We start from the raw sequence: 56,436 nt of genomic DNA, 5'->3' as shown, positions 1-56,436 counted from the left end.
GCGCCGAAACGCACCACGGCGGAATGAGGCTCATTGACCTCCTGCCGCGCCTTGGCCTCGATGTTCGGCAGAAGGGATGTTGCGTCCTGTGGAACGAACGATGTCATGGCTCCACCAAAGCGACGGCGCCTCGGTCCTGTCAAGCGCCGCCGCGGGCGGCACGGCCATGGCGAACCGGCTGCACCGATGCGATATATACGCCGGGATACATGTTCCGCGGCACGGTGGAGGCGGGAATGGACGGGTGCGCCTTGCCCACATTGCGCATTTGGCGCCGCCGGCGCACGCGGCGCGCCGCGCTGGCGCTGCTGGCGGGGCTCGGGCTGCTGGGCGGGATGGGGCCGGCCGCCGCCCGCACGGTCACCGATTCGGCGGGCCGGATGGTGGAGGTGCCAGACCGCATTGCCCGCGTCTTCGCCGCCGGCCCGCCGGCCTCGGTGCTGCTCTATGCGGTCGCGCCGGAGATGATGATCGGCTGGGTGCGCACGCCCCGTCCGGCCGAGCGCGATTTCCTCCAGCCGCAGGTGCGGGACCTGCCCGAGACCGGGCGCCTCACCGGGCGCGGCGACACGCTCAACCTGGAACGCCTGATCGCTGCGAAGCCCGATCTGATCGTCGACTTCGGCACCATCACCGACACCTACCGCTCGCTCGCCGACCGGGTGCAGGCGCAGACCGGCATCCCCTACATCCTGATCGACGGGCGCTTTTCCAATACCCCGGCGGCGCTGCGCCTCGTCGGCGAGATCCTCGGCGCGCCGGCGCGGGGCGCGGCGCTCGCCGCTGCGGCCGAGGCCATTTTCGCCCGCGTCGACAAGGTGCTGGCCGAGGTGCCGCCGGCGCGCCGGCCGCGGGTCTATCTCGCCCGCGGCACCGAGGGGCTGGAGAGCGGGACCCGCGGCTCCATCAACACCGAGATCATCGAGCGCGTGGGCGCGGTCAACGTCGCCGAGGGCCTGAGGGAGAAAGGCGGCCTTGCCGCCGTGTCGCCGGAGCAGGTGATCGCCTGGGCGCCCGACACCATCGTCGCGCTCGATCCCGTCTTCGCCGCCACCATTGCCGAACGGCCCGCCTGGAAGCCGGTGCCGGCGGTGGCGGCGGGCCGTGTGTTCCTGGCGCCGCATCTGCCCTTCGGCTTCGTCGATGCGCCGCCGTCGGTGAACCGGCTCGCCGGCCTCCTGTGGCTGCTCCATGTCCTCTACCCGCAGCAGGCCGGCGGCGGGCTGGACGCGGAAATTTCCGCCTTCTACCGGCTGTTCTACGGAGTCTATCTGGACGCGGCGCAGATGCGCCGGCTGATGGGCCGGCCGGACCGATGACCCCCATGCGCACCTTCGCGGCGTTCGGGACCCTGGCTGCACTGCTCGCCGCGAGCCTCGTGGTCTCGGCCGGCATCGGCCCCTTTCCGATCGCGCCGGCGGACGTGCTCCACGCCCTCGCGGCGGCGCCGTTCGGCATCCCGAACGATGCGGCCGCGACCGTGCTGTTCCACATCCGCCTGCCGCGCATCCTCGCGGCGGCGCTGGCGGGGGCGGCGCTGGCGGCGGCCGGGGCGGCCTATCAGAGCCTGTTTCGCAACCCGCTGGTCTCCCCCGACATCCTCGGCGTCTCCACCGGCGCGGGCTTCGGCGCGGTGCTCGGCATCCTGCTCGGGTTGAACGTGGCGGCGATCCAGCTCATGGGCTTCGCCGGCGGGCTCGCCACGGTGGCGGTGGTGCTGCTGCTCGCCCGGGCGCTGCGCGGCGGCGGCGACATCCTGGTGCTGGTGCTCGCCGGCATCGTCGTGGGCGCGCTGGCGGGTGCGGCGATCGCCTTGGTGAAGGTGCTGGCGGACCCCTACGAGCAGCTGCCGGCCATCACCTTCTGGCTGCTCGGCAGCCTCTCCGGCATCAAGCCGCAGGACGTCGCCGCCGTCGCGCCGGCGATCGTGCTCGGCCTCGCGGCGCTTGTGCTCGCGCGCTGGCGCATCGGCGTGCTCTCGCTCGGCGAGGAGGAGGCGCAGGCGCTGGGCGTCGACACGCGCCGCACGCGGGCGCTGGCGATCGGCGGCGCGACCCTGGTCACCGCCAGCGCGGTGGCCATCTCCGGCGTCATCGGCTGGGTCGGGCTGATGGTGCCGCACATGGCGCGCCTCATCGTCGGCGCGCGCTTCGACCGGCTGCTGCCGGCCTCGATCCTGCTCGGCGCCGCCTTCATGGTGATGGTGGACACGCTCGCCCGCTCGGCCGCGCGCATCGAGATCCCGCTCGGCGTGCTCACGGCGCTGATCGGCGGGCCGGTCTTCGTCGTCCTGCTGGCGCGCCGCCGCCGGAGCCTGCTGCCATGACGGCAGCCGCCGGCCCGCCTTTGCTTTCCGCCGAGGGCCTGGCCATCGGCCATGGCGGCCGCGCTTTGGCGCGGGACCTGGCGCTCCGCCTCGACGCGGGCACCGTCACCTGCCTGCTGGGGCCGAACGGGGTGGGCAAGACGACGCTGTTCAAGACCCTGCTGGGGCTGCTGCCGCCGATCGCGGGCACCGTCCGCCTCGCCGGCGCTCCGCTTGCCGCGCGCTCCGCCGCGGCCAAGGCGCGCGCCGTCGCCTACGTGCCGCAGGCGAGCCCCAGCGACTTCAACTACGCGGTCTTGGACATGGTGGTGATGGGCCGCACCGCTCATCTGGGGGCGTTCGGCGCGCCCAAGGCGCGCGACCTCGCGGCGGCGCAGGATGCGTTGGCCTCGCTCGGCATCGGCGACCTCGCCTTGCGTGCCTTCAACCACCTCTCGGGCGGCCAGCGGCAGCTGGTCCTGGTGGCGCGGGCGCTGGCGCAGGGCGCGCCGGTGATCGTCATGGACGAGCCCACCGCCAGCCTCGACCTCGCCAACCGCCTGCTGGTGCTGCGCGAGGTGCGGGCGCTGGCGGTGCGCGGCTTCGCCGTGCTCCTGTCCACCCACGAGCCCGAGCACGCGCTGGCGGTGGCCGACCGGGTGGCGGTGCTGGGAGCCGGCGGCTGGTTCAAAGCCGGCGCGGCGCGGGAGGTGCTGACCGGCGCGACGCTGAGCCGGCTCTACGGCGTTCCGCTCACCGTGGAGGCGGCGCCGTCGGGACGGCTGGTGGTGAGCCCGGCAGAGGTGGGCGGTGCGTGACAGGCCCGCGCGCGGAACGCCCGGGCAACATCCCGTCCGCGCCGATTCGCGCCCGGTTCGTTCCCGGCCCGTTCCGCGGGCCCCTTTCGCCATCGCGCCCGCGTCCCAATATGCTACACAGCCCCAACAATTGAGCGGATCCCCCACAGCCGATGGATGACGTCACCCAATGGGCCGTGCTGCCGCGCTCGATCCGGGCGCGCGGGGTGAGCGCGGTTCTCGGACCCACCAATACCGGCAAGACCCATCTCGCCATCGATCGCATGCTCGGCCATGAGAGCGGACTCATCGGCCTGCCGCTGCGGCTTTTGGCGCGCGAGGTCTATCAGCGCATCGTCGAGCGCATCGGGCCGGACAAGGTCGCCCTCGTCACCGGCGAGGAGAAGATCAAGCCGAAGGCCGCGCGCTACTGGGTGGCCACCGTCGAGGCCATGCCGCGCGACGTGGACGTTTCGTTCGTCGCCATCGACGAGGTCCAGCTCGCCAGCGACTTCGACCGCGGCCACGTCTTCACCGACCGCATCCTAAACCGGCGCGGCCGCCACGAGACGCTGCTGCTCGGCTCCGGCACCATGCGCAACGTGGTGGAAAAGCTCATTCCAGGCGTGAACGTGCAGGTGCGCCCGCGCCTGTCCACGCTCTCCTTCGCCGGCGAGAAGAAGATCTCCCGCCTGCCGCGCCGTTCGGCCATCGTCGCCTTCTCCGCCGAGGAGGTCTATGCCATCGCCGAGTTCATCCGCCGCCAGCGCGGCGGCGCGGCGGTGGTGATGGGTGCGCTCTCGCCGCGCACCCGCAACGCGCAGGTGGAGCTCTACCAGTCCGGCGACGTGGACTATCTCGTCGCCACCGACGCCATCGGCATGGGCCTCAATCTCGACGTGGACCATGTGGCGTTCGCCTCCGACCGGAAGTTCGACGGCTGGCAGTTCCGCCGCCTGAACCCCTCCGAGATGGCGCAGATCGCCGGCCGCGCCGGGCGGGCGACGCGCGACGGCACCTTCGGATCCACAGGACGCTGTCCGCCGTTCGAGCAGGAATTGGTGGAGCGCCTGGAGGCCCACGCCTTCGATGCCGTGAAGGTGTTGCAATGGCGCAACGGGGCCCTGGACTTCGCCTCCATACCCGCTTTGGCGGCGAGCCTCGCCGCCGCTCCGCGCGAGGACGGCCTCGCCCGTGCGCCCACCGCGGACGACGTCAAGGTGCTGGAGATCATGGGCGCGGATGGCGCCGTCGCAGGCCGCGTCAGGTCTTCCGCGGAGGTGGAACGGCTCTGGCAGGTGTGCCAGGTGCCGGACTATCGCAAGATCTCCCCGGGTGCCCATGCGGAGCTGGTGGCGACGCTTTTTGGCCATGTGGGGGCGGGTGGACGCATCCCCGATGACTGGTTCGCGCGTCAAATCGCCTTGACCGATCGCCCAGAAGGCGACATCGACACGTTGTCGAGACGGATCGCGCAGGTGAGGACCCTCACCTTCGTCGCGAACCGCCCCGATTGGCTAGAAGACCCGCAGTACTGGCAAGGCGTCACGAGAGGGGTCGAGGACAAGCTGTCCGATGCACTGCACGAGAGGCTGGCGCAGCGTTTCGTGGACCGTCGGACCAGCGTGCTCATACGGCGCCTGCGAGAGAACACGATGCTTGAGACCGAGATCAGCAAGACCGGTGACGTGACTGTCGAAGGGCATGTCATCGGCCACCTCCACGGCTTCCAGTTCGCCGCCGACCCCGCCGCAGGCGGCGAGGAGGCGAAGGCCTTGCGCGCGGCCGCGCAGAAGGCCCTGGCAGGCGAGATCGAGGCGCGCGCCTTGCGCGTCTCGCAGGCGGTGGACGAGGCCTTCGTCCTCACCAATGACGGCACCATCCGGTGGACCGGCGAGGCGGTGGCCAAGCTCATCCCCGGCGACGAGGTCCTGAAGCCGCGCTTCAAGATCATCGCCGACGAGCATCTCACCGGCCCGGCCCGCGAGCAGGTGGAGGCGCGCCTCACCCTGTGGATAGCGGCCCATATCGAGAAGCTGCTCGGCCCGCTGAACAAGCTCGCCGGCGCCGAGGACATCACCGGCATCGGCCGCGGCATCGCCTTCCAGATCGTCGAGAGCCTCGGCGTGCTGGAGCGCGCCAAGGTGGCCGAGGAGATGAAGACCCTCGACCAGGCGGCGCGCGCCACCCTGCGCGGCTACGGCGTGCGCTTCGGCGCGCATCACATCTATCTGCCCGGTCTGCTGAAGCCGGCGCCGCGTTCGCTGGCGGCCGAGCTCTATGCGCTCAAGCATGGCGGCCTCGCGCAGAAGGGCCTCGACGAGCTGCCGCACCTTGCCGCCTCTGGGCGGACCTCGATCCCGGTCGACCACGAGGTGCAGAAGGGGCTGTACCGCGCCGTCGGCTTTCGCGTCTGCGGCGAGCGCGCGGTGCGCGTCGACATCCTGGAGCGGCTCGCCGACCTGATCCGCCCGGCGCTCGCCTGGCGCCCCAACTCCCCCGGCCCCAAGCCGCCGGGCGCGGTGGACGGGCGCGGCTTCACCGTCACCGTGGGCATGACCTCTCTGGCGGGCTGCTCCGGCGAGGACTTCGCCTCGATCCTGAAGTCACTGGGCTACCGCATGGAGCGCCGCCCGCCCCCGCCGCCCGAGGCCGAGGCTGCTCCCGTGGCGAGCGCCGATGCGGCGGCGGCCGAGCCGGCGCCCGAACTCGCGCCCGTGCCGGAGGGCGCCATCGAGGCCGACCTCCTGTTCGACGCTCCCGCGGAGGCGCTTCCGGAGACGGCCGCGGCCGAGACCGAGGTCCTCTCCGAGGCCGACGCGGCCGAGCCGGCGACGGACGCCGCGATGGCCGAGGATGCCGCCCCGGCGGACGAGACCCCAGTGGACGAGACCCCGGCGGACGAAGCTCCGGCGGAGGCCGATCCGGTTGAGGCGGCTCCGCAGGACGGGCCGGCCGACGAGGATGCCGCGGAGGCGGACGCCGCCGCCGAAGTCCTTGAGGCTGCCGGAGATCCCACCGCCGCCGAGACCGCGGCCGAGGTGGAGGCACCCGCCGCGCCCGGCGGCCCCGAGGCGGTGGAGGGCGCGCCGGCCGAACCCGAGATGATCGAGGTCTGGCGGCCCGGCCGTCCGCCCGGCGCGCCGCGCCGCGAGCGGCCCCAGGGCCAGCGCCAGGGCCAGGGTGAGCGCCACGGCGAGCGCCAGGGCCATCGGCCGCATGGCGACCGCCCCCAGGGGGAGCGTCCCCAGGGGGAGCGTCCCCAGGGCGACCGTTTCCAGGGCGATCGCAGGCGCGACGGACGCCCGCCCCATCGCCGGAGCGAGGGCGCGCCGGAAGGCGCCGAGGCCGAGCGCGGGCCGCGCCCGCCGCGTCCCGACCGTCCGCCCCGCGGCCCCCGCGAGGGCGGCGACCAGCCGCGTCCGCCGCGCAGCGAGCACCGTCCGGTCCACCAGGACCGCCGGCGCGACAAGCCGGTCGACCCCGACAGCCCCTTCGCGGCCCTGGCGGCGCTGAAGGCCCGCATGGAATCGGAGAAGAAGGGCAGCTGAGGCGTGACCGCCGAGCCGCGCCAGCGCATCGATCTCTGGCTCTGGCACGCGCGGGTGGTGCGCACCCGCGCTGCCGCGGCCGATCTGGTGCGTGCCGGCCATGTGCGGGTGGACGGCCGCAAGGTGGACACGGCCGGCCACGGCGTGCGGATCGGTCAGGTGCTGACGGTTGCGCTGGAGCATGCCGTGCGTGTTCTGCGAATCGTTCGCTTTTCCGAGCGGCGCGGGGATGCTACTTCTGCATCCGAGCTTTTCGAAGAAATCACAGACGAATGAAGTTGTTTTTCGGGCGCGGCGCCGTATCGCCTTGCCTGCGCCATGCGGGTGCGGTAGGCCGTCGCGCGAAAGGGAACCCCCAATGACCTATGTCGTCACCGAGAACTGCATCCGCTGCAAGTACATGGACTGCGTTTCCGTGTGCCCGGTGGACTGTTTCTACGAGGGCGAGAACATGCTCGTCATCCACCCCGACGAATGTATCGATTGCGGGGTGTGCGAATCCGAGTGCCCGGCCGAGGCCATCAGCCCGGATTCGACCCCAGGCCTCGAGAAATGGCTCGCCCTCAACGCGGAATACGCCAAGGTGTGGCCCAATATCACGCTCAAGCGCGACGCGCCGACGGATGCCAAGGAGTGGGACGGCAAGCCGGGCAAGGAGGAGCTGTTCTCCCCGGAGCCCGGCCAGGGCGACTGAGGGCTGAGCGCCCCGGCTTTCACGCGGGCCAAAGCGGCGCCGATCGGGACGGGTCCGTTCAGGGCGCCGCCGCCAGAAGCTCGTACTGGGAGAGAACGATCTTGCCGTTCGCGTCGAGATAGGCGCGGCCGAACTTCGACGCCTTGAGGTCCGGCACGTTCTGGTAGATGGTGCCTCCGATCGGCGGAAGGGCGTCCGGCGTCGCGCACGGCACATCGATGGTCACGTTCTCCCCCACCTTGTAGGCGGTGCCTCGCTCGACGGTCCTTACCGTTCCTTCAACGGCGCAATTGCCGAACTCCCGCTTCGGCGGGGTGACCTTTTCCACGGCGATCACAAGCACGCTCGCGGCATTGTTGCGCGCCGATTCGTAGACGTAAGGCGGCATCAGCGCGAGCGCGGCGTCGGTCCCGAGCACCGTCGCCAGCGCTGCGCCGAGTAGCCTGCCGAAACCCTTGAGCCGAGCCTTGCCGATGAGCGTCATCGCTGCCTCCCTTCGCCCGTTCCGTGCGGGACGGTTTTTCTCTATATAGCCGCCATGCTTGAGACCACCCAGACCCCGGCCGCCGGCGCCGCCGAATTGCCGGACTTCGCCCGCCGGCGCACCTTCGCCATCATCTCCCATCCGGACGCCGGCAAGACCACGCTGACGGAAAAGCTGCTGCTGGCTTCCGGCGCCATCCGCATGGCCGGCCACGTGAAGGCGCGCGGCGAGCGCCGCCGCACCCGGTCCGACTGGATGGAGATCGAGCAGCAGCGCGGCATTTCGGTCACCTCCTCGGTGATGACGTTCGAGCGCGACGGCATCGTCTTCAACCTGCTCGACACGCCCGGCCACTCGGACTTCTCCGAGGACACCTACCGCACCCTCTCGGCCGTGGACGCGGCGGTGATGGTGATCGACGCCGCCAAGGGCATCGAGAGCCAGACCCGCAAGCTGTTCGAGGTCTGCCGCCTGCGCGACATTCCCATCTTCACCTTCGTCAACAAGGTGGACCGGGAAAGCCTCGACCCCATCGCGCTGATGGATGAGGTCTCCTCCACCCTCGCCCTCGATCTCACCCCGCTCACCTGGCCCATCGGCATGGGCGTGGATTTCCGCGGCCTCATCGACATCGCTAACAAGCGCGCCTTGCTCGCCACCGAGCGCGGCGGCCCGCTGGTGCGCGAGGTGCCGTTCGAGACACCGGAGGACCTCATCGGCCTCGATGGCGTGGAGGAGCGCATCCTCAACGAGGCGGTGGAGAGCCTGACGCTGGCGCTGGGCGTGCTGCCGCCGTTCGATCTTTCGGCCTTCCGCGAGGGCCATCTCTCGCCGGTGTTCTTCGGCTCGGCGCTGAAGGAGGCGGGCGTCGCCGAACTGCTGTTCGGCCTCGGCTCGGTCGGCCCGAGCCCCCTGCCCCGCTCCGCTGCAGGCGACCGCACCGTGGAGCCGGCGGAAGATCTCGTCTCCGGCTTCGTCTTCAAGGTGCAGGCCAACATGGACCCCAACCACCGGGACCGCGTGGCCTTCGTGCGCCTGTGCTCCGGCCGCTTCAAGCGCGGCATGAAGCTGTTCAACCCGCGCGAGAAGCGCAACATGGCCATCGCCAACCCCATCTTCTTCTTCGCCCAGGAGCGCGAGACGGTGGACGAGGCGGTGGCCGGCGACATCATCGGCATTCCCAACCACGGCATGCTGCGGGTGGGCGACACCCTCTCCGAGGGCGAGAGCATCAAGTTCGAGGGGCTGCCGGACTTCGCCCCGGAAATCCTGCGCCGCGTGCTGCTCTCCGACCCCATGAAGGCCAAGCAGCTGCAGAAGGCGCTGCAGGACATGGCGGAAGAGGGCGTCGTGCAGGTGCTCAAGCCCGTCAACGATCCCGCCCCCATCGTCGGCGTGGTCGGCACCCTCCAGCTCGACGTGCTCGCCGCGCGGCTGGAGAAGGAATACGGCGTGCCCATCCGCTACGAGACCACCTCCTTCGTCACCGCCCGCTGGATCGTGGGCGAGCGGGCCGAGGTGGAGCGTTTCCTGGAACTCAACCGCTCCTCCACCGCGCGCGACCGCGACGAGGCGCCGGTCTATCTCGCCCGCAGCCAGTGGGTGCTGGACCGTGCCATCGAGGAATATCCCAAGCTGAAGTTCGTGGCCGTCAAGGAACGCGCCTGATCCCTTTCCCGCAACGATGAGAGGGCGCGTTCCCACGCCGCCCGTCCGGAGGATGACATGACCGACGCCGCCCGCCTGTCCGCCATTATCGATGACGCCTTCGAGAAGCGCGCCGAGATCGGCTTTTCCACCACCGGCACCGTGCGCGACGCGGTGAACGAGGCCCTGACCCTGCTGGACAGCGGCGCTGCCCGCGTGGCCGAGCAGGGCGCCAACGGCGCCTGGACGGTGAACCAGTGGCTCAAGAAGGCCGTGCTGCTCTCCTTCCGCCTCAACGACATGGAAGCCATTCCCGGCGGCCCCGGCGGCGCCCATTGGTGGGACAAGGTGCCCTCCAAGTTCGCCAGTTGGGGCGAGGCCGAGTTCCGCGCCGCCGGCTTCCGCGCCGTGCCCGGCGCCATCGTGCGCCGCTCCGCCTTCATCGCCCCCAACGTGGTGCTGATGCCCTCCTTCGTGAACCTCGGCGCCCATGTGGGCGAGGGCACCATGGTGGACACCTGGGCGACCGTGGGCTCCTGCGCGCAGATCGGCAAGAACGTGCATCTGTCCGGCGGGGTGGGCATCGGCGGCGTGCTGGAGCCGCTCCAGGCCGGCCCGGTGATCATCGAGGACGACTGCTTCATCGGCGCCCGCTCCGAAGTGGTGGAGGGCGTGGTGGTGCGCCGCGGCTCGGTGCTCTCCATGGGCGTGTTCATCTCCGCCTCCACCAAGATCATCGACCGGCAGACCGGCGAAGTGTTCATCGGCGAGGTGCCCGCCTATTCGGTGGTGGTGCCCGGCGCGCTCCCCGGCAAGCCGCTGCCCGACGGCACCCCCGGCCCCTCGCTCTATTGCGCGGTGATCGTGAAGCGCGTGGACGAGCAGACCCGCTCCAAGACCTCCATCAACGACCTGCTGCGCGACTGACGGACGCGGGGGACGGGCGCGGCGGACCCGGCCCGGCCGGGCGTCGCGACGCCCGATCCCGGACCCCGGCCGCCCGCCGCAGGGTTCTGCGCGAAACCGGCTTGCGCAGCGCCGATCACCTTGTATATTCCGCCGCCTCGCCCGAGCGCGGTGCAGGTTCCGGCACCGCGCGGTTTCCCTGAACAGGTCCGTTTTTCCTGAACAGGTCCACCGCTCGGGCAGGCCTGCGCGGATCGCGGGAGGAGAGGCGGCCGAGGGGTTGAAGGCGCACAGACCGCCTTCGGCGGTCGTCTTTTCTAAAGAGTTGCGTGCGCCCCGCGCACGTTGGGAGAGGTGGCCGAGTGGTTGAAGGCGCACAGACCGCCTTCGGCGGTCGTCTTTTCTGAAGAGTTGCGTGCGCCCCGCGCACGTTGGGAGAGGTGGCCGAGTGGTTGAAGGCGCACGCCTGGAACGCGTGTATACGGGAAACCGTATCGAGGGTTCGAATCCCTCTCTCTCCGCCATAACAAAATGATTTTGAAGTGTTGTTAGACGTTTGCCGTGGCGAGGCCGGGCGAATGCGTCCGCACGGGTCACCCGGCCGTTCACGGCGGGGCAGGATGGACAGGAGTGCGCCCCGCGCAGGGTTCGGTCGCGGTGGCGTCCCGCCGTCTCGACGGTGCTTCCGCCCGCGCTGCCGGCACTGACGTGAAGGCATGCCGTCCCGGCCGCCACACGTTGCCGGGGCTCGCTTCGTCGAACCCTCCTGATACGAAAGCGCGCATACGTCTCGACGCTGACGGCGCGCCTGGCCGCGGCCGAAGGCGAACGGCGCGACCGGCATCGGCGGCGCCGCCCCCTACAGGCGGCGGAACCGGCCGGGCGATGTGCCGAACTTGCGCTTGAAGGCCCGGTAGAACACCGAGAGATCGCCGAAGCCGCACCGGAACGCGATATCCGCAAGGCTGTCGCGCGTGTCGGCAAGGGCGCGGCAGGCCATCGCCAGGCGCTGTTCCGTCATCAGTTCGCTGAAGGTCGTTCCGTCCTCGTGCAGCAGACGCTGGATGTAGCGCGGCGAGAGCGCCAGCGCCTGTCCCGCCTCCTCGATGGAATAGCCCGGCAGGTGGGCGTGGCCGGCAATGGCGGTCCGGATCGCGCCCAGCCGGTCCGCCCGCATGCGGCCGGTGCCGGGCGCGCGCGCCGGCGGGGTGCTGCCCACCGCAAGCGAAAGAAGATCGGCAATGTGCCGGCTGGCGCAGGCCGCCAGGGGCGCCGACGCGGACCCGCCGCCCGCCCGCATCAGGTCCAGATAGGCCACGAGCATGCGCAGGGCCTCGCCGTCCTTCACCACGACCGGCGCAGCCGTCAGCCGGGAGATGTCGATGCCGCAGTCGCGCAGGACATGGGTGGGCGCGTGGAGGCCGAGCACGCAGGCGCCGCCGCCCGACGGCGCCGGAGCCTCGGGCGCCTCATTCATCGTCACCCTGAAGGCGCCGACCAGGATCGCCTCGCCCTCGCGATCCCCCAGATCCCGGCGCGGCAATGCCCCGCCCCCGGCCTCGATGAAGATGGCGGCGGAAAAGCCATGCCCCAGCGGCACCGTCTCGGCGCCGCCTTGTCCTGAATCGCCCCGATCGGAGGTCATGGCCGCAACCGTCACACCCACCGCCGCAAACGCTAGTCCTCACGCCGGAAATTGGCAATCGGCGCACAGCGGTGTGCGCCGCCGGCGAAGACGTCTGCCGTGCGAAAATGCTAGATGAAGTCAGCGGCAGTCCAGAAGTCGGGTGGCCTTCCGCACGGGCAGGGTGGCGAGATCGCCATGCGGTTGGCAGAGCATTGCGTGCGGGTCCTGCGGCGGGTCCGTCCGACGGTTGCGTGCGCGCTGGGACACCATGGCGGTCCTGCCCGCAGCCCCTACTTCCATTCCCGCCTTCGCATGCTCCTGGCGCACCTTGCCGGTGCGGGCGCGGTGGCCATTCTGGCGCTCGGCATGCTGGCGGCGCCGGCACGGGCCGGCTGCAGCCTCGACGACCTGTGGAACGCCACCAAGGACACGTTCCAGAACGCGCCGACCGAATGCGCGGCCCAGCTTTCCAATCCCGCCTTCTATGCGCTCACCGCCTTCCTCGCCGGCGCGATCCAGACGCCGGAGGGCAAGTCGTTCTGCAGCGGCGTGAGCGGGCTGAAGGAAGATTTCAAGGACGATCAGGAAAAGCTTTCCAACTACTGGAGCTATCTGCCTCAATCACTCCAGAACACGCTCCAGGCGGAGCTTCCCTACTTCTCGAAACTCAGCGAATCCGCCGCCGATGCGAACCTCGCGCTCGCCACCATGGACTGCGCCTGCTCGGTGGTGACCTGGGACGGGCCGGACGCCGTCGCGGGCGAGATCGGCGAATGCTTCAAAGGCGCGCTGTGCGAGCTTCAGGACCTCGCGCACGACTTGCTGCCGGACGAGTTCCCGTCCTGCACGGGCACGCCGCCGGCGCCGCCGCAGCTGGTGGACTGCCGGCTGGACCCCTCCAGCGACGATCCCAACAGCGCGTTCGAGCTCTGGAACCAGGGCACCGGCTGGGTTGGCGACGTCGGCATGTGCAACGAGCGTTACTACGCCGGGCCGATGAAGGGCGAGTTCGTCGCCGGCTTCACCTGCGAGGGCGACGTCTGCTACTCGGACGGACTGCTGCGCAGCGGCAGCGGCACCTATTGCTACTGCCCCGCCGCCATGCAGCAGATGAGCTGGTACAATCTCGGCGACGGCGATTGCTACCGCTACCTCCACTGCGCCTGTCCCGCCGGGACCACGGCGGTCGGCGGGGCGGGCGGCGCCGGCTACATGTGCACCTGCAACGATACCGGCCTGCCGGTGAACGCGGACGGCACCTGTCCGAAGCCGTGCAACTGCGACTGCCCCAACAATCTGGTCCTGGTCTCGAAGGACACGAAGTCCTGCACCTGCACCTGCGGATGCCCGCAGGGCCAGACGCGGGTCGGCGACACATGCGTCACGCCCTGCGCCGATCCCAGCCAACTCATGCTGGAAGGGGGAACGTGCTGCGCCGCCACGCAGGCGACCGCCTGCGGGACCTGCTGTCCCTTCGGCATGAAGCCCGATGCCAACGGCCAGAGCTGCGTTTCGGTGCTGGGCAAGCCCGGCGCGCCCAAGCTGCCGCCCAAGGGGCCGCTGCTGCCGCCGAAGCTCCCCAAGCAGATGCCGAAGGGGCTGTGAGCCATGAAGCGCCCCTCCCTCCTCCTGTGTCTGAAAGCCTTGCGCGGCGGCGCTGCGCTGCTCGCCGCGCTCCTCACCCTGGCCGGCCCCGCCGCCGCCCAGCCTTTGCCGCCGGGCGTGCTCGCGCCCGGCGAGGCGGCGGTCGCCGGGTTCTCGGGCGTCTTCCGTCCCACACTGGTGCCGCCGGGAGCCGACCCGGCCGACACCACCGTGATCGACCTGTTCGGCCCGTCTTTGCGCGTCGTCGACCTCGCCGACCTCGGCGGGCGGCCAGCCGGGCAGTTCGTCCCGGCGCCGAAGCCCTTCACCTTCACGGCCCGCCAGATCGGCCAGGTGTTCGCCGTCGCGCTCGACAATGCCGTGCCGCCGAACATCTATGCCGCCGCCACTTCGGCCTATGGCCTGCCGCTCATTGCCCCCGGTTCGAACGGGGCGCCGGCGCGCGCACGGCAGGGCGGGCCGTCCGCCGGCTTCATGCCGGGCCTGTGGGGCGCGGCAGCGCCAGGCGGCGGCCCGGGCTCCATCTGGCGGATCGACGGCGTCACCGGCGCCGTCACGCTGTTCGCCACGGTCGGCCAGGCCGGGCGCGCCAATGGCGGCGCGGCGCTCGGCGGCCTCGCCTTCGACGGCGAGACCGACACGCTCTATGTGGCCGACCGGGAGACCGGCTTCATCCTGCGCTACGGCTTGGATGGCGCGCTGCTGGGGGGCTATGACCACGGCACCGAGGGCCGCGCGGCCGCCGGGCTCGCGCCGGTGGCCTACGATCCGGCCGGCCGCTCGGACATCGCCAGCCCCGCCTTCGACAGCACCCAGCCGTCGACCTGGGGCTATGCGGCGCCGGAGCGGCGCGTGTTCGGCCTCGGCATCCGCCAGGGCCGGCTCTATTACGCGGTCGCCGCGGGCCTTGAGGTGTGGTCCATCGCGCTCTCCGGTCCCGATCGGTCCCCGACGCGCGAACTGAGCGTCCCGCCGGGCGATGCGCCGTCGGAGATCTCCAAGATCACGTTCGACGACCAGGGGCGGATGATCCTCGCCGAGCGGCCGGCGCCGACCGGAGCCTACGATTTCCAGGCGCTCGCCTTTCCCGGCACCGGCCGGGTGCTGCGCTACGCGCTGTACGCGCGCTATCCGGGCCTTGCGCGGGCCTGGCAGCCGGAGCCCGACAGCTATGCGGTGGGCTTTCCCGGCGCGCTCACCAACGGCAATGGCGGCGCCGCCATCGGCTACGACCACGACCGCACGGGCCTCCTCGACCGCTGGAGCTGCGGCGGCTTCCTGTGGACCACCGGCGAGCGCCTGCGCGCGGCGTCCGACCCGGCCGTCGCCGCACGCCTCGCCGCGACCGGGCCGCTGGAGGTGGATGGGCTCCAGGGCAACGACGTGTGGCGGGTGCGGCCGCTGAATGCGCCGCCGCTGCGCAGCGCCTTCATCGATTTCGACGACCGCTTCGACGCGCCTCCACGCGCCGGCTGGATGGGCGACATGGCCATCTGGCGGGTGTGCGGGCCGGCGCTCCGGGGCGGCTGGATGCTGCCCGGCTGGATGCTGGCCTGGTGGGGCGGCATCCCGGTCCCGCTCCCGCCGCAGCCCGACCTCTCCTGCCCGCCGGACCAGCAGAAGCCCGGCATCCAGTGCTGCCCCAAGGGCACCGCGCCGGGCCCCAACGGCCAGTGCTCGCCGTTCTGCCCGAACGGCGCCATGGACCCGAAGAGCCAGCAATTGTGCGGCCTGGGCTTCGATGCGGCGACCTATGAGGCGGGCAATCCCGCCAAGCTCGCATGCATCGGCGGCAAGGCGCCGAAACCGGGCAAGGGCATCCTCGGCTGCGTCGAGGCGTCGCCGGTGCTGAGCGCGCCGGTGTGCCCGGCCGGCTTCGCGAAGCAGGCCGTGCCCGGCGTCGGCACCATCTGCCAGCCGACACCGGGACAGGGCCAGTGCCCCCCCGGCCAGCAGCTCAGCCCGATCGACCAGCAATGCCATGCGCTCTGTGCCGATGGCACCGCCTGGCCGTCCACCCAATGCTGCGCGCCGGGATCGCTCGTCACCGGCACCGGACAGTGCTGCCCGGCGGGGGCGCTGTTCGATCCGAAGACCGGACAGTGCACCACCGAGATCACGTTCAATCCCTGCCCGCCGGGAGCCAAGGCGCAGGGCGCTTCGGGCCAGTGCGCGCCCGGCGCCGGCTGCCCCAAGGGGGCGGTTGCCGACCCCAAGACCGGCCTGTGCAAGAAGGTCACCACCGCCTGCCTGCCGGGCCTCAAGCCCGATCCCGCCACCGGCGTCTGCAGCAAGGTGCCGCCCAAGACCGCCTGTCCGCCCGGCCAGCTCGGGAAGGACGGCGCCTGCTGCGCCGCCGGCTGGTCGCCCAATGCGGCCGGAGGCTGCTGCCCGCCCGGCCAGTCCGCCGAAGCAGGCGGGCAGTGCAAGCTCGCGGCCTGCCCGCCACCTGGGAAAATGATGGGCGGCAAGTGCTGCGCGCCCGGCGACCTGAAGCCGGGGGGAAGCTGCGCCGCGTCCCTGTGCACGGGCGGCAAGGTTCCGGTCGGCTCCGGCCCGGCCTGCTGCGATCCGGCCAAGGTCTATGCCGACGCCAAGGGCGCCACCGCCTGCTGCGCCGGAAAGGTGGTGAACGGCGTCTGCGGGCCGCTTGGCGGCGATACGGCACAGCCCCAGTGCGGCTCCTCCGATCCGAACTGCTGCCCCGCGGGATACACCGCCGCCGGCGGCGCCTGCTGCCTCGCCAGCCAGCTCACCGCCACCGGCCAGTGCTGCCCCGCCGGCCAGGCGCCGTCCGGTCCCGGCAACGCCCAGTGCGGCCCCGCCAAGACGCCGGGAACACCGCCCGGCGGCACCCCGCCCGGCGGCGGAACGCCGGGCGGGAGCTATTGCTGCGCGCCCGGCCAGGTGCCGGTCGCCGGCGGCATCTGCTGCGCGGCCGGGCAGGTGACGTCGGTGGGCCAGTGCTGCCCGGCCGGCCAGCAGCCCGACCCGCGGAACCGGATGAGCTGCGTGCCCGCCCAGTCCTGCGGCCTGCGCAAGACCATGGTGGATGGCGCCTGCTGCGAGGATTCCCACGTCTACAAGGACGGGGCCGGGGCGCCGCGCTGCTGCGCCCAGCTCGTCGACCAGCAAAGCCAGCGCTGCCCGGCCGAGCCGATCTTCAATCGCCAGCAGACCTGCCCGCAGGGCTTCGCGCCGCTCGGCGACGGCGCGTGCTGCCCGGCGGGGCGGGTGACGCGCGACGGCCGCTGCCGCGGTGCCACCCGGCCGCCGGTGATCGTGCCGCCGCTCCAGGGGCTGCCGCCCTACGTGCCGCCGCTGTATGTGCCGCCGGCCAATCGGCCACCGCCGCTCTATGTCCCGCCGCCGGGGCGGGTTCCGCCGCCGCCCGCCCAGGTGCCGCCGGGCCGGCGGCCGCCCACCGGCCGGACGAACACCGAGCAGGCGGTGCCCGATCCCGGGCGCCAGCGGCGTCCGCCGCAGGAGCGCGGCCCCGCCACGGTCCGGCCGCAGACCCAGCGGCCGGCGGCCGAGCGGCAGAACGTGGTCCGCCCGCAGCGCGGCGCGCCGACGCCCCCGCGGCCTCAGAAACCGGTGACCCAGCAGGGGAACCCCCAGGTGAAGCCGAAACCGAAACCCACCACGCCGCCGGACGCGCGCCCGCCCCGGCAATGAGGATCGCGATGACGATGCCGCTCCGCTCCCTCCTGTTCGCTCTCGCCGTCTGCTGCGCGGCATGGCCCGCGACCGCCCGCGCCGAGCCCGCCGAGAAAGAGCGCGCGCGGGTGGAGGCCATCGTGAAAGAGTATCTCGCGCGCCATCCCGAGGTGGTGGAGGGCGTGGTGAAGGACTATCTGACGCGCAACCCGCAGGTGCTGCAGGATGCCATCGAGGCGCTGCTGCGCAGCCGCCGCCAGGCGACCGCGGAGAAGGCGCCGGCGATCCGCGCCAATGCGGCCGCGCTGTTCGCCTCGCCGCACCAGGTGACGCTCGGCAATCCCGAGGGCGATGTCACCGTGGTCGAGTTCATGGATTACAATTGCGGCTACTGCAAACGCGCGCTCGCCGACATGGTGGCGCTCATCGGCGAGGACCCGGGCATCCGCTTCGTGCTCAAGGAACTGCCCGTGCTCGGGCCGACCTCGACCGAGGCGGCGCGGGTGGCGGTGGCGGTGCGGATGCAGGATCCGAGCGGCGCGAAATACCTCGCCTTCCATCGGGCGCTGATGGCCGAGCGCGGCGTCTCGCGCGAGCGGGCGCTGGCGGCCGCGACGGCGGCCGGCCTCGAACCCGCGCGGATCGAGCGCGACATGGCGAGCGCGGAGGTGGACGCGACGCTGACGGAATCGCGCCGACTCGCCGCCGCGCTGGGCATCGCCGGCACGCCCGCCTATGTGGTGGGGAATGCGGTGGTGCCGGGCGCCATCGGCCTTGCCGCCCTCAAGGACCGTATCCGCGCCGCCCGCGCCGAGGCCGGGCGCTGAAGGCGGGAGCGGCCGGCGCGCTCCGCAGAGACGGGTTCGCGTCGGACTGGCCATCCGCCACAACCGTTCGGCTTCTACAATGTACTCATCATCGCTCATTCTCGCCGCGAGCCGCCGGTAGGCTGGCGCCGGATCGTCACCGCCACCGGTTCACCAGCGCCAGCGCGCCCCACGAGCCGAGCAGTGCGATGGCCATCTGGCCCGCGAGCGCGATCGCCATCGGGGCGCCGCCCGCGGCGGCCAGCGAGGATGCGCCGTTCATGAGCGGGGCGAGGAGCAGCGCCATCACCGCTCCGCCGAGGGGCGCGGCCAGCAGCATGCCCGCGCATGCGACGAGGATGTTCACGATCCAGCCGAGCACGCCCCGCTTCCGGCTCCAGGCCTCGTAGAGCGCGACGGCCAGCGCACCGGCAAGAACAGCCGCGCCGATGACGAGCGCGCCGCCGACGCTATCCATGGGAATGGCGCCGCTCCATTGCAGAAGGAGGATGCCGATGACGGCTATCGCAATGATGTACGCCATGAGGCTCATCCCTGCTGTACAGGCCCGCGTCGCGCCGGTGACATCAGCATATCTGGCACAGGCGAGCGCTTCCGCGACCGACGTGCTGATCTTTACAGGCACAAGGCAGGTCGTCGAGAGCTCGATCGAGTATCCAGCCGGCGCACGGACGGGCCGAACGCCGGCTTCGATCCTGTATGGTCACGGTCAAGTTGCGGTGTTCCGGGCCGGAGCGTAGTCTTTAAACAACGGGATGACGCAGGGCGTCACCGAGGACGAAGCCGTGGCTGTCGGCGGTGTTGGTAGCGGGTGGCCAGACGGCGCCGATTCTTCAGCCTGGTGAAGCACGCTCGATCCAAAAACGCCCCGAAGGGCGCTTGCTAACTATCAGATTTTATTGGGAAAATTTGGAGCGGGCGAAGGGATTCGAACCCTCGACCCCAACCTTGGCAAGGTTGTGCTCTACCCCTGAGCTACACCCGCATCCATCGCCTCTCGCGGTGTCCCGCGCGGCAGGTGCGTGTCTATGCCAAAAGCCGGAGGGGATTGCAACAGGCTTTCTGCGCCCCCTGTGCACAGGCGCTCCCGCCCTGCCCCGGCGTCCCCGCCGCCCGGCAGGCGCGCCTCGGCGTGACGGGTCCCGCGCCACCCGCCGCCGCCGGGCACTCTTGATCCGCGACGTCCTTCGGCCCCGGCCTTTGGCGAAGGGCCTTCGGCGGCCGCGCGTGGTCTGGCCGCAGGCCGGCTGGCCGGTCGGCCGGCGCCGCCTTGCCGGTGCCATCGGCGGAGGCTAGAAAGCGGCAACTTTCCCGCATCCCTTTTCCAGGAGACGGCGGCCCATGGCCCCCTATCAGTACGCCTTCCACATGCACGGCATGACCAAGACCTATCCGGGCGGCAAGAAGGTGCTCGACAACGTGCACCTCTCCTTCTACCCGGACGCCAAGATCGGCGTGCTCGGCAACAACGGCGCCGGAAAGTCGACCTTGCTGCGCATCATGGCCGGCATCGACAAGGATTTTTCCGGCGAGGCGCGGCCCGCCGAGGGCGTGCGCGTGGGCTACCTGCCGCAGGAGCCGGCGCTCGATGCCACCAAGAACGTGCGGCAGAACGTTGAGGACGGGGTGGCCAAGCAGAAGGCCATCCTGGAGCGCTACAACGAACTCGCCATGAACTACTCGGACGAAACCGCGGACGAGATGACCCGGCTCCAGGACGAGATCGAGGCGCAGGGCCTGTGGGACCTCGACAGCAAGGTCGAGCAGGCGATGAATGCCCTCGGCTGCCCGCCGGACGACTGGGAGGTGACGCGCCTCTCCGGCGGCGAGCGCCGCCGCGTCGCGCTGTGCCGCCTGCTGCTGGAGCAGCCGGAGCTGCTGCTGCTCGACGAGCCCACCAACCATCTCGACGCCGAGACGGTGAACTGGCTGGAAGGCCACCTGCGCACCTATCCGGGCGCGATCCTGATCGTCACCCACGACCGCTACTTCCTCGACAATGTCACCGGCTGGATCCTGGAGCTCGATCGCGGCCGCGGCATTCCCTACGAGGGCAACTACTCCTCCTGGCTCGGCCAGAAGCAGAAGCGCCTGCACCAGGAGGGCCGCGAGGACGAGGCGCGCCAGCGCGCCCTCGCCCGCGAGCAGGAGTGGATCGGCGCCTCGCCCAAGGCGCGGCAGGCCAAGAACAAGGCGCGCATCCAGCGCTACGAGGAGCTGCTGCAGCGCGCCTCCGAGCGCCAGCCCTCCGCCACCCAGATCGTCATCCCCGTGGCCGAGCGCCTCGGGCAGAACGTCATCGCCTTCGACCACCTGAGCAAGGCGTTCGGCGAGAAGATGCTCATCGACGACCTCTCCTTCAAGCTGCCGCCCGGCGGCATCGTCGGCGTCATCGGGCCGAACGGCGCGGGCAAGACCACGCTGTTCCGCATGATCACGGGGCAGGAAAAGCCGGACGGCGGCACCATCGCCATCGGCGATTCGGTCAAGCTCGGCTATGTGGACCAGAGCCGCGACGCGCTCGACGACAAGAAGACCGTGTGGGAGGAAATCTCCGACGGCAACGAGGTGATCTACGTCGGCAAGAAAGAGATCCCCTCGCGCGCCTATTGCGCGGCCTTCAACTTCAAGGGCGGCGACCAGCAGAAGAAGGTGGGCATGCTCTCCGGCGGCGAGCGCAACCGCGTCCACCTCGCCAAGGTGCTCCAGCGCGGCGGCAACGTGCTGCTCCTCGACGAGCCCACCAACGACCTCGACGTGGACACCCTGCGCGCCCTGGAAGAGGCGCTGGAGGACTACGCCGGCTGCGCCGTCATCATCTCCCATGACCGCTTCTTCCTGGACCGCATCGCCACCCACATGCTCGCCTTCGAGGGCGACAGCCACGTGGAATGGTTCGAGGGCAATTTCGCGGACTACGAGGAAGACAAGAAGCGGCGGCTGGGGACCGACAGCGTCATCCCGAAGCGGATTCAGTATAAGAAGTTTTCGAGGTGAGGGGAGGGGCTGCAGCCCCTCTCACTAACCAGCATGTACGGCCTGTGATCTAACCTTTCGGCCCGACGATCGTGCGAACCTTCAGGTCTGAACCCGAATTTTCAAGATCGCGCTCGAACCCGATCGGGTTCCCAATTATTCCTTCCGGATCATATATAAAGCAAAATAGAAGTTCACAATCTGGGTGCTGTCGATATCGCGCAATGTCGACCAATAACTGAGCCCCAATCTCGCTTGGCTTCAGCGAGGTGCGCGTCTTTTTTATTTCAATTACAATCTTTTCTTTTTTCAAGAGAAAGTCGACTCGTGCCGAGCCTCCCGAGTTGCTGGGGGTCCATTCTTCTGGTCGAATATCGTCAAAATTTATCTTTAGAAGAGCATGCATTAAATCTTGTACATCATACTCATCTTCGATTTCCAACGTTTGACGATTGGAATGTCTGGCGCGTAGCTGCCTAGCGACCGCGTGAAATTTTAGACAAATTCGTTCGATTGTCGATATAGCATTCACTTCAGTTTCATAATTATCGATTCCTGTTCCATAATTTATTATTTCATCTAATATTGATGAGAGAATGGCCTCAGCTTTTTGCATCCCCTTATTATATGCACTTCTGATTTGTTTTTCTTCTACAGGAATAGAAAATACCGATGGACTGAAGCCAATATCTGAAAATTCACTTACATTTCGACTTTTCACGCCAAAAATCTTCTCCAATGCAACTTCTGTGTCGCGCTTCCATTTGATGAAATTCTGATCGTTTCGGGAGCAGCCTCTAAGCTCAGATATGAACGCTTTCTGTCGCTCTATGATTTGAATAGCCTTATCCCTATTCATTTTACTCTAAATCCCTGACCTGTTGCGGATGCGTAGACATAGGCGCACCGCCCCAGCTTGCCACCTTCTCCCCCATCCGCAAGCCCCCGCGCCCCGGCCGACTGCAACGAAGCGGCAGCGCAGTGGAAGGAGAGCCGGGGCCCAGCGCAAAAAAAGGCCGCCGCAGGCGCTGCTGAAACCGGCAGCCTGAAGGTCTCGCCCGCTGCGCGGACGTTCTGCGCTGGACCCCGGATCGACACTCCGTCTGCGCCGTCGCCGGTCCGGGGAACGGCCAAAGGAGCGCCGTCGCACGGTGAATAGTTCGAGAGGACGGTCGCTGGCCTGCCCCGCCCTCGCGCCCCGGCCGACTGCAACGGAGCGTCAGCGTAGTGGAAGGAGAGCCGGGGCCCAGCGCAAAAGGCCGCCGAAGGCGCTTCTGAAACCGGCGGCCGAAAGGTTTTGCCCGCTGCGCGGGACTTTCCCCTGGACCCCGGATCGGCGCTCCGGCTGCGCCGTCGCTGGTCCGGGGAACGGAGTTAGCTGAACCAGTCATCGGCGAGGTCGCGCCAGTCGGGATTGTCGCGCTCGATCAGCGCCAGCTTCCAGTCGCGGTGCCATTTCTTCAGGCGGCGCTCATGGGCGCGGGCGGCGTCGAGGTCGTCGAACAGGTCCACGTGCACGAGGAGATGTACCCCGTACTCCCGCGTGAAGCCGGGCACGGCGCCGGAGCGATGCTCGAACAGGCGGCGGGCAAGGTCGTTCGTGACGCCCACATAGAGCGTCCCGTTGCGGCCACTCGCAAGGATGTAGACGGCGAAGCCGGACATGGCCGACGATAGCGCAACGCAGGATTGCGCGCGATGCCTGTCCCCCGCGCCCCGGCCGACTGCAACGGAGCGTCAGCGCAGTGGAAGGAGAGCCGGGGCCCAGCGCAAAAGGCCGCCGAAAGCGCTTCAGAACCCGGCCGCCCTCAGGCGATGCCGGTGCGCAGCAGGTCGTGGATGTGGAGCACGCCCACCGGCTTGCCGTCCTCCACCACCAGGAGCGCGGTGATCGCCTTCGAGTTCAGCAGCAGCAGCGCCTCGGAGGCGAGCTGGTCCGGCCGCACGGTCTTGGGCGCCGGCGTCATGATCTCGCGCGCGGCGCGGGCGGTCAGGTCGTTGGACATGTGCCGGCGCAGGTCGCCGTCGGTGACGATGCCGAGCAGCCGGCCGTCTTCGCCCACCACGCCGACGCAGCCAAGGCCCTTGGCGCTCATCTCCACCAGCGCCTCGCCCATCCGCGTGTCGCCGCCGACCAGCGGCACCGCGTCGCCGCCGCGCATCACGTCGCGCACGAACTTCAGGCTGGCGCCCAGCTTGCCGCCGGGGTGGAGCTGGCGGAAGTCGAGCGCGGTGAAGCCGCGGTTCTGCAGCAGCGCCACCGCCAGCGCGTCGCCGAGCGCGAGCTGCATCAAAGTGGAGGTGGTGGGCGCGAGCCCGTGCGGGCAGGCCTCGGGCGCGATCGGCAGCGCCAGCACCACGCTGGCGCTGGTGGCGAGCGCGCTCTCGGGGTTCGAGGTGAAGGCGATGAGCGGCACGTCGAAGCGCCGCGAATAGTCGACGAGGTCGCGCAGCTCCACGGTCTCGCCGGACCAGGAGAGGGCGACGATCACGTCGTCGGCAGTGATCATGCCGAGGTCGCCGTGGCTCGCCTCGGCGGGATGGACGTAATGGGCCGGCGTGCCGGTGGAGGCGAGCGTGGCGGCGATCTTGCGCCCCACATGCCCGCTCTTGCCCATGCCGGTGACGACCACCCGGCCGCGGGCGTTCTGGATCGTCGCCACCGCCACCTCGAAGGCGGGTCCGAGCGGGCCCTCCAGCGCGGTCTTGAGCGCGGCGAGGCCCGCCTGCTCGGCCTCCACCGTGGCGAGCGCGGAAACGACCGAGGCGGAATGGATGTGCGGCACGGGGTCTGCCGGAGCTGAGTGAGCCTTGGGACGCATGGTCGCTCCTCGATAGCACCGTTCGGGCAGGAAGGGGAGGCGGCGCGGCCCGCACGCGCGGGGTATCAATCCACCGCGACGCCCAGCGGCATGCGCTGGATCAGGCGGAACGGCGCGCCCCGCGCCGGCTCCGCGAACACCGCGAGGTCGGTGATCTCGGCCGGCACCCGCGCCCCGGAGGCGGCGAAGGCGTCGGCCAGCGCGTTCAGCGCGTGCCCCTGCTCGGCCTCGCCCAGCGGGCCGGTCAGCGTCATGTGGAAGCGGAACTCCTCCAGCACGTAGGGGTAGCCGCAGGTGTCGAGCAGTTCCACCTGGCGCGGGCTCAAGAGGTGCGGCCTGCGGCGCGCACGCTCCCCGTCGGTCAGCGGCGCGCGCAGCGGGTCGAGGTCGGTCACCACGCAGGCGGCAATGTCGTCGAGCGTCGGCACGGCGACCTGAGGGGTGAGCGCCACGAAGCGGCCGATCGCCGACACCGCCAGCGGCGGCAGCTCGAACGGTCGGTGCTCCGCCGCCACCGCCGCCACCGCCTCAAGCAAGGCCGCCTCGTCGAGGCCCGGCTTGAGGCTGAACGGCGCCTTCAGCGTGCCGTGGAAGCCGTAGCGGCGCGGCTCCGCGGTGATCTCGCGCCAGCGCTCGGCGTCGAAGCCGGCGAGGTCGGGAGGCGCCGGCTCGGCGCCGGTCTCGGCGTCGCGGCCGAGGATGGCGCACCCGAAGCGCCACAAGGCGCTGTCGGCGGCGGGGGCGAGATAGACCGCGTAGCGCACGGGCCGGCTCAACGCGGCAGGAACGGGTTGGACGCCCGCTCGTCGCCGATGCTGGTGAGCGGCCCGTGCCCCGGCAGGCACACGGTGGCGTCGCCGAGCGGCAGCAGCTTCTCGACGATGCCGGAGATCAGCGCGTCATGGCTGCCATAGGGAAAGTCGGTGCGCCCGACCGAGCCGCGGAACAGCGTGTCGCCGACGATGGCGATGCCGGCCGGCTTGTAGACATAGACGAGGTGGCCGGGCGTGTGGCCGGGCACGTGCAGCACCTCGAAGTCGAGGTCGCCCACCTTGAGCGTGTCGCCCTCCACCATGTAGCGGTCCGGCGTCACCGCGCGGGCGCCGGCGATGCCGTACTTCGCGGCCATGTCGGGGATGCCGTCGATGATGAACTGGTCGGCCGCGTGCGGGCCTTCCACCGGCACGTTCAGGCTCTCCGCCAGCTCGGCGGCGCCGGCGGCATGGTCCACATGGCCGTGGGTGAGCACGATCTTCTCGATCTCGGCGCCGGTCTCGGCGATAGCGGCGCGGATCTTGTCGAGGTCGCCGCCGGGGTCCACCACCGCGCCCTTCATGGTGCTGGTGCACCAGACGATGGAGGCGTTCTGCTGGAACGGCGTGACGGGCACGATGGCGATCTGGATGGGCTGCTGGTCCATGGCGGGTCCTTGGGAATGGCTGGCCCTGGCGCGCCTTGAAGGCAGGCCGGGCGGAAGGAGGGGGCCGCTGCGCGGCCGTCCCGTCCTAGATAGGGTGTCCCGCGCCGGCGCGCATCCGCGCTCTGCGGCAATGTGCCTTTGCGCCGGTGCCCGCATGACGCTGGGTCAGTCGTCGTCGCCGTGCGCGCTGCGGATGCGGCGCACCACCGACCAGACCCCCAGCACCGCCACCGGCACGGACAGCGCGGTGAGCAGCCCCACGTCGAGATGGAGGCCGGTGAGGCGGGCGTCGATGCCGCTCTCGTGGATGCCGGCGAACACATGGTGGACGAGGCTGACCACGTAATAGGAGATGGCGGCGACCGAGAGCCCCTCCACCGTGCGCTGGAGGCGCAATTGCAGGCGGGTCCGCTCGTTCATGGCGCTCAGCAGGTCGCGGTTCTGCTGCTCCAGCTCCACGTCCACGCGGGTGCGCAGCAGGTCAGCGGCGTTGGCGAGCTTGCCCGCGATCTTCTCCTGCCGGTCCTCCACCGCGAAGCAGGTGCGCATGGCGGGGGCCATGCGGCGGTCGAGGAATTGCTGCCAGGTGGGAAAGCCCGGCACCGCCACCTCGCGGATCGCGGCAAGGCGCAGCCGCACGATCTCCATGTAAGCGCGGCTGGCGCCGAAGCGGAACAGCGAGGCGGTGGCCCCGGCCTCGATCTCGGAGGCGAGCGCCACCAGTTCGTCCAGCAATTCGTTATTGGCCGCGAGGCCCTCGGTCAGCGTCATCTCCTTGGCCGCGCCGGCGAGGCGGCCCTCGATGCGCGAGATAACGGGAGACAGACGCTGCGCCTCCGGCAGCCCGAGCAGCGCGAGCGTGCGATAGGTCTCGACCTCCAGCAGGCGCTGCACCAGCGCGCCGGCCGCCTCGGCGCCCAGGCCCCGGTCGCGCACCAGGATGCGAACGAAGCCGGAGGGGTCGGCCATGAAGTCGGTGGCGATCTCGGCCTGGCCGTCGCCCACGTCCGAGCGGGCAAGGCTGGCGCGGTCGAACACCTTGTCGAGCAGGAAGTCCTCGGCGGTGTCGGTCACGAGGTGGAGGTCCACCGCCACCAGCAGCGGGCCGGGCTGGGGCACCTCGCCGAACGGGCTTGCCAGCGTCACCGCCGGCGGCTGGAACGGCAGCCCGCCGGGCACGATCTCCGGGCACGGCATGTCCCAGGTGTAGGTGCAGAATTCCGCGTGGCTCTCCCAGCGCAGGTTCGCGCCGCCGAACGACACCGAATGGTGCTTGGCGCCCGGTGCCGGCGCGGGCATGCCGCGCGAGGCGCACAGCTCGGCGATGGCGGCGCGGTCCTTCTGGGCGGCGGCGGCGTCCAGGAGGAAGCCGGCATGCAGGAAGCGCCGCGGCGTCTGCGCCGGCACGAACGGGCGGGCATGCAGCTCGCCCAGCACCGCCGCCCTGAGCGGATGGGCGGACAGAAGCCGCCCCTCGCCGATGACGAGGTCCGCCGATGCCGCCGCCTGCTGGTCCATGAGGATGATCCCGATCTTCTCCTCACGGTGCTTGCACGCCATGCGGGTCCGATCAAGGCGCAGGGCTGACCTTCTTGGTCGCAGCAGGCTGCGTCATAGACGCCCTCACACAGGCCCGCGTCACAGATGCCGCAGCACGCGCGCCGGCGGCGCACTGAGCGCCCTCAGCGTCGCGAGGAGGCCGAGCGAGACCGTCACCACCAGCGCCCCGAGCGCGGCGCCGAAGGCAACCGTGGCCGAGAAGGTGAAGCCGATCTCCATCACGAACACCGCGACGCCGTAGGCGGCGAGGCTGCCGGCCGCCACCGCCACCAAAGCGGTGGCGAGGCCGATGCCGGCATATTCCAGCGCGAAGGCGGCGATGAGCCGCGCCCGCGTCGCCCCGAGCGTCTTCAGGATCACCGCCTCGTAGACCCGCCGCTGCTGGCCAGCCGCCAGCGCGCCGGAGAGCACCAGCAGCGAGGTGAGCAGCGTGACGAGGCTCGCCGCGCGGATGCCGAGGGAGAGGTTCTCCACCATCCGCCGGGCCTCCTCCAGCGTCTCCTTCACGCGCACCACGGTGATCGCCGGCCAGGCGGCGGCGACCTGGTTCAGCAGCGCGATTTCCCCCGCCGCGTCGGCACCGCCGGGAAAGGTGAGGGTCGCCAGCATGGAATGGGGCGCGCCGGCGAAGGTCGCGGGGGAGAACACCATGACGAAGTTGATGCCGAGCCGCTCCCACTTCACCTCGCGCAGGTTGGCGATGCGGGCGGTGATGACGCGGCCGAGCACGTTGACGCTCACGCTGTCGCCCACCTTGAGGCCGAGGCCGGCCGCGATTTTGGCGTCGAACGAGACCAGCGGCGCGCTCTCGTTCGCATCCCACCACGTGCCCTCCGCGAGGCGCGAGCCTTCCGGCAGCGTGGCTGAGAAGGTGATGCCGCGGTCGCTCTGCAGCACCCAGGCGGCATCCGCCGAGGGCCGCACCGCATCCGCCGGCACGCCGTTGAGCGACAGGATGCGCCCGCGCAGCATGGGCACCGCGCGCAGTGCCGCACCCGGCGCCCGAGCGGCGATGAAGCGCGCGAAGGCGTCCTCTTCGGTGCTCGGCACGTCGACGAAGAAGAAGCTCGGCGCCTCTTCCTGCACCGGGCCGGCCAGTTCCTGGGTGAGCGAGCGGTCGATGAGGCCGATCGCCACCATCAGCGACAGGCCGAGCCCGAGCGAGAGCACCACGGTGGGCGTGAGGGCGCCCGGCCGGTGGATGTTGGCGAGCGCGAGGCGCGGCACCACCGCGCGCGGCCGCGGCAGGCGCCGCGCCAGCGCCACGAGGCCCGCGCCCACCAGCCGCAGCAGCGCGAACACGCCCGCGGCGGCGGCGATGAAGATGGCGGCCGCGCGCAGGTCCACGGCGGTGGCGAGCGCGAGGGCGACGAGGCCGAGCCCGAGGAGCGCCGCCGCGATCAGAGGCCGGCGCGGCAAACGCGGGCCGGCTTCGCCCGTGGTGTCGCGGAACAGCATCGCGGCCGGCGTCTCCTGCGCCCGCGCCAGCGGCAGCACCGTGAACAGGCCCGCCACCAGCAGGCCGTAGAGCGTGGCGAGGCCGAGCGTCGCCAAATCGAGCCGCGGCGCCACCGGATAGGGGATGACGGCGGACAGCGCCGCCGCGCCGGCGAACGGGATGGCGGCGCCCACCGCGAGCCCGGCGGCAATGCCGATGGCGGCGATGACGGCCATCTCGATGCCATAGGCGGCGAACACCTGGGCGCGGGTGGCGCCGAGCGCCTTCAGCGTGGCGATGGTGGCGCGCTTGGCGGAAAGATGGCTCGATACCGCATTGGCGATGCCCACCCCGCCCACCAGCAGCGCGGTGAGCGCCACGAGGGTGAGGAACTGGCCGATGCGGCCCATGCTCCGCTCCAGCTGCGGGGTCGCGCCGTGGCGCGTGCGCATCTCGAAGCCGGCATCGTCGAAGCGCGCGTGGGCGGCCTCCATCAGGGCGTCGAGCGCGGCGGGCGCGGCGTCCGGCAGCAGCACGCGGTAGCTCCAGCGCACGAGGCTGCCCGGCTGGATCAGGCCGGTGGCAGGAAGGTCGCCGGCCGAGATGATGAGGCGCGGGCCGAGGCCGATGCCGGCGGAGAGCTTGTCCGGCTCCGAGACCAGTTCGGCGCGGATCTCGAACGTGGCGTCGCCGAGCTTCACCTGGTCGCCGATCTTCAGACCGAGCCGGCCGAGCAGCGCCGGCTCGGCGGCCGCGCCGGGCAGGCCGCGGCCTGGCGCGAACAGCGTGCCGGGCGGCTGCGGCGGCGACAGCTCCAATTGGCCGGCCAGCGGATAATTCGGGTCAACGGCCTTCAGCTCGGCGAGCGCGGCGTCCCCCGCCGCCGTGCGCGCCATGGCACGCAGCGTCGCCACGCGGTTCACCTCGCCGTGGCCGGAGAGGAAGCCCAGCTCCATCTCGCTCGCCTCGCGCTGGGTGAGCGTGAAGGACGCATCGCCGCCGAGGATGGAGCGCCCCTCCCGGTCCAGCCCCTCGGTGAGGGCGCGGGCGAACGAGCCGATGCCGGCTATGGCGGCGACGCCGAGCGCGAGGCACAGCAGGAACACGGTGAAGCCCTGCCGCGCCCCGCGCAGCTCGCGCAGGGCGAAGGCGATCGCGGCGGGCATCAGGGAACGCGCGGCGGCGCGGCCGGCGGGCGCGCTCATGTCACCTCGGCCGTCTCGGGCACCACCACGCCGGAGCGCAGGCGCACCACCCGGCCGCAGCGGGCGGCGAGGTCCGCGTCGTGGGTGACGATGACCAGCGTCATGCCGCGCGCGCGCTGGGCGGCGAAGATGAGGTCCATGATCTGCCGGCCGGTCGCCTCGTCGAGATTGCCGGTGGGCTCGTCCGCCAGGAGGATCTGCGGCTCGGGGGCGAGCGCGCGGGCGAGCGCCACGCGCTGCTGCTCGCCGCCGGACAGCTGCGCGGGATAATGCGATCCGCGCGCGCCGAGGCCGACCGCCTCCAGCTCCCGCGCCGCCCGCGCGAACGCGTCGGCGCGGCCGGCCAGCTCCAGCGGCACGGCGACGTTCTCCAGCGCGGTCATGGTGGGGATGAGGTGGAAGGACTGGAACACGATCCCCACATGCCGTCCGCGGAAGCGCGCCAGCGCGTCCTCGTCGAGGCCGGTGAGGCGGGTGCCGGCGACCTCCACGGTGCCGGCGTCCGCCCGTTCCAGGCCGGCCATGACCATCAGCAGGGTCGACTTGCCGGAGCCCGAGGCGCCGACGAGGCCCACCGCCTCGCCCGGCCTGACGGCGACGCTCACGTCCTTCAGCACATGGACGCGCGCCGGCCCGGTGCCGAGATAGAGATCGATATGCGATAGGGAGAGGATGGGAGAAGGAGTGGCTATGTCGTCCATGCGCATCGCGGCGAGCAAGAATCCTGAGGCAGCGGGGAGGATCCTGCCCCCAGAGATCCCTTGCGCCACCAAAGCACCATTCGCCGGCCGAGGGAACGCGGCGCCGATGCCGCAGGCCGAGACGGCGACGCTGCGGAAGTTAGCCGCGCCAGCGCTGGCGGTGGCGCTTGCGGCGCTCACCGCGCTGTTCACGTTCGCGTCAGAAGCCGCCGCGCGGCCGATCCGCATCGTCGCGTTCGGCGACAGCCTGACCGAGGGGCTCGGCCTGCCCAAGACCCAGGCCTTCCCGGCGCAGCTGGAGGCGGCGCTGCGCGCCAAGGGCTACGAGGTGGAGATCGTCAATGCCGGCGTCTCCGGCGAGACCGCGCCCCAGGGGCTGATGCGGCTCGACTGGTCGATCCCGCCCGGCACCGACGCGGTGATCGTCGAATTGGGCGCCAACGACATGCTGCGCGGCCAGAATCCGGACGGCACCCGGCGCGCCTTGACCGAGATCGTGCGCCGCCTGAAGGCGAAGGACATCTCGGTCCTGCTCGCCGGCATGCGGGCGGCGCCGAACCTCGGCGCGGACTATGCCGCGCGGTTCGATCCGCTGTTCCCGGAGATCGCGGCGCAGGAGGGGGTGCTGCTCTATCCGTTCTTCCTCGACACGGTGGCGGGCGACCGGGCGCTGAACCAGCCCGACGGCCTGCATCCCAACACGCGCGGCGTGGCGGCCATCGTCGCCGGCATCCTGCCGAAGGTGGAGGAGCTGATCGCCCAGGTGAAGGCGAAAGGCGGGGCGGGCAGATAGCCGTCCCCCGCCCGCGCTCAGGGGGCGCTTCTCAGCGGATGAACTGGTCCACGAAGTCGGCGCCGAGGCCCGCCTCGGCGTAGTGGCGCCGGCACAGGTCGATCTTGGTGAACACGTCCTCGTAGCCCATCACGGCGCCGTCCGGGTCCACGTAGATCATCGCCCCGTTCACCTGGAACAGGGTGATCATCTCCTCCACGTGCGCGTCCACCACCAGCGTGTGGGTCTCGCCCGGCGCCTCGTAGACATAGCCGCCCTCCTGCGCCACCCAGTCGTGCTCCAGGTAGCGCCAGGAGCCCTTCAGCACATAGCCGTGCACCGGCTGGGGGTGGCGGTGGCGCGAGAGCACGCCGGACTTGCGCACCTTCAGCAGGTTCACCCAGTAGCCGCGCGTCGCCGACAGGCACAGCGGGCGGAACCACACGTTCGGCTGCTGCGGCACCCAGACCCGGTCATCCTCGGGGATCACGCTCGGGATGACGATCTCCGGCGGGCTCTCCTTGGGCTGGGGGTGGCGATAGGGAATGCGCGCCTGATCGGCGCTTTCCGGCGTCTTGGGGCGGCTGGCGAGGTCCGGCAGGGCCATGGCGTGTCTCCGTTCAGTCAGGCGGCGCGGGCGGGGGCGATGACGCTCAGGCCTTCGAGCCGCTCCATGGCGTCGGCGATGTCCTCAGCCGTGAGCGCGCGCTCGAAGTTGCGGGTGTGGGGCGCGTCGTGGGTCAGGCGCGCGATGGTGCCGAGCAGGTCCGCGCGCGGCGCGGCGACGCCGAAGTCCTTCAGGCAGATGGGCAGGCCCACCTTGCGGTAGAACGAGAACTGCTCGTGCATGAAGTCCTTGGAGCGCCGCTCCAGGAGGAACTGCACCAGCAGCGCATAGGCAACCTGGCAGCCGTGCAGCGCGCCTGAGGTCTCCGGCACCGCGGTGAGGCCGCGCGTCATGGCGTGGGCGATGGACAGGCCGGCGCCCTCGAAGCCGAGGCCGGCGAGCAGGAAGCACGCCTCCACCACCTTCTCGAACGCCGCGTCGGGCGTCTTGGCCTCGGCGGCGGCGAGCGCGTCCACCGCATGGGCGCGCAGCACCCGGTCGCACAGCTCGGCGAGCGCGGAGGCGGCGAGCGTCGCCCGCGCGCCGAACATGTTGGGGCCGTCCGCACCGACGCACTGGGCGGCCTCGAAGCGCTTCACCAGCGCGTCGCCGATGCCGGAGACCAGCAGCGCCGCCGGCGCGGCGGCGAGAATCTGCGTGTCCACCAGCACGATCTCGGGATTGCGCGCCAGGCGGTCCACCCGCGCCAGCCGGTGGCCGTCGTCATAGAGCACGAACACCCGGCTGGTGGCGCCGTCCTGCGAGGCGGCGGTGGGCAGGGTGACGAGGCGCAGACCGAGTGCATGGGCCACCGCCTTGCCCATGTCGACGCCCTTGCCGCCGCCCGCCGCCACCACGAGGTCGGGCGCGAAGGCGCGCGCCGCGCGGGCGAGGCGCTGGGCGGTGGTCTGCGTGACATCGCCCTCGAACGACAGCGTGGAGAAGGCGAGGCCCTGCGCTTCCAGGAGCGGCGCGATGCGTCCGCCAAGCGTCGGCGCCATCAGCGCGTCGGTGACCAGAAGCACCCGGCGCGGCGCATCGGGGACCAGATGCGCCGCGATCAGCGCGCCGAGTTCGCCGAGCGCGCCCGGACCCTGCACGTAGAGGCTCGGCGCGCCGAGGACCTTGAGATTGCGCATGGGCGTTGCTCCCGTGTCTGGCGACCTGCGTCAGGCGATGGAATAGCCGCCGTCCACCGGCAGCACGGCGCCGGTGATGTAGCGCGCGGCCGGCGAGGCGAGGAAGCCCACCACGCCCGCCACGTCGTCGGGCTCGCCCCAATAGCCGAGCGGGATGCGCGCGGTGATGGCGGCGCGGCGCTCCGGGTCGTTCATGGCGCCGGCGGACAGGCGGGTGCGGATCCAGCCCGGCGCCACCGCGTTCACGCGGATGCCGTCGCCGGCGAAGGCGACCGCGAACGAACGGGTGAGCTGCACGATGGCGCCCTTGCTCGCCGCATAGGCCGGGTTGCGGCCCGAGCCGAAGAACGACCACATGGAGGCGACGTTGACCACGCTGCCGCGCCTGAGCCGAAGCGCATCGCGCAGGGCCATGGTGACGGCCTGCGCGCCGCCCAGATTGACCTCGATCACCTTCCGGAACCCGGCCGGGGAGAACTCCTCCATGTCGTGCAGGATGATCCCGGCGGCATTGACCAGGACGTCCACGCCCGGCAGCCGGGTGGCGAGCCGGGCGATCGCCTCGTGGTCTGTGACGTCGAGGTCCAGGAAGGTGAATTTCGGGTCGTCGATGCGCGCCTCGCTGTCGCGCCCGAGAGCCACGACCCGGCATCCCTCGGCGAGGAAATGGCGCGCGCAGGCGAGCCCCATCCCCGTCCCGCCGCCCGTAATGACCGCCACGCGCCCGCTTAAATCGATTAGGCCGTCCATGGAAACCGCCGCTCCATCCCTATATTCCCACCCGGTTCCGGTGTGGGGCGCATCCCTCATGCTGCTCCCTCGCGGCGCCGGACCCGAGGGCGGCGGCAGGAGGAACGGGGACGGCGCATTGTGCCCCTAGCATGCGTCGGTTCGCGGCGGACGTGAAGAGGCTGCGGCGGGCTGCTCGCATCGCGGCGCCGCGCCAGGACGGCGGACGCTCAGCGCGGGCGAAGACCCGATGCGGCGAGGCTGGTCCGAATCTGGCTCATCACCCAATTGACGAGCTTGGATCTGCCCAAGCCGTACGCAGCACGGGCGCCCATACACCATCCACGAGGAAGTTCCAGGGTATCGATCAGCCTGGGCGCCACTTTGTCGAGCCTGGCCTTCACCTTGGCACTGAGCGCCGCGAGGTCGAGGTCGTCCGGCGTCGCGGGCCAGGGCGGCATGGCGGTGTAGTGGCGGCTCGCCAGCTTGCCCAGAAGCGGGATGATGGGTAGCGCCTTCACCGTCCGATCGTCGAGGGTGTAGTCGTCCAGGAACTGGACGTGCCTCGGATCGTCGAGCCACGGCGCGACGATGGGATTGAGGTCGCCGGCTTCGCGATCGGCCGGCAGCACGAAGCTGGTTTTGAGGAAGCGCTGGCAGTTGCGGCGGCCCAGCATGTAGTCGTGGTGGCGGAACGCGCGCGACAGGAAACCGCCGAAGGCGTTCACGCCGCCGCTGGCGATGGCGGGCGACATGGCGCGGTCGTCCTTCGGATCGGGGTGGCGCCGGGATGGCAGGATGGCGAAACGGCTCGCCACGTTCTCGTCGCGCACCAGCGCCAGTTCCTCCGGCTTGAAGCGCGATTGCGCGATCAGCACGCCGAAAAGCCGGCCCGCGACGCCGATCAAGGAGCCCATCGCCGCGGGATCGAAGGCGTCGGGCGGCTCGGCCAGATCGGGGAACGGGTCGATCATCAGCACCGCCGCGTTCGCGGCGCGCGGGTCGCGCGGATGGCGCGCGCCGTTCGACAGCGCCCGCCGGCACAGCTCCAGCGGCTCGTTGTTGAAGACGCCGCCGTCGACGCAGATGAACGGATAGCGGCCCTCATTGCCGAACGCTGTGGGCGTATAGAGCGGGGGCAACGCCTGGAGGGCTCCGCTCGCGAACGTCCAGGATGCCGGGCTGTCGTCCGGCTCAAGGGGATGTCCGGCGCCGTCCTTGCGCCGAACCATGCCTGTCACCGCATTGGGAATGAACCATTCGCGGCGGAAATAGTCGGAGAAATCGCGGTTGAGCAGCCGCGGCGCAAGGCCGATCGGAAAGGCCCCGCTCGCGAGGCAGGCCTGCCCGAAGAGCTGCCATCCGTCAGTGGCGCTGGCGCCTGGGCCGGGGTTCAGCGGGATCCGGTCGCTGGGCACGTGAGCGCCGCCCGCCTTGTCGATCTCGAAGGCGAGATGGTCGGCGTGCAAGGTCATCTGGTGGCCGCTTTCCGCACCGACGCCCTCGAGGCGGAGCGAATAGGCGACGCCGCGCATGTTGCCGACGCACATGTAGACCGGAAGATGATCCTGCACATAGGCGCGCGGATGGTCCACACGGTCGGCATAGGGCAGCGCCCCGGCGACGATGGCGTCCAGGGGCTTCGAGTTCAGGATCGAGCGCAGAGGGCTGTCGCCCTCCAGGTCGTCGGTCGACAGCAGCTTGTCGATGTGGATCTGCTCGACCCAGCAGTCGTAGAGCGGGTTGCCCGTGGTCTCGCCCGGCGTGGTCTCGCCGGTCACAGGCGGAATGCGGGTGTTGAGCACGGCGGTCGTGATGGCCGTGACCATGGCGCCGGCCGAGGTGCCCGACATGGCGCCGATCTCGGCGCGGTAGGGCGGCGCCACCAGCTCCGTCTCGTCGTCGAACCCGGCTTTCAGGTCGCTTCGGTCCAGCCCGGCGCGCACATCCTCGATGGCGTCCAGCGCCTCCAGGAGGAAGTCGACCACGCCCGCCGTATAGGCGCCGGCGGAGACCGCGCCCGCCATCACGAGCCCGATCCGGAACACGGGCATGGCGCCCGCAGTATCGCCCGCGCCCGCAGTGTCGCTCATGGGACCGCCCCCGGCACAATTGATTGTATAAATTTAAATCACAATCAAAAGTTGCTGCCAAGCCACGCTGCATCCGGCGCCGGGCGCCGGGGTGGAGCAACGAGGGAGCACCAGCCGGCCTGTAAGCCGGGTTCTGTACGGCGGGCTTGCGCCCGCGTGGCGGCCATTCCTCTGGGACGCCGGTTGCCCGGCGCCTCTGGCAGTCAACCCGGACGGCACCCCGGAGGCGGGGCTGGTTTCCCGTGCCGTCCCTATTCGACTTTGCTCCCGGTGGGGTTTGCCGTGCCGCTTCCGTTGCCGGTCGCGCGGTGGGCTTTTACCCCACCGTTTCACCCTGGCCCGTGCACGCACGGGTGGTTTGATTTCTGTGGCACTTTCCCTGGGGTCGCCCCCGCCGGACGTTATCCGGCACCGTGTCTCCGTGGAGCCCGGACTTTCCTCGACATCGAGATGCCGCGGCCGCCCGGCCGGCTGGTGTCGCGCAGCAATGGGGATGGCGACGCGCCGCGTCAAGTCCGCGGCCGCCCTTTGCCCCTCCCGGAACTTTCGTGTACCCCGCTCGAGGCCGCAGTCTTCCCACTTGCGCCGATGTTAAAAAAACGTACGATCGTTTCCAAGCCGGGCAAACCGGCATCGGAGGAGACGGCCCCTGCCACGCTGCCCGCCTCAACGGCGCGCGCCAGCGGGCTCATCTCCTCCCAACCGGGCGAGGACGCTCATGGCCATCATCGAGGATGCGGTCGACCGCCGCTCCGACACGTTCCGGCGCAACCGCGAGGCGCTCGAGGCGAGCGTCGCCGACTTGCGGGAAAAGGTGGAGCGTGCCGCAGAGGGCGGCGGCCCCGTCGCCCGCGAGCGCCACCTGAAGCGCGGCAAGCTCCTGCCGCGCGACCGCATCCGCACATTGCTCGACACCGGCTCGCCGTTCCTGGAGCTGAGCCAGCTCGCGGCCTACGGCATGTATGACGGCGAGGTGCCGGCTGCCGGCATCATCACCGGCATCGGCCGCGTCTCCGGCCGCGAGTGCGTGATCGTCGCCAACGACGCGACTGTGAAGGGCGGCACCTACTTCCCCATGACGGTGAAGAAGCACATTCGCGCCCAGACCATCGCCCAGAACAACCACCTGCCCTGCCTCTATCTCGTCGATTCCGGCGGCGCCAACCTGCCGAACCAGGACGAGGTGTTCCCCGACCGCGAGCATTTCGGCCGCATCTTCTTCAACCAGGCCAACATGTCGGCGCTGGGCATCCCGCAGATCGCGGTGGTGATGGGCTCGTGCACCGCCGGCGGGGCCTATGTGCCGGCCATGGCGGACCAGTCCATCATGGTGAAGAATCAGGCCACCATCTTCCTCGCCGGCCCGCCTTTGGTGAAGGCCGCCACCGGGGAGGTGGTGACCGCCGAGGAACTGGGCGGGGCGGACGTGCACACCCGCATCTCCGGCGTCGCCGACCACATGGCCGAGAACGACGCCCACGCCTTGGGCATCGCCCGCTCGATCGTCGCCGACCTCAATTCCCCGAAGGCCCACTCCCTCGACATCCGCGAGCCGCGCGCCCCGCTCTACGACGCCAAGGAGATGTACGGCATCGTCTCGGCCGACCCGAAGCAGCCGTTCGACGTGCGCCAGATCATCGCCCGCATCGTCGACGGATCGGAGTTCGACGAGTTCAAGCCGCTCTACGGGCAGACGCTGGTCACCGGCTTTGCCCGCATCTTCGGCTATCCGGTGGGCATCATCGCCAATAACGGCATCCTGTTCTCGGAGAGCGCGCAGAAGGGCGCGCACTTCGTCGAACTGTGCTGCCAGCGCAACATCCCGCTCGTCTTCCTGCAGAACATCACCGGCTTCATGGTGGGCAAGAAGTACGAGGCCGGCGGCATCGCCAAGGACGGCGCGAAGTTCGTCACCGCCGTCTCGTGCGCGAGCGTGCCGAAGTTCACGGTGGTGATCGGCAATTCCTTCGGCGCCGGAAACTACGGCATGTGCGGGCGCGCCTTCGACCCGCGCTTTTTGTGGATGTGGCCCAACGCGCGCATCTCGGTGATGGGCGGCGAGCAGGCGGCCAACGTGCTCGCCCAGGTGCGCCGCGACGGCATCGAGGCCAAGGGCGGCGCCTGGCCGGCGGAGGAGGAGGACGCCTTCAAGGCGCCCATCCGCCACCAGTACGAGGTGCAGGGCCACCCTTATTATTCCTCCGCCCGCCTGTGGGACGACGGTGTCATCGACCCCGCCGACACCCGCATGGTGCTGGCCCTCGCCCTTTCCGCCGCGCTCAACGCGCCCGAGAAGGAGACACGCTTCGGCGTGTTCCGCATGTGATGGCGGCCCCGCTCGGTGCGGCGCCCCGCGTTCCCCGGCCAAGCGACGGCGCAGCCGGAGCGCCGAGCCGGGGTCCAGCGCAGGACTCCTGCGCAGCAGGCTTCGCTGTTTGCCGTCGTCCCCACAAAGACCGCCTTCGGCGGCACTTTTGCGCTGGGTCCCGGCTCTCCTCCCGCGCGGCGGCGCCGCGCTCCCGTCGGCCGGGACACGTCCGGCGCGAAAGGCGGACCCCATGAGCCTTCTCTTCACCGTGGCGAACGGCGTCGCCGTCATCACCCTCGACCGGCCGCAGGTGCACAACGCCTTCGACGACGCGCTCATCGCCGCGCTGACCCGCGCCTATGAGCGGGCGATCGACGATCCGGCGGTCACCGCCATCCTGCTGCGCGCCAGCGGCAAGAACTTCTGCGCCGGCGCCGACCTCAACTGGATGAAGCGCATGGCGGGCTATTCCCGCCACGAGAACCTCGCCGACGCCATGGCGCTCGGCCGGCTCATGTACATCATCGACACCGCGCCGAAGCCGACGCTGGTGCGCGTCCAGGGCCTGGCCTTCGCCGGTGCCACCGGCCTCATCGCCGCCAGCGACATCGCGGTGTGCGCGAGCGACAGCGAATTCGCGATCACCGAGGTGCGGCTCGGCATCATCCCAGCCGTCATCAGCCCCTATCTGGTGCGCGCCATGGGGGCGCGCCAGGCGCGGCGCTATTTTCTCACTGCCGAGCGCTTCTCCGCCGAGACCGCGCGCGACCTCGGTCTGGTGCACGAGGTGGTGCCCGCCGAGGAGCTGGACGACGCCATAGAGCGCCACCTGAAGGCGCTGCGCGCCGGCAGCCCGGCCGCCATCGCCGCCGTCAAGGAACTGGTCGCGGCCGTCGACGGGCCGGTCGATCTCACCATGGTCCAGGACACCGCCCGGCGCATCGCCGCCCAGCGCGCCAGCGCCGACGGGAGGGAGGGCATCGCCGCCTTCCTGGAGAAGCGCAAGCCCAAATGGGGAACGCCATGAACAGGCCCGCCAATCGGCCCATCCGCACCCTCCTGGTGGCGAACCGCGGCGAGATCGCCGTGCGCGTCATGCGCACCGCGAAGAACATGGGGCTGCGCACCGTCGCGGTCTATTCGCAGGCCGACGCCAATGCGCTGCACGTGGCGGTGGCCGACGAGGCCTATCCCATCGGCCCGGCGCCGGCGCGCGAGAGCTACCTGAAGATCGACGCCATCCTGGAGGCGGCGCGCCGCAGCGGGGCGGATGCGATCCATCCCGGCTACGGCTTCCTGTCGGAGAATGCCGACTTCGCCGAGGCCTGCGAGAAAGCCGGCATCGTCTTCGTCGGCCCGCCGGCCTCGGCGATCCGCGCCATGGGCTCGAAGAGCGCCGCCAAGGCTTTGATGGAGACCGCCGGCGTGCCGCTGGTGCCGGGCTATCACGGGGCGGACCAGGACGAGGCGCTGCTCGCCCGCGAAGCGGCGCGCATCGGCTATCCGGTGCTCATCAAGGCGTCCGCCGGCGGCGGCGGCAAGGGCATGAAGGTGGTGGAGGCCGCGGCCGCCTTCACTGAGGCCCTCGCCTCCGCCAAGCGCGAGGCGAAGAGCGCGTTCGGCGACGACCGGGTGCTGATCGAGAAGTATCTCACCCGCCCGCGCCACATCGAGGTGCAGGTGTTCGCCGACAGCCACGGCGAGGGCGTCTATCTCTACGAGCGCGACTGCTCGATCCAGCGCCGCCACCAGAAGGTGGTCGAGGAGGCCCCCGCCCCCGGCATGACCGCAGAGCGCCGCGCCGAGATGGGCCGCGCCGCGGTGGAGGCCGCCAAGGCGGTCGGCTATGTGGGCGCCGGCACGGTGGAATTCATCGCCGAGGGCGACGGCTTCTACTTCATGGAGATGAACACCCGCCTCCAGGTGGAGCATCCGGTGACCGAGGCGATCACCGGCCAGGACCTGGTCGAGTGGCAGATCCGCGTCGCCGAGGGCGAGAAGCTGCCGCTCTCCCAGGGCGAGATCCCGCTCAGGGGCCACGCCATCGAGGTGCGGCTCTATGCCGAGGACCCGCAGAAGGACTTCCTGCCCCAGGTGGGCCGGCTGGAGCATCTGGCCCTGCCGTTCGCCGCGCCGGGCGCGCGGGTGGATACCGGCGTGCGCGCCGGCGATACGGTCTCGGTGCACTACGATCCGATGATCGCCAAGATCATCGCCGCCGGCGCCGACCGCGCCGAGGCGATCGCGCGGCTGGAGACGGCGCTCGCCATGACCGAGGTGGTGGGCCTGTCCACCAATCGCGCGTTCCTGAAGGCCATCGCCTCCCATCCCGCCTTCGCGGCGGCCGACCTCGACACCTCCTTCATCGCCCGCCACCAGGCCGACCTTCTGCCGCCTCCGGCGCCGGTGGACGACGCCGTGGTGGCGCTCGCCGCCCTGTTCGTGCTGAAGGAGGAGGCGCGCCAGTCGGCCGAGGCTGTGGACGGCGCAGACCCGTTCTCGCCCTGGGGCCGCGCGCCGGGCTGGCGGCTCAACCGCGACGCCCATGTGGACCTGACCTTCGCCGACCGGGAACGGCGCATCGCGGTGCGCGCGCACTTCCGCCCGGCGGGCTTCGTGCTGGACCTGCCCGGCGGCCCCATGACCGTGGAAGGCGAGGCGAACGGAGAGGGCGCCATCCGCGCCCGGCTCGACGGGGTCGCGCTGTCCGCCCGCGTGGTGCGCTCGGGCGCCCATCTCACGGTGTTCGTGCGCGGCGGGGAATATGGCGTCGAGTTCGTCGACCCGCGCCTTGCCTCGCAGGCCGCCACCGGCACCGCCGGCCGCCTCGTCGCGCCCATGCCGGGCACCATCATCCGCATCGCCGTCAGCGAGGGCGAGGAGGTGGCGAAGGGCGCCGCTCTGGTGGTGGTGGAGGCCATGAAGATGGAGCACACCGTCGCCGCCCCGCGCGACGGCCGCGTCAAGGCGCTCAAGTTCGCCGTGGGCGACCTGGTGGACGAGGGCGCCGAGCTGCTGGTTCTGGAGGATATGTGATGGCTAGCCCCGCCGCCGTGCGCATCGTCGAGGTCGGCCCGCGCGACGGGCTGCAGAACGAGCCGGGGACGGTGCCGCTCCTGGCCAAGGTGGCGCTTATCGAAGCCCTCGCCGAAGCCGGCCTCAAGGACATCGAGGCGGGCTCGTTCGTGTCGCCCAAATGGGTGCCGCAGATGGCGGATACCATCGAGGTGCTGGCGGCGCTGAAGCGCCGGCCCGGCGTGCGCTACAGCGTGCTGACCCCCAATCTGAAGGGCTTGGAGCAGGCGCTGGCGGCGGGGATCGAGGAGGTGGCCGTGTTCGCCGCCGCCTCGGAGGCTTTCAGCCAGAAGAACATCAACTGCACCATCGCCGAAAGCCTGGAGCGCTTCGTGCCCGTGCTCGACATCGCCCGCGCCAACGGCGTCGCCGTGCGCGGCTATGTGAGCTGCGTGCTGGGCTGTCCCTATCAGGGCGAGGTGCCGGTGGCGAAGGTGGTGGAGGTGTCGCAGGCGCTGGTCGCCATGGGCTGCTACGAGGTCTCGCTCGGCGACACCATCGGCGTCGGCACGCCCGGCAAGGCGAAGGCCATGGCGAAGGCGGTGGCCGACCAGATCGGGCTCCAGCGCACCGCGCTGCACTTCCACGACACCTACGGCCAGGCGCTCGCCAACGTGCTCGCCTGCCTCGATCTCGGCATCGCCTCGCTCGACAGCGCGGTCGCCGGCCTCGGCGGCTGCCCCTATGCCAAGGGCGCCTCCGGCAACCTCGCCACCGAGGACCTGGTCTACATGCTCGACGGGCTCGGCGTGGCAACCGGTGTCGACCTCGACCGGCTCGCCGCGGCGGGCCGCGCGATCACAGGCGCGCTGGGCCGGCCTTCGGCGTCCAAGGCCGCGCGCGCTCTGGCGGCCAAGGCTGGATAGCGCGGCGGGCGGCGGCCCTCCCGCCGGTACCGCCCCGGCGCGGTGCGGCCAGCCATAGGCATTGACGCTCGGGCCCTTTCAGGATCGGATCACGGCACCGCTTCGTCGGTCGGCAGGGGCGGTGCGGGCGCGCGCTCGCGCAGCGTCGCGCCCACGAGCATTGCCTGCTGCGCCGCGCGCGGCGCGGGGCGGAAATAATCCGGCCGGTGGAGCGTCCATGGACCGCGCACCGATCGCCATTCTTCCGCGCCGCCAGCGAGGCGGGATCACCTGGCCGCTGCCCACCCTCATCGCCGTCGTGGTGGTCGGCGCCATGCTCGCGCTTGGCGCCCTGCTCATGTGGCAGGGCTGGCACGTGGCCCGCACCGCGCTGCTCCAGTCCGCGCAGGAAAGCACCCAGGCCATGGGGCGGCTGGTGGACGAGAAGGTGCGCCGCCTGATGGCGCCGGCCTCGGCGAGCCTGAACTATCTCGTCAGCGATCCGGTCATGTTCGCGTTCGACCCGGGCGAGCGGCTGGAGCGGGCCGGCACCTTCGTCCAGATCCTGGAGAGCATCCCATTTTTGTCGGCGGCCTATGTGGGCTATGCGAACGGCGAGTTCATCCTGGTGCGGCCGCTGCGGTCCGACGCCGTGCGCGCCAGTCTCGAAGCTCCTTCGGATGCGGCCTATCTCGTGCAGAGTATCGAGCACGATGTGCGCGGCCGAAAGCGGACCGTCTGGCATTTCCTGAATGCCGAGCGCAGGCAGCTTCTGGCCCGCACCATTCCCGACACCGGCTTCGACCCGCGCCGGCGGCCCTGGTACATCGACGCCGACCAATCGCCGGGCGAGAGCCTCACGGCGCCCTACATTTTCTTCACCACGCAGAATATCGGCGTCACGCTGAGCCTCGCCTCGCGCGACGGGCAGGCGGTGGCTGGCCTCGACGTCGATCTCACGGACCTCGGGGAGGAGCTGAAGGCGCTGCGCCTGACGCCCAATTCGGAGATCGCCATCGTCGGCGCGGACGGCAACGCCTACGCCTATACCGATCTTGAGCGCGCCTATCGGCGGGTCGGCGACAGCGTGCGGCTGAGCAGGCTCGCCGAGCTCGGCGTTCCCGCCCTCACCGCGCTCGGCGCGGCCAATGCGGGGCCCAACCAGCCGGTGAGCCTGGACGTGGACGGCAAGCCCTGGTTCGGCATCGCCATGCCGCTCGCAGCGTTTCCGGTGGGCCAGCTGAAGCTGCTCATGGCCACCCCCGACAGTGACCTTCTGGCAGCCATCCGCGCGGGGCTCATCCGGCAGGCCTGGCTGACGGCCGGCATCGCCTTGGTGCTGCTGGTGCTGGGCTGGCTGGTGGGCCACCGGCTGGGGCGCGACCTGACGGTGCTCGCAAGGCAGGCGCAGCGGCTCTCCCGCTTCGACTTCCGCCGGCCGGAGGTGCGCGGATCGATGATCCGCGAGATCCGCCAGCTTGAGGACGTGCTCGGCGAGGTCTGCACCACGATCCAGAACTTCCTCGGCACCACCGAGACCATCGGCAAGGAGCCGGGCCTCGACAGCATGCTGGAGAAGGTGCTGCAGCAGACGGTGGCCTCCACCGCCTGCACCCGCGGCGCGGTCTATCTGCTCGATCCGCAGGAGCGCGGGCTGGAGCTGGCGGCGGTGGCCAGGCCCGACCGGCGCGGCGCGCCCGACGCGCCGCTGCCCGAGCACCTGGACGTGGCGGCGCTCGCGCCGGGCGGCGGCGCGCTCGTTCCGCCGCCCGCGGAAATGGGCCAGCTTCTGCTGCCGCTCGCGAGCCGCCAGGCGGCGCCGCTCGGCCTGCTGCTACTGGAGCATCCCCTGGACGTGCCGCATGATGGCGCGGAGTTCCGCGCCTTCGCCGAGCGCCTGTCCGGCGCGCTCTCCTCGGCCATCGAGACGCGGCGGCTGATCGAGGCCCAGCGCAAGCTGCTCGACGGCTTCGTGCGCCTGGTGGCCGACGCGGTGGACGCCAAGAGCCCCTATACCGGCGGCCATTGCCGGCGCGTGCCGGAGCTGGCGACCATGATCGTCGACCGGATGACGCGGGAAACCGACGGTCCGTTCAAGGATTTCCGCCTGAGCGAGGACGAGCGCTACGCGTTCCATCTCGGCGCCTGGCTGCACGATTGCGGCAAGGTGACGAGCCCCGAGCACGTGATCGACAAGGCCACCAAGCTGGAGGCGATCCACAACCGCATCCACGAGGTACGCACCCGGTTCGAGGTGCTGTGGCGGGATGCCGAGATCGCCCACCTTTCCCGCCTCGCCGCCGGCGCGGACCGGGCGCTGTCGGAGGCCGAGCTGGCCGCCGAGCAGGCGGCGCTGAGGGACGACTTCGCCTTCGTCGCCTCCGCCAATATGGGCGGCGAGTTCATGACCGACGAGGCGGTGGCGCGGATCGCCCGCATCGCCGGGCGCACCTGGCTGCGCCATTTCGACGACCGGCTCGGCCTCTCGCGCGAGGAGGAGCGGCGGGTCGCCGGCCTGCCGGCCGCTCCCCTTCCGGCGGTGGAAACGCTGCTCGCCGACCGCCCCTCCGACATCATCATGTGGCCGGGCCGTCTGCCGCCGGTCCGCCGGGACGATCCGGCCAATGTCTACGGCTTCGACATGGCCCTGCCGCCGCACCGGGAGAATCGGGGCGAACTGCACAACCTCTCGATCCGCCGCGGCACGCTCACCGACGAGGAGCGCTTCCTGGTGAACGACCATGTGGTGCAGACCTACGCCATGCTGAAGAGCCTGCCCTGGCCCGGGCACCTTGCGCGCGTGCCGGAGATCGCGGCCACCCATCACGAGCGCATGGACGGGGCCGGCTATCCGCGGCGGCTCGACGCCAGCGCGCTGTCGGTCGAGGAGCGGGTGATGGCGCTCGCCGACGTGTTCGAGGCGCTGACCGCCGCCGACCGTCCCTACAAGCCCGCCAAGCGCCTGTCGGAGGCGCTGCGCATCATGGCATTCATGTGCAAGGAGGGGCACCTCGACCCGCGGGTGTTCGGCTATTTCCTCAGGAGCGGCATCTGGCAGGTCTATGCCGAGCGCTTCCTGCGCCCGGACCAGAGGGACGCGGCCGACGTCGATGCCCTCGCCGCCCTCGCCGGCGTGCCGGCCTGACGCCGAGGACCGGGTTCGGTGCCCCGCCCGTCAGGCGCTGGTGGGCCGCGGCGCGTGCGGCCGGCCGCCGAGCGCCACGTGGATCATCATCAGCTCGCCCACATTCTCGGGCGTCAGCAGGCCGACCAGCCGTCCGGCGCCGTCGAGCACCCCCACGGCCGGGGCCTGCGCCTCGGTGATGAGCTTCAGCGCGGTGTCGAGCTTGGCGCGCGCATCCACGGTCGGCACGTCCGCCTGCATCACCTCGATCACCGGGGTCTGCGGCCCCTGGTCCTTCAAAGCGCGGATCATGGCGTCGCGGGTAAGCACGCCGCGCAGGCGCCCGCCGCCGTCCACCACCGGGAATTCCTTCTGCGTCGAGCGGATCAGCGCCTCGGCGGCGTCGTCCACCGTGGACTGCGGCCCGAGCGTCTCGAAATGGGTGATCATCGCGTCCTGGACCAGGTGGCCGCGCGAGGCCTCCTTGAGCTGCACCTGCCCGGCCTCGCCCGAGGCGGCGAGGAACACGAACACGGCGATCACGATCAGCATGGGATTGCCGAAGATGCCGAGCAGGCCGAGGGCGATGGCCAGCCCCTGGCCGATCGAGGCGGCGAGCGCGGTGGCGCGGGCAAAGCCCATGTTCATGGCGAGCACCGCGCGCAGCACCCGCCCGCCGTCCATGGGAAAGGCGGGGATCAGGTTGAACACCACCAGGAAGATGTTCGCCCCCGCGAGCTTGGCGAGGAGCGAGGTGGCGGGGTCCTCGATCTTGGCGAGGTCGCCGACGTTCACGCTGCCGCCGAGGATGGCGAGCAGCACCAGCGCGATGACCACGTTCACCGCCGGCCCGGCGAGCGCCACCACCAGTTCCTCGGACGGCTTCTCGGGGATGCGCTCCAGATTGGCGATCCCGCCGAACGGCCAGAGCGTGATGTCCGGCGTCTTCACACCGTAGTGGCGCGCCGCCAGCACGTGGCCGAGTTCGTGCAGCAGCACGCACAGGAACAGCAGGGCGACGAAGATCACGCCGTCCCACGCGGCGCCGGCCCCGCCCATGCGGTAATAGGCCGCCCAGATCCACACCAGGAACAGGAGGAAGGTGACGTGGATCCTGATGGCGGTCTCGCCGAACCGGCCGATGGTGAGGGACCAGGGCATGGGCGTCTCCGTCCTCGTGTTGGCAGAAGGCGACGGGCCGGGCGAACCCGTTCGGCCCGTCCGCGGTGCGCTCCGGCGGTCTCCCACTCATAGCGGTTCGCCGCCGCCGCGCAACGCGCCGTTCGGCTGCGGCATATGGTATTAAAGAACCGTCCCGCCGCGCCTCTTGCGCTGCACGCTGCGATATTATATGGTAGTCTTATTATATGGTTGACTTTATATGAACGAACCTCCCCTCGGCTTCATCCTGGTGGACACGGCGCGCCTCTATCGCGCGCGGATCGACTGCGCCTTCGAGCAATCGGGCGTCGGGCTGACCGCGGGCGAGGCGCGCACCCTGGCCTACGTCAATCTCTATCCGGCCCACCGGCAGTCTGCCCTCGCCGTGAAGATGAATGTCGAGCCCATGACCCTGGTGGGCTTCCTTGATCGCCTTGAGGCACTCGGCGCCATCGTGCGGGAAACCGACCCCGCCGACCGCCGGGCCAAGATCGTCCGCCTCACCGAGGCAGCCACCCCCTACCTCGAACGCATCTCGTCCGCCGCCGCCACGGCACGCATCGAAGCGCTGGACGGATTCAGCACCGAAGAACAGGCCACGTTCCGCCGCCTTCTTGAGCGCATGCGCGCCAGCCTGGTGCGCTGCAAGGAGGGGACATGAGCAAGGTCGACCCCCTCACCATGACCAGCTCCGGCGCCGGAACCACGCGGCGCCCCCTGATGTCGGAATCGCGCGTCGCCGTCATCGGCGGACTCATGGTCACAATCGGCCCGGTGAGCCTGACCATGTACACGCCGGCCATGCCGCAGCTGGTGGCCGCGTTCCAGACCGACATCTCGATGGTGAAGCTCACCATCACCGTCTTCTTCCTGGGATTCGCGGTGTCGCAGCTGATCTGCGGCCCGCTCTCCGACGCCTACGGGCGGCGGCCCGTGGCGCTTTCGTTCTTCGGCATCTATCTGGTGGGCGCCTTCGTCGCGATGCTGGCGCAGGACATGAGCTGGCTGCTCGCCGGGCGCGCCTTGCAGGGCGTGGGCTGCGCCGCCGGCATCGCCATCTCCCGCGCCATCGTGCGCGACCAGTTCACCGGCCAGGCCTCGGCGCGGGTGATGAACCATATCGGCACCCTGCTCGCCATCGGACCGGCGCTCTCGCCCACCATCGGCGGCCTGCTGCTCGGCGTGGCGAACTGGCACGTGCTGTTCGTCGCCATGTCGGTGTTCGGCGTCCTGCTGATGGGCCTGATCGTGCTCTGGGTGCCCGAGACCAACCGCTACCCGGACCGCGCCCTCGCCGAACCCCGCCGCATCCTGAAGAGCTACGGCGAGCTCTTGCGCAGCCGGGTGTTTCTGCGCGCCAGCCTGGTGCTCGCCTTCGCGCTCGGCGGGGTCTACACGCTGGCGACGCTGGTGCCCTTCATCCTCATCGACCGGGTCGGCCTGACCCCGACGCAGTTCGGACTGGCGATGATGATCCAGAGCTGTTCGTTCATCGTCGGCACCCTGGTGGCCGGACGGCTGCTGAAGCGCGTCAACGCGCTCAAGCTGGTGCCGTACGGCCTGGTGCTCGCCATGTGCGGCGCCACCGGCCTCAGCATCGGCCCGCAGGTCCTGCCCCTGACCACCGCCACCATCATGGTGCCGATCGGATTCTGGACCTTCGGCATCGCCTTCATCGTGCCCGGCTGCACCACCACGGCGCTGGCGGGCTTCGCCCACATCGCGGGTGCCGCCTCGGCGCTCATGGGCTTCATGCAGATCGGCGGCGGCTCGTTCGGATCGGCGCTCTCGGTGCTTTTCCCCACCCCGCTCTCGGCGCTGGCGACGCTTTTGCCCGCCATGGCCTTCTCCGCCATGGCCACCCACTTCCTGCTGCGCCCGCCGGCCGGGGCGCCGGCGCGGGCGCCGGAGGTGGTGGTGGAGGCGACCGACCTGGAGCTGGCCGCCGACCCGCTGGGCGTGATCGGCGCCGCCGGCGACGAGATCGAGGCCGAGACCTACGCCAAGCGCCGCTGAGGCCGGCAGCGGCCCCTAAGGGGCGCCTCCCGGTATCCGGCTGACCACGGGACTTGCCTCCGCAGGCCACTCCGCGCCGGACGGCGCCGGCGCCCATTGACCTTACGGCTTGGCCGTGGCCACTCTCCCGCCACCTTTTGGGGGAGGACCCGATGACGATTTGGAGAGGAGCCGGATGGGCCGTTGCGCTCGTCCTGGTGGCGCTGGGGAGTGCCGGGGCGGCACGGGCGCAGACGGTCAGCTACGCCGAGGCGGCGGGCCTTCTGAACCAGCATTGCGGCGGCGACATCATGAAGCACTGCCGCGGGCTCAATCTCGGCAACGGCGCCATCCACCAGTGCCTCGCCGGAAATGCGGCCCAGCTCTCGCCGGCCTGCGCCGCGAACCACGAGGGCATCCGGGCGATGACCGAGGCGCGCGCCGCGGCCCAGGCGGCCGTGTTCAAGGTGTGCGACCGCGACCGCGCCGAATACTGCCCCGGCGTCGAAGCGGGCGACGGCAACATCGTCTCCTGCCTGCTGCAGGCCTCCAAGGTGGTCAGCCAGACCTGCACCGCCGCCATCGCCAATGCGGGATATCGCTGATGCGCGCGCTCGCCTCCACCCTCGCCTTCGCCGCCGCCCTCGCCGCGGCCGCGCCCGCCAGCGCGCAGCAATTCACGCCCAATGCGCAGATCGTCCAGGGCCTCCAGGGCGCCGTCCAGGATGTGCCGAACGTGAGCGCGCAGGCCCTGCGCGGCCTCGCCGAGGCGCACATGCAGTATTCCGGACCGCCGCAGGACCGCCCTCCGCTTGCGATCCAGCTCGATCAGCTCGCGCAGATCAACGTCGAGATCGAGTTCGACCTGAATTCGGCGATGGTCAAGCCGTCGTCCTACCGCACGCTCGGCGCCATCGCCGACGCGATGCACAATCCGGAACTGCTCGGCTACAAGTTCCTCGTGGTGGGCAATACCGACACGACCGGCACCCGCGCGGGCAACATGAAGCTCTCGCAGGAGCGGGCCGACGCCGTGGCCACGGCGCTCACCACCACCTTCCGGGTGGACCCGCGCCGCATCCAGGCGGTCGGCCTTGGCGAGGAGAACCTGCAGGACGCGAAGAACCCGACCGCGGCCATCAACCGCCGGGTGCAGATCTTCAATGTGGGGCGGGCGGGCGCTCTGACGCCGCGGTAGCCGTCACCGCAGGGACCGCCTCAGGAACGGCAAAGGCGGACGCATCGCGCGTCCGCCCATGGCCGATCTCGGAACCTGAAGATTTTCGTGCCGAACGAGGCGCGCCGCCTCGGAGACTTCGTCGAAAAGCTATGAGATAGCGTGCACCCGGCCGGCGGCCGCGGCGGCGTGGCGCCGGGATGCGGGCGAGAAGCACCCGCATCCGGACGCGACGGCTTTTGCCGTGGATCAGGCCTTGCCGGACTTGGACGGAGCCTTCGCCGCAGCCTTCGCAGCGGCCGGCTTGGCAGGCGCCTTGGCCTTGGCAGCAGCCTTGGGAGCAGCGGCCTTCGGCGCGGCGGCCTTCGTGGCGGCGGCCTTGGCCGGTGCCTTCGCGGCCGGCTTGGCAGCGGCCTTCGCGGGTGCGGCCTTGGCAGCAGCCGGCTTGGCAGCGGCAGGCTTGGCGGCAGCGGCCTTGGCAGCCTTCGCCGGCGCGGCAGCCTTCGGGGCGGCGGTCTTGGCGGCAGCCGCCTTCGGCGCCTTCTCGGCCTTGGCGGCAGCGGCAGGCTTGGCAGCCGGCTTGGCAGCCGGCTTCGCAGCGGACTTGGCGGCAGGCTTCGCGGCAGGCTTGGCGGCGGTCTTCGCGGGTGCCTTGGCCGCTGCCTTCGGCGCCTTGGCAGCCTTCGGCTTGTCGGCGGTCTGCGTCAGGCACGAGGCCGCGAGCTTCTTGATCTCCTCGTGGGAGATGCCGGCCGGGTCCTTGAGCGCCTTCGCGGCGATCTTGCTCACCTCTGCGCCGGTCGTTTCGGTCTTCGCCATACTTGCCTCCAAAATCAGCCAGCCGGCGAAGAATCAAACCACCGCAACGCGATGCCCGCCAGCGTCCCATAAATCTCGCGGAATAACTGCGAAATGGTTAACGGCGAAATTTTCTATTATAATCAATGTATTGAACTGATTTTCAGTGCGCGGCCATCGGTCGTCGGAGGCCCTGCGTGCCATGAATTCGGCGGCGGGATGTGGCAGCAGCACGCCCACGCAGAGAGTTCTTCCCGTCGTCGCTGTCATCGTCGCGTCGAGGCTTCGTCCTAGCGTCCCCCCGTCGCGATTCGGGCGAGGGGAGCGCCCGGCGGCCGGAAGGAGGCTCCATGACGCTCGCGGGACGTCCGTCCATCCTCTTCTTGTGCCGGGACAATTCCGGCCTCAGCCTGATGGCGGAAGCGATCGCCATCGCCCGCCACGGCCCGGTGCGCGCCTTCAGCGCCGCGGTTGCCGAGACCGCTCCGGTGGACCTCGCGGCGGTGGAGAGCCTGCATCAGGCGGGCATCCCCGCCGACGGCCTGTCCTCCAAGCCGGCGGAATTGTTCGGCCTGACGGGCGCGCCGCGCATCGACGTGGTTGTCGCCATGGTGGACGAGGCGCATCAGGCCCTCGTGCGCCTCGCCTGGAACCGGACCGCGCGCGTCGAGCACTGGACGTTCGACGACGTCTCGCGGCTCGGCGACGTGCACGGGCGCCGCCTCGCCTACCGCCGGCTTCTGCCGCGTCTCAAGGCGGCAGTGCGCGCCGTGGCGGACCGCGCCGCCGGCCTGCCGGTGGCCGCCTGAGAAATCGAGAAGACCGGCCCCGATCGTCGATCCGGGCCGGATCGCGCTTCAGTCGGCGATGCGGCCGCCCAGCTCGTCCTCGATGTGGATGCGGATGATCTCCTCGAACGAGGTCTCCGCGACGAAGCCGAGGGACGACGCCCTCTTGGCGTCGAACTTGCGCGGCCAGCCGGCGACGATGCCTTCGATCACCGGGTCGGGCACGCGCTTGATGCGTGCCACCGCCTTGTCGCCCGCCACCTGGCGCAGCGCCTCGATCTGCTCGCCCACCGTGACGGCGAGCCCCGGCATGGTGAGGTTGCGCCGCGTGCCCACCTGGCGCCCGTCGATGGTCGCGGCGTGCAGCAGGAAGCCCACCGCCGCGCGCGGCGAGGCGTGCCAGTGCATCACGCTCTCGGACACCGGCAGGATCGCCTCCTGCCCCGCCAGCGGCTCGCGGATGATGCCGGAGAAGAAGCCGGAGGCCGCCTTGTTGGGCGCCCCGGGCCGCACGCAGATGGTCGGCAGGCGGATGCCGATGCCGTCGAAGAAGCCGCGCCGGGTATAGTCGGAGAGCAGCAGCTCGCCGATCGCCTTCTGCGTGCCGTAGGAGGTGAGCGGGGTGTGGAAGAACTCGTCCGGGATCGCCTCCGGGAACGGCGCCCCGAATACCGCGATGGAGGAGGTGAAGACGAGGCGCGGCGCATAGCCCTCGATCAGCCGCACCGCATCGAACACATGGCGCGTGCCGTCGAGATTGATGCGGCTGCCCTTCTCGAAATCCGCCTCCGCCTCGCCGGAGACGATGGCGGCGAGATGGAAGATCACGTCCGGCCGCTCCGCCACCAGCGCCGCCGCCGCGCCCGGCACGGAGATGTCGGACACGCGGGCGTCGGTCTCGAAGGGCGCCTGCGGCAGCTTCGGGGGAACCACGTCGTGGGCGGTGAGCCGGGTGATCGCCGTGTCGCCGAGCCGCCCGTCGCGGGCGAGGCGCTCGATCAGCTTGCGGCCCACCATGCCGGCGCCGCCGATGACCAGGATGTGCATGTTCTCAAGTCCTCTCAGTTCACCCAGCCGCCATCGATGATGTGCGCCTGGCCGGTGGTGAAGGCGCTCTCGTCGCTGGCGAGGTAGAGCGCGAGGAAGGCGATCTCCTCGGCGGTGCCGAGCCGGCCCATGGGCTGGCGGCCCACGAAGTCCGCGCGCACCTGATCGACCGTGCGGCCGGTCTGCGCCGCGACGGCGGCAATGCGCTCGTCGAGCGAGGGCGACTGCACGGTGCCGGGGCAGATGGCGTTGACGCGGATGCCCTTGTGGACGAAGTCGGCCGCCACAGCCTTGGTGAGGCCGATCACCGCCGCCTTGGTGGTGCCGTAGGCATAGCGGTTCGGAACGCCGCGGATCGAGGAGGCGGCCGAGGAGATGTTGACGATCGATCCGCCGCCCTTCGCCACCATGGCGGGCAGGAAGGCCGAGATCGTGCGGTGCATGGACTTCACGTTGAGGTCGAAGGAGAAGTCCCAGTCTTTCTCCGTGGTCTCGAAGATGGTGCCCTGGTGCACGTAGCCGGCGCAGTTGGCGAGCACGTCGAGCGAGCCCAACTCGGCGGCGAGCGCGTTGACCGCCTCGGTGGAGAGCACGTTGAGCGCCCGCGCCTCGGCGCCCGCAAGGTCCGCCACCTTGGCCGCGTCGAGGTCGGTGGCGACCACGCGCGCGCCCTCGCGCACGAACGCCTCGGCGATTGCGCGCCCGATGCCCTGTCCCGCCGCCGTCACCAGCGCCGTCTTGCCCTGAAGCCGTCCTGCCATGGCGTTTCCCCGTCGTGTCGTTGCGGCGCCGCCCTCAGAGCGCGGCGCGGATGTCTTCCAGCTTCCGACGCTGGCGGCCGTCGGCGTCGAAATTGCCGGGATCGAGAAAGGCCTCGAACGCGGCCTTCGCCCTGGGCCACTCGGTGTCCAGCATGGCGAACCACGCGGTGTCGCGATTGAGGCCCTTGACGATCATGTGCTGCCGGAAGAGTCCCTCGAAGGTGAACCCGAGCCGCTCCGCCGCCCGCCGGGAGGGAGCGTTCAGCGCGTTGCACTTCCATTCGTAGCGGCGGTAGCCGAGATCCTCGAAGGCGTGCCGCGCCATGAGGTACATGGCCTCCGTCGCTCCCGCGGTGCGCTGGAGCGGCGGGGTGTAGAGGATATTGCCCACCTCGATCACCCGGTGCGCCGGCTCGATGCGCATGAAGGTGGCGTGGCCCACCGCGCGGCCGCCCGCCGCCTCCTCGATGGTGAACAGGAGCGGGTCGGCCTTCTTCGCCGCTTCGGCGTAGGCGGCGGCAAAGGCCGCGTCGTCCGGGAAGGGGGCGGCGAAGAGATAGGCCCACAGGGCCTCCTTCTCCGGTCCGTGGGAGAGGGCGTAGAGGGTTCCGGCATGCCGCGCCACGTCGAATGGCACGAGGCGGACATGGCGGCCCGCCAGGACGGTCGGCTCGGGCCGGCGGGCCGGTCCGCCCGGGACCGGAGCGCCCAGGGGCGTTGCGGAGGTCTCGGCCATCAGCCGGCCCTCCGGGCGGCATCGTCGCGGAAGAAGGCGTTCGCGTCGGCGAACGGCATGGCGGCGCCGAACGGCGCGAAGCTGCCCGCCTGCATCTCCTCAACCGCGGCCCGGAACGCGCCCCAGGCGACGCGGCTCAGCGTGCTGCCGGTGCTGATGCGGCGCACGCCGAGCGCGGCGACATCGTCGACCGTGAAGCCGAGCGCGCCGGGCATCAGAAGGTTCACCGGCACCGGCGCCACCGCCTCGACCACCGCCGAAATGTCCGCGCGGCTGCGCAGACCGGGGGCATAGACGCAGTCCGCGCCTGCACCGATATAGGCCGTGAGCCGCGCGATCACCTCGGCGATGTCCGGCCGGCCGACGAGGTAGCATTCCGCGCGGGCGGTGAGGACGACGTCGGCGCCGGAAGCGTCGATGGCGCGCCGGGCGGCGCGCACCCGCGCCACCGCTTCGTCGCGGGGATAAAGCGGGGCGGCGGCATCGCCCGTCGCATCCTCGATGGAAAGGCCGGCGACGCCCGTCTCGACGCACAATGCGACGCTCTCCGCGACCCCGGCGGGATCGGCGGCGTAGCCGGCCTCGAAGTCGGCATTCACGGGCAGCCGCGTCGCCGCGACCAGCTCGGCGATGTGCGCCAGCATCTCGTCGCGCGCGACGGTGCCGTCCGGCCTGCCCCGCGAGAAGGCATAGCCGGCGCTGGTGGTGGCGAGCGCGGCGAAGCCAGCGGCTTCGAGGAAGCGGGTGGTGCCGATGTCCCACGGATTGGGCAGCACGAAGCAGCCGCTTTCATGCAGCTTGCGGAACGCGCGGCGCTTGTCGGCCGTCGAGGTCATGATCTGGGCTCCCAGCCGCCGCCCGGAAGAACGGCGGCGGGCCGGATACTAGGACGCGCTCCGCCCGGGCGGAACGATCTCTCCGGTATACATGCGCAACGGCGCGCGGGCCGTTCGCACGAGGGGCTGCGCCGCGTCCGCGCCATGGGGTCGCGGCGGGCTCAGTGGTTGTCGCGGGGAACGCCCATGGTCTGGGCCACGCGCTGGTACTTCACCGCCGGCTTCAGCACCATGCCCTCGTCGAACTGCGCCACCATGGAGCGCTGGATCTCCTGCCAGGGGGTCTGGCTCTTGGGCATGGGGAAGCCGCCATGGGCCTGGAGATCGGCGCGCCGCTGGTTGAGCTCCTCCGGCGGAATGAGGATGTCGGCGGTGCACTTGTTGAGGTCGATGCGCACCCGATCGCCGGTCTTCAGCAGCGAAAGGCCGCCGCCCGCCGCCGCTTCCGGCACCGCATTGAGGATAGAGGGCGAGCCCGACGTGCCCGACTGGCGTCCGTCGCCGATGCACGGCAAGGCGTGGACGCCCTTCTTGATGAGCGCCGCCGGCGGCTGCATGTTCACCACCTCCGCACCCCCGGGATAGCCCAGCGGGCCGGTCCCGCGGATGAACAGCAACGTGTGTTCATCGATGCCGAGCGTGGGGTCGTCGATCCGGTGGTGGTAGTCCTCCGGCCCCTCGAACACCACGGCGCGGCCCTCGAAGGCCTCCGGGTCGCTCGGGTTGGACAGGAAACGCTCGCGGAACTCGGGCGAGATCACCGAGGTCTTCATCACCGCATTGTCGAACAGGTTGCCATGCAGCACGATGAAGCCGGCATCCTGCTTCATGGGCGCGTCATAGGCCTTGATGACGTCGCGGTCCCAGGAGAGCTTGCCCTTGCAGTTCTCGCCCATGGAGCGCCCGTTCACGGTGAGCGCGCCCTCGTGGATCTTGCCCTTCTCGATCAGCTCCGCCACCACCGCGGGCACGCCGCCCGCGCGGTGGAATTCCTCGCCGAGATACTCGCCGGCGGGCTGGAGGTTCACCAGCAGCGGGATCTTGTGGCCGACGCTCTGCCAGTCATCGACCGAGAGCGGCACGCCCACGTGGCGGGCGATGGCGTTGAGATGGATGGGGGCGTTGGTGGAGCCGCCGATGGCGGAATTCACGCGGATGGCGTTCTCGAACGCCTCGCGGGTGAGGATGTCGGACGGCTTCAGATCCTCCCACACCATCTCGACGATGCGCTTGCCGGTGTCGTAGGCGATCTGCCCGCGCTCGCGATAGGGCGCGGGGATGGCGGCGCAGCCGGGCAGCGACATGCCCAGCGCCTCGGCCAGCGCATTCATGGTAGAGGCGGTGCCCATGGTGTTGCAGTGGCCAACCGAGGGGGCGGAAGACGCCACCACGTCCATGAACTCGTCATAGTCGATCTCGCCGGCGGCGAAGCGCTCGCGGTTCTTCCACACCACGGTGCCGGAGCCGGTGCGCTCGCCCTTCCACCAGCCGTTCAGCATCGGCCCGCCCGAGAGCACGATGGCCGGGATGTTTACGGTGGCGGCGGCCATGATGCACGCCGGAGTGGTCTTGTCGCAGCCGGTGGTGAGCACCACGCCGTCCAGCGGATAGCCGTAGAGCACCTCGACCAGGCCGAGATAAGCGAGGTTGCGGTCGAGCGCCGCGGTGGGGCGCTTGCCGGTCTCCTGGATCGGATGGACCGGGAACTCGAACGGCACGCCGCCCATGGCCTCGATGCCGGCGCGCACGCGCTTGGCGAGGTCGAGATGGTGGCGGTTGCAGGGGGAGAGGTCGGACCCGGTCTGGGCGATGCCGATGATCGGCTTGCCGGACTGAAGCTCCTCGCGGGTGAGGCCGAAGTTCAGGTAGCGCTCCAGGTAGAGCGCCGTCATGCCCGGATTGTCCGGGTTGTCGAACCACAGCTGACTTCTCAGCTTCAGCCCGTGCTTCTCCGGCTGCTCGCCTTGTCCCGAGCCTCGTCCCGACATGCACCCTCTCCCTTTCGCCCTGACCGGCGTTTTAATCGATTTGATCGGCGGCGATTTATGCGCCGCGTGCCCTTAAAAATCAACGGGATTTCACTCTCGCGCCGCCGTGCAGGCCCTTTGCGCTGCAGCATTCGCGCCCGGCGTGCACCCCCGGCGGACTGCCCGCCGCACACCGGCGGACGGCCCTTGCCTCGCGCGGCGAAGGGTTTATTGCGGAGCGGCAAAGAGTAAG

The 56,436-nt window shown here is 70.6% G+C and carries 46 protein-coding genes, 2 tRNA genes and 1 other RNA gene (1 of these 49 only partly in view); 24 read left to right on the top strand and 25 right to left on the bottom strand.

The annotated features are described in order from the left end of the window. Positions 1-107: the start of a homoserine O-acetyltransferase MetX gene (metX, locus tag D9R14_RS10730; RefSeq protein ID WP_121623315.1), read on the bottom strand. It extends 1,108 nt beyond the left edge of the window; only the first 107 of its 1,215 coding nucleotides appear in the window; the start codon lies at positions 105-107; the stop codon falls past the left edge of the window. 129 nt (positions 108-236) lie between these two features. Between metX and D9R14_RS10725 the strand changes: the two genes are divergently transcribed. From D9R14_RS10725 to fdxA, 6 genes are all read left to right on the top strand, one after another. After that, entirely contained in the window at positions 237-1,319 is a 1,083-nt protein-coding gene (locus D9R14_RS10725) for an iron ABC transporter substrate-binding protein (RefSeq protein WP_245420712.1), read from the top strand. 5 nt (positions 1,320-1,324) lie between these two features. After that, positions 1,325-2,326: a FecCD family ABC transporter permease gene (locus D9R14_RS10720; RefSeq protein ID WP_121623314.1), complete on the top strand. Its 1,002-nt coding sequence runs from the start codon at positions 1,325-1,327 to the stop codon at positions 2,324-2,326. Continuing rightward, the gene (locus D9R14_RS10715; protein ID WP_121623313.1) at positions 2,323-3,123 is read left to right on the top strand and encodes an ABC transporter ATP-binding protein; all 801 of its coding nucleotides are present in this window, start codon (positions 2,323-2,325) and stop codon (positions 3,121-3,123) included. The genes D9R14_RS10720 and D9R14_RS10715 overlap by 4 nt, the downstream gene beginning before the upstream one ends. Positions 3,124-3,275: 152 nt before the next feature. Then, entirely contained in the window at positions 3,276-6,653 is a 3,378-nt protein-coding gene (locus tag D9R14_RS10710) for a helicase-related protein (RefSeq protein ID WP_121623312.1), read from the top strand. Between the two features lie 3 nt (positions 6,654-6,656). After that, on the top strand, positions 6,657-6,929 hold the full coding sequence (locus D9R14_RS10705) for an RNA-binding S4 domain-containing protein (protein WP_121623311.1): 273 nt from the start codon (positions 6,657-6,659) through the stop codon (positions 6,927-6,929). A gap of 82 nt (positions 6,930-7,011) precedes the next feature. After that, the gene (gene fdxA / locus D9R14_RS10700; RefSeq protein ID WP_121623310.1) at positions 7,012-7,347 is read left to right on the top strand and encodes a ferredoxin FdxA; all 336 of its coding nucleotides are present in this window, start codon (positions 7,012-7,014) and stop codon (positions 7,345-7,347) included. A 58-nt stretch (positions 7,348-7,405) separates the two neighbouring features. Here fdxA and D9R14_RS10695 read toward each other — a convergent pair whose 3' ends face one another. After that, a complete protein-coding gene (locus D9R14_RS10695; RefSeq protein WP_121623309.1) occupies positions 7,406-7,831 on the bottom strand; it encodes a hypothetical protein in 426 nt (141 codons plus the stop codon). A 54-nt stretch (positions 7,832-7,885) separates the two neighbouring features. On the opposite strand from D9R14_RS10695, the gene D9R14_RS10690 reads away from it, so the two are divergent. From D9R14_RS10690 to D9R14_RS10680, 3 genes are all read left to right on the top strand, one after another. Further along, positions 7,886-9,499 (top strand): peptide chain release factor 3, encoded by a 1,614-nt coding sequence (locus D9R14_RS10690; RefSeq protein WP_121623308.1) that lies wholly within the window; start codon positions 7,886-7,888, stop codon positions 9,497-9,499. A 57-nt stretch (positions 9,500-9,556) separates the two neighbouring features. Continuing rightward, positions 9,557-10,405, top strand: coding sequence for a 2,3,4,5-tetrahydropyridine-2,6-dicarboxylate N-succinyltransferase (gene dapD / locus D9R14_RS10685; RefSeq protein ID WP_121623307.1), 849 nt, complete (start codon positions 9,557-9,559; stop codon positions 10,403-10,405). 413 nt (positions 10,406-10,818) lie between these two features. Continuing rightward, a tRNA-Ser gene (locus tag D9R14_RS10680) sits at positions 10,819-10,908 on the top strand. A gap of 335 nt (positions 10,909-11,243) precedes the next feature. Here the strand turns inward: D9R14_RS10680 and D9R14_RS10675 are convergent. Continuing rightward, the gene (locus D9R14_RS10675; protein WP_147453004.1) at positions 11,244-12,029 is read right to left on the bottom strand and encodes a helix-turn-helix transcriptional regulator; all 786 of its coding nucleotides are present in this window, start codon (positions 12,027-12,029) and stop codon (positions 11,244-11,246) included. A gap of 294 nt (positions 12,030-12,323) precedes the next feature. On the opposite strand from D9R14_RS10675, the gene D9R14_RS10670 reads away from it, so the two are divergent. The 3 genes from D9R14_RS10670 to D9R14_RS10660 are packed head-to-tail and all read left to right on the top strand — an operon-like array spanning position 12,324 to position 18,103. After that, complete coding sequence (locus D9R14_RS10670) at positions 12,324-13,616, top strand: hypothetical protein (RefSeq protein ID WP_121623305.1); 1,293 nt, start codon at positions 12,324-12,326, stop codon at positions 13,614-13,616. Between the two features lie 3 nt (positions 13,617-13,619). Further along, positions 13,620-17,294, top strand: coding sequence for an NHL repeat-containing protein (locus D9R14_RS10665; protein ID WP_121623304.1), 3,675 nt, complete (start codon positions 13,620-13,622; stop codon positions 17,292-17,294). 8 nt (positions 17,295-17,302) lie between these two features. Next, on the top strand, positions 17,303-18,103 hold the full coding sequence (locus D9R14_RS10660; RefSeq protein WP_121623303.1) for a DsbA family protein: 801 nt from the start codon (positions 17,303-17,305) through the stop codon (positions 18,101-18,103). Between the two features lie 136 nt (positions 18,104-18,239). On the opposite strand, the gene D9R14_RS10655 is transcribed toward D9R14_RS10660, so the two are convergent. Then, positions 18,240-18,626 carry a hypothetical protein gene (locus D9R14_RS10655; protein WP_121623302.1) on the bottom strand — a complete coding sequence of 129 codons (387 nt, stop codon included), beginning with the start codon at positions 18,624-18,626 and terminating at the stop codon, positions 18,240-18,242. Between the two features lie 387 nt (positions 18,627-19,013). Then, positions 19,014-19,088: transfer RNA gene (locus D9R14_RS10650), tRNA-Gly, on the bottom strand. 356 nt (positions 19,089-19,444) lie between these two features. Between D9R14_RS10650 and ettA the strand changes: the two genes are divergently transcribed. Next, complete coding sequence (gene ettA / locus D9R14_RS10645; RefSeq protein WP_121623301.1) at positions 19,445-21,100, top strand: energy-dependent translational throttle protein EttA; 1,656 nt, start codon at positions 19,445-19,447, stop codon at positions 21,098-21,100. 49 nt (positions 21,101-21,149) lie between these two features. On the opposite strand, the gene D9R14_RS23110 is transcribed toward ettA, so the two are convergent. The 8 genes from D9R14_RS23110 to D9R14_RS10605 all read right to left on the bottom strand — a co-directional run bounded on the left by D9R14_RS23110 (position 21,150) and on the right by D9R14_RS10605 (position 30,225). Then, positions 21,150-21,938 (bottom strand): PD-(D/E)XK nuclease domain-containing protein, encoded by a 789-nt coding sequence (locus tag D9R14_RS23110; RefSeq protein ID WP_170168574.1) that lies wholly within the window; start codon positions 21,936-21,938, stop codon positions 21,150-21,152. Positions 21,939-22,453: 515 nt separating this feature from the next. Then, entirely contained in the window at positions 22,454-22,744 is a 291-nt protein-coding gene (locus D9R14_RS10635; protein WP_121623300.1) for a GIY-YIG nuclease family protein, read from the bottom strand. Positions 22,745-22,887: 143 nt separating this feature from the next. Then, complete coding sequence (locus tag D9R14_RS10630; protein ID WP_121623299.1) at positions 22,888-23,901, bottom strand: KpsF/GutQ family sugar-phosphate isomerase; 1,014 nt, start codon at positions 23,899-23,901, stop codon at positions 22,888-22,890. A 65-nt stretch (positions 23,902-23,966) separates the two neighbouring features. Beyond that, positions 23,967-24,665, bottom strand: coding sequence for a DUF1045 domain-containing protein (locus D9R14_RS10625; protein WP_245420710.1), 699 nt, complete (start codon positions 24,663-24,665; stop codon positions 23,967-23,969). Positions 24,666-24,673: 8 nt separating this feature from the next. Continuing rightward, a complete protein-coding gene (locus D9R14_RS10620; protein WP_121623297.1) occupies positions 24,674-25,321 on the bottom strand; it encodes an MBL fold metallo-hydrolase in 648 nt (215 codons plus the stop codon). 165 nt (positions 25,322-25,486) lie between these two features. Next, positions 25,487-26,839 carry a DUF3422 family protein gene (locus tag D9R14_RS10615; RefSeq protein ID WP_121623384.1) on the bottom strand — a complete coding sequence of 451 codons (1,353 nt, stop codon included), beginning with the start codon at positions 26,837-26,839 and terminating at the stop codon, positions 25,487-25,489. 120 nt (positions 26,840-26,959) lie between these two features. Continuing rightward, positions 26,960-29,524 carry an ABC transporter permease gene (locus D9R14_RS10610; protein ID WP_121623296.1) on the bottom strand — a complete coding sequence of 855 codons (2,565 nt, stop codon included), beginning with the start codon at positions 29,522-29,524 and terminating at the stop codon, positions 26,960-26,962. After that, positions 29,521-30,225, bottom strand: coding sequence for an ABC transporter ATP-binding protein (locus D9R14_RS10605; RefSeq protein ID WP_121623383.1), 705 nt, complete (start codon positions 30,223-30,225; stop codon positions 29,521-29,523). The genes D9R14_RS10610 and D9R14_RS10605 overlap by 4 nt, the downstream gene beginning before the upstream one ends. Positions 30,226-30,331: 106 nt before the next feature. Between D9R14_RS10605 and D9R14_RS10600 the strand changes: the two genes are divergently transcribed. Next, positions 30,332-31,018 (top strand): arylesterase, encoded by a 687-nt coding sequence (locus D9R14_RS10600; RefSeq protein WP_121623295.1) that lies wholly within the window; start codon positions 30,332-30,334, stop codon positions 31,016-31,018. A gap of 31 nt (positions 31,019-31,049) precedes the next feature. Here the strand turns inward: D9R14_RS10600 and D9R14_RS10595 are convergent, their stop codons facing one another. The 5 genes from D9R14_RS10595 to rnpB all read right to left on the bottom strand — a co-directional run bounded on the left by D9R14_RS10595 (position 31,050) and on the right by rnpB (position 36,040). After that, positions 31,050-31,604 carry a 2,4'-dihydroxyacetophenone dioxygenase family protein gene (locus D9R14_RS10595; protein WP_121623294.1) on the bottom strand — a complete coding sequence of 185 codons (555 nt, stop codon included), beginning with the start codon at positions 31,602-31,604 and terminating at the stop codon, positions 31,050-31,052. Positions 31,605-31,621: 17 nt separating this feature from the next. After that, complete coding sequence (locus D9R14_RS10590) at positions 31,622-32,743, bottom strand: iron-containing alcohol dehydrogenase (RefSeq protein WP_121623293.1); 1,122 nt, start codon at positions 32,741-32,743, stop codon at positions 31,622-31,624. A gap of 30 nt (positions 32,744-32,773) precedes the next feature. After that, positions 32,774-33,463: an SDR family NAD(P)-dependent oxidoreductase gene (locus D9R14_RS10585; protein WP_245420709.1), complete on the bottom strand. Its 690-nt coding sequence runs from the start codon at positions 33,461-33,463 to the stop codon at positions 32,774-32,776. A 239-nt stretch (positions 33,464-33,702) separates the two neighbouring features. Next, a complete protein-coding gene (locus D9R14_RS10580; RefSeq protein ID WP_147453003.1) occupies positions 33,703-35,565 on the bottom strand; it encodes a hypothetical protein in 1,863 nt (620 codons plus the stop codon). 106 nt (positions 35,566-35,671) lie between these two features. Further along, positions 35,672-36,040, bottom strand: an RNA gene (gene rnpB / locus D9R14_RS10575) — RNase P RNA component class A. A gap of 243 nt (positions 36,041-36,283) precedes the next feature. On the opposite strand from rnpB, the gene D9R14_RS10570 reads away from it, so the two are divergent. From D9R14_RS10570 to D9R14_RS10550, 5 genes are all read left to right on the top strand, one after another. Further along, positions 36,284-37,891 (top strand): carboxyl transferase domain-containing protein, encoded by a 1,608-nt coding sequence (locus D9R14_RS10570; RefSeq protein ID WP_121623290.1) that lies wholly within the window; start codon positions 36,284-36,286, stop codon positions 37,889-37,891. Between the two features lie 232 nt (positions 37,892-38,123). Continuing rightward, positions 38,124-38,900 carry an enoyl-CoA hydratase/isomerase family protein gene (locus D9R14_RS10565; RefSeq protein WP_121623289.1) on the top strand — a complete coding sequence of 259 codons (777 nt, stop codon included), beginning with the start codon at positions 38,124-38,126 and terminating at the stop codon, positions 38,898-38,900. Continuing rightward, complete coding sequence (locus tag D9R14_RS10560; protein ID WP_121623382.1) at positions 38,897-40,909, top strand: acetyl/propionyl/methylcrotonyl-CoA carboxylase subunit alpha; 2,013 nt, start codon at positions 38,897-38,899, stop codon at positions 40,907-40,909. The genes D9R14_RS10565 and D9R14_RS10560 overlap by 4 nt, the downstream gene beginning before the upstream one ends. Beyond that, positions 40,909-41,814, top strand: coding sequence for a hydroxymethylglutaryl-CoA lyase (locus D9R14_RS10555; protein WP_121623288.1), 906 nt, complete (start codon positions 40,909-40,911; stop codon positions 41,812-41,814). Before D9R14_RS10560 ends, D9R14_RS10555 begins: the two co-directional genes overlap by 1 nt. A gap of 217 nt (positions 41,815-42,031) precedes the next feature. Continuing rightward, positions 42,032-44,938, top strand: a complete 2,907-nt coding sequence (locus tag D9R14_RS10550) for an HD domain-containing phosphohydrolase (RefSeq protein WP_121623287.1) — start codon at positions 42,032-42,034, stop codon at positions 44,936-44,938. 30 nt (positions 44,939-44,968) lie between these two features. Here the strand turns inward: D9R14_RS10550 and D9R14_RS10545 are convergent, their stop codons facing one another. Further along, positions 44,969-46,078 (bottom strand): site-2 protease family protein, encoded by a 1,110-nt coding sequence (locus D9R14_RS10545; RefSeq protein WP_121623286.1) that lies wholly within the window; start codon positions 46,076-46,078, stop codon positions 44,969-44,971. Positions 46,079-46,298: 220 nt separating this feature from the next. Between D9R14_RS10545 and D9R14_RS10540 the strand changes: the two genes are divergently transcribed. The 4 genes from D9R14_RS10540 to D9R14_RS10525 all read left to right on the top strand — a co-directional run bounded on the left by D9R14_RS10540 (position 46,299) and on the right by D9R14_RS10525 (position 49,271). Next, complete coding sequence (locus tag D9R14_RS10540; RefSeq protein ID WP_121623285.1) at positions 46,299-46,739, top strand: MarR family winged helix-turn-helix transcriptional regulator; 441 nt, start codon at positions 46,299-46,301, stop codon at positions 46,737-46,739. Beyond that, on the top strand, positions 46,736-48,094 hold the full coding sequence (locus tag D9R14_RS10535; RefSeq protein ID WP_121623284.1) for a multidrug effflux MFS transporter: 1,359 nt from the start codon (positions 46,736-46,738) through the stop codon (positions 48,092-48,094). Before D9R14_RS10540 ends, D9R14_RS10535 begins: the two co-directional genes overlap by 4 nt. A 152-nt stretch (positions 48,095-48,246) precedes the next feature. Further along, complete coding sequence (locus tag D9R14_RS10530; RefSeq protein WP_147453002.1) at positions 48,247-48,678, top strand: hypothetical protein; 432 nt, start codon at positions 48,247-48,249, stop codon at positions 48,676-48,678. Then, positions 48,678-49,271 (top strand): OmpA family protein, encoded by a 594-nt coding sequence (locus D9R14_RS10525; RefSeq protein WP_121623282.1) that lies wholly within the window; start codon positions 48,678-48,680, stop codon positions 49,269-49,271. The genes D9R14_RS10530 and D9R14_RS10525 overlap by 1 nt, the downstream gene beginning before the upstream one ends. Before the next feature lie 228 nt (positions 49,272-49,499). Here D9R14_RS10525 and D9R14_RS10520 read toward each other — a convergent pair whose 3' ends face one another. Further along, positions 49,500-50,069, bottom strand: coding sequence for a hypothetical protein (locus D9R14_RS10520; RefSeq protein ID WP_184759609.1), 570 nt, complete (start codon positions 50,067-50,069; stop codon positions 49,500-49,502). Positions 50,070-50,398: 329 nt separating this feature from the next. Between D9R14_RS10520 and D9R14_RS10515 the strand changes: the two genes are divergently transcribed. Beyond that, a complete protein-coding gene (locus tag D9R14_RS10515) occupies positions 50,399-50,857 on the top strand; it encodes an arsenate-mycothiol transferase ArsC (RefSeq protein ID WP_121623281.1) in 459 nt (152 codons plus the stop codon). Positions 50,858-50,905: 48 nt separating this feature from the next. Here the strand turns inward: D9R14_RS10515 and denD are convergent, their stop codons facing one another. From denD to D9R14_RS10490, 5 genes are all read right to left on the bottom strand, one after another. Continuing rightward, positions 50,906-51,883 carry a D-erythronate dehydrogenase gene (gene denD / locus D9R14_RS10510; protein WP_121623280.1) on the bottom strand — a complete coding sequence of 326 codons (978 nt, stop codon included), beginning with the start codon at positions 51,881-51,883 and terminating at the stop codon, positions 50,906-50,908. A 14-nt stretch (positions 51,884-51,897) separates the two neighbouring features. Further along, complete coding sequence (locus D9R14_RS10505; protein WP_121623279.1) at positions 51,898-52,644, bottom strand: SDR family oxidoreductase; 747 nt, start codon at positions 52,642-52,644, stop codon at positions 51,898-51,900. 34 nt (positions 52,645-52,678) lie between these two features. Then, entirely contained in the window at positions 52,679-53,380 is a 702-nt protein-coding gene (locus tag D9R14_RS10500) for a GNAT family N-acetyltransferase (RefSeq protein ID WP_121623278.1), read from the bottom strand. Beyond that, positions 53,380-54,216, bottom strand: coding sequence for an isocitrate lyase/PEP mutase family protein (locus tag D9R14_RS10495; protein WP_121623277.1), 837 nt, complete (start codon positions 54,214-54,216; stop codon positions 53,380-53,382). The genes D9R14_RS10500 and D9R14_RS10495 overlap by 1 nt, the downstream gene beginning before the upstream one ends. 161 nt (positions 54,217-54,377) lie before the next feature. Further along, positions 54,378-56,204 (bottom strand): IlvD/Edd family dehydratase, encoded by a 1,827-nt coding sequence (locus D9R14_RS10490; protein ID WP_121623276.1) that lies wholly within the window; start codon positions 56,202-56,204, stop codon positions 54,378-54,380. Positions 56,205-56,436 lie beyond the last annotated feature (232 nt).

Origin of the sequence: Xanthobacter tagetidis, assembly GCF_003667445.1 — a bacterium.
In the GTDB taxonomy this organism is placed as follows: domain Bacteria; phylum Pseudomonadota; class Alphaproteobacteria; order Rhizobiales; family Xanthobacteraceae; genus Xanthobacter; species Xanthobacter tagetidis.
The sequence above is the reverse complement of the archived record's forward strand: the minus strand, read 5'-3'. Positions and strand labels throughout refer to the sequence as shown.

Excerpts from the sequence above, each read along its gene's own strand:
- D9R14_RS10725 (WP_245420712.1), top strand. The coding sequence starts at position 237 with ATGGACGGGTGCGCCTTGCCCACATTGCGCATTTGGCGCCGCCGGCGC.
- D9R14_RS10720 (WP_121623314.1), top strand. The coding sequence starts at position 1,325 with ATGCGCACCTTCGCGGCGTTCGGGACCCTGGCTGCACTGCTCGCCGCG.
- D9R14_RS10715 (WP_121623313.1), top strand. The coding sequence starts at position 2,323 with ATGACGGCAGCCGCCGGCCCGCCTTTGCTTTCCGCCGAGGGCCTGGCC.
- D9R14_RS10710 (WP_121623312.1), top strand. The coding sequence starts at position 3,276 with ATGGATGACGTCACCCAATGGGCCGTGCTGCCGCGCTCGATCCGGGCG.
- fdxA (WP_121623310.1), top strand. The coding sequence starts at position 7,012 with ATGACCTATGTCGTCACCGAGAACTGCATCCGCTGCAAGTACATGGAC.
- D9R14_RS10695 (WP_121623309.1), bottom strand. The coding sequence starts at position 7,831 with ATGACGCTCATCGGCAAGGCTCGGCTCAAGGGTTTCGGCAGGCTACTC.
- D9R14_RS10690 (WP_121623308.1), top strand. The coding sequence starts at position 7,886 with ATGCTTGAGACCACCCAGACCCCGGCCGCCGGCGCCGCCGAATTGCCG.
- dapD (WP_121623307.1), top strand. The coding sequence starts at position 9,557 with ATGACCGACGCCGCCCGCCTGTCCGCCATTATCGATGACGCCTTCGAG.
- D9R14_RS10675 (WP_147453004.1), bottom strand. The coding sequence starts at position 12,029 with ATGACCTCCGATCGGGGCGATTCAGGACAAGGCGGCGCCGAGACGGTG.
- D9R14_RS10670 (WP_121623305.1), top strand. The coding sequence starts at position 12,324 with ATGCTCCTGGCGCACCTTGCCGGTGCGGGCGCGGTGGCCATTCTGGCG.
- D9R14_RS10665 (WP_121623304.1), top strand. The coding sequence starts at position 13,620 with ATGAAGCGCCCCTCCCTCCTCCTGTGTCTGAAAGCCTTGCGCGGCGGC.
- D9R14_RS10660 (WP_121623303.1), top strand. The coding sequence starts at position 17,303 with ATGACGATGCCGCTCCGCTCCCTCCTGTTCGCTCTCGCCGTCTGCTGC.
- D9R14_RS10655 (WP_121623302.1), bottom strand. The coding sequence starts at position 18,626 with ATGGCGTACATCATTGCGATAGCCGTCATCGGCATCCTCCTTCTGCAA.
- ettA (WP_121623301.1), top strand. The coding sequence starts at position 19,445 with ATGGCCCCCTATCAGTACGCCTTCCACATGCACGGCATGACCAAGACC.
- D9R14_RS23110 (WP_170168574.1), bottom strand. The coding sequence starts at position 21,938 with ATGAATAGGGATAAGGCTATTCAAATCATAGAGCGACAGAAAGCGTTC.
- D9R14_RS10635 (WP_121623300.1), bottom strand. The coding sequence starts at position 22,744 with ATGTCCGGCTTCGCCGTCTACATCCTTGCGAGTGGCCGCAACGGGACG.
- D9R14_RS10630 (WP_121623299.1), bottom strand. The coding sequence starts at position 23,901 with ATGCGTCCCAAGGCTCACTCAGCTCCGGCAGACCCCGTGCCGCACATC.
- D9R14_RS10620 (WP_121623297.1), bottom strand. The coding sequence starts at position 25,321 with ATGGACCAGCAGCCCATCCAGATCGCCATCGTGCCCGTCACGCCGTTC.
- D9R14_RS10615 (WP_121623384.1), bottom strand. The coding sequence starts at position 26,839 with ATGGACCAGCAGGCGGCGGCATCGGCGGACCTCGTCATCGGCGAGGGG.
- D9R14_RS10610 (WP_121623296.1), bottom strand. The coding sequence starts at position 29,524 with ATGAGCGCGCCCGCCGGCCGCGCCGCCGCGCGTTCCCTGATGCCCGCC.
- D9R14_RS10605 (WP_121623383.1), bottom strand. The coding sequence starts at position 30,225 with ATGGACGACATAGCCACTCCTTCTCCCATCCTCTCCCTATCGCATATC.
- D9R14_RS10600 (WP_121623295.1), top strand. The coding sequence starts at position 30,332 with ATGCCGCAGGCCGAGACGGCGACGCTGCGGAAGTTAGCCGCGCCAGCG.
- D9R14_RS10595 (WP_121623294.1), bottom strand. The coding sequence starts at position 31,604 with ATGGCCCTGCCGGACCTCGCCAGCCGCCCCAAGACGCCGGAAAGCGCC.
- D9R14_RS10590 (WP_121623293.1), bottom strand. The coding sequence starts at position 32,743 with ATGCGCAATCTCAAGGTCCTCGGCGCGCCGAGCCTCTACGTGCAGGGT.
- D9R14_RS10580 (WP_147453003.1), bottom strand. The coding sequence starts at position 35,565 with ATGAGCGACACTGCGGGCGCGGGCGATACTGCGGGCGCCATGCCCGTG.
- D9R14_RS10570 (WP_121623290.1), top strand. The coding sequence starts at position 36,284 with ATGGCCATCATCGAGGATGCGGTCGACCGCCGCTCCGACACGTTCCGG.
- D9R14_RS10565 (WP_121623289.1), top strand. The coding sequence starts at position 38,124 with ATGAGCCTTCTCTTCACCGTGGCGAACGGCGTCGCCGTCATCACCCTC.
- D9R14_RS10560 (WP_121623382.1), top strand. The coding sequence starts at position 38,897 with ATGAACAGGCCCGCCAATCGGCCCATCCGCACCCTCCTGGTGGCGAAC.
- D9R14_RS10555 (WP_121623288.1), top strand. The coding sequence starts at position 40,909 with ATGGCTAGCCCCGCCGCCGTGCGCATCGTCGAGGTCGGCCCGCGCGAC.
- D9R14_RS10550 (WP_121623287.1), top strand. The coding sequence starts at position 42,032 with ATGGACCGCGCACCGATCGCCATTCTTCCGCGCCGCCAGCGAGGCGGG.
- D9R14_RS10545 (WP_121623286.1), bottom strand. The coding sequence starts at position 46,078 with ATGCCCTGGTCCCTCACCATCGGCCGGTTCGGCGAGACCGCCATCAGG.
- D9R14_RS10540 (WP_121623285.1), top strand. The coding sequence starts at position 46,299 with ATGAACGAACCTCCCCTCGGCTTCATCCTGGTGGACACGGCGCGCCTC.
- D9R14_RS10535 (WP_121623284.1), top strand. The coding sequence starts at position 46,736 with ATGAGCAAGGTCGACCCCCTCACCATGACCAGCTCCGGCGCCGGAACC.
- D9R14_RS10530 (WP_147453002.1), top strand. The coding sequence starts at position 48,247 with ATGACGATTTGGAGAGGAGCCGGATGGGCCGTTGCGCTCGTCCTGGTG.
- D9R14_RS10525 (WP_121623282.1), top strand. The coding sequence starts at position 48,678 with ATGCGCGCGCTCGCCTCCACCCTCGCCTTCGCCGCCGCCCTCGCCGCG.
- D9R14_RS10520 (WP_184759609.1), bottom strand. The coding sequence starts at position 50,069 with ATGGCGAAGACCGAAACGACCGGCGCAGAGGTGAGCAAGATCGCCGCG.
- D9R14_RS10515 (WP_121623281.1), top strand. The coding sequence starts at position 50,399 with ATGACGCTCGCGGGACGTCCGTCCATCCTCTTCTTGTGCCGGGACAAT.
- denD (WP_121623280.1), bottom strand. The coding sequence starts at position 51,883 with ATGCACATCCTGGTCATCGGCGGCGCCGGCATGGTGGGCCGCAAGCTG.
- D9R14_RS10505 (WP_121623279.1), bottom strand. The coding sequence starts at position 52,644 with ATGGCAGGACGGCTTCAGGGCAAGACGGCGCTGGTGACGGCGGCGGGA.
- D9R14_RS10500 (WP_121623278.1), bottom strand. The coding sequence starts at position 53,380 with ATGGCCGAGACCTCCGCAACGCCCCTGGGCGCTCCGGTCCCGGGCGGA.
- D9R14_RS10495 (WP_121623277.1), bottom strand. The coding sequence starts at position 54,216 with ATGACCTCGACGGCCGACAAGCGCCGCGCGTTCCGCAAGCTGCATGAA.
- D9R14_RS10490 (WP_121623276.1), bottom strand. The coding sequence starts at position 56,204 with ATGTCGGGACGAGGCTCGGGACAAGGCGAGCAGCCGGAGAAGCACGGG.